At 66.8% G+C, this 56482-nt stretch carries 54 protein-coding genes and 1 riboswitch (1 of these 55 cut by a window edge); of the genes, 37 read left to right on the top strand and 17 right to left on the bottom strand.

Translation table 11 applies throughout. The features are described from left to right. Positions 1-286: 286 nt before the first annotated feature. The gene (locus tag KBI52_RS21435; protein ID WP_210811548.1) at positions 287-1951 is read right to left on the bottom strand and encodes an electron transfer flavoprotein-ubiquinone oxidoreductase; all 1665 of its coding nucleotides are present in this window, start codon (positions 1949-1951) and stop codon (positions 287-289) included. A gap of 267 nt (positions 1952-2218) precedes the next feature. Between KBI52_RS21435 and KBI52_RS21440 the strand changes: the two genes are divergently transcribed. From KBI52_RS21440 to moaB, 4 genes are all read left to right on the top strand, one after another. Continuing rightward, a complete protein-coding gene (locus KBI52_RS21440; RefSeq protein WP_210811558.1) occupies positions 2219-2785 on the top strand; it encodes a methylated-DNA--[protein]-cysteine S-methyltransferase in 567 nt (188 codons plus the stop codon). Between the two features lie 235 nt (positions 2786-3020). Further along, complete coding sequence (locus KBI52_RS21445; RefSeq protein ID WP_210811561.1) at positions 3021-3845, top strand: uracil-DNA glycosylase family protein; 825 nt, start codon at positions 3021-3023, stop codon at positions 3843-3845. Positions 3846-3933: 88 nt separating this feature from the next. Then, positions 3934-4803, top strand: a complete 870-nt coding sequence (locus KBI52_RS21450) for a neutral zinc metallopeptidase (protein ID WP_173946079.1) — start codon at positions 3934-3936, stop codon at positions 4801-4803. A gap of 229 nt (positions 4804-5032) precedes the next feature. Then, complete coding sequence (moaB, locus tag KBI52_RS21455) at positions 5033-5587, top strand: molybdenum cofactor biosynthesis protein B (protein WP_173946080.1); 555 nt, start codon at positions 5033-5035, stop codon at positions 5585-5587. 7 nt (positions 5588-5594) lie between these two features. Here the strand turns inward: moaB and KBI52_RS21460 are convergent, their stop codons facing one another. After that, the gene (locus KBI52_RS21460; protein ID WP_173946081.1) at positions 5595-6086 is read right to left on the bottom strand and encodes a hypothetical protein; all 492 of its coding nucleotides are present in this window, start codon (positions 6084-6086) and stop codon (positions 5595-5597) included. A gap of 220 nt (positions 6087-6306) precedes the next feature. Here KBI52_RS21460 and KBI52_RS21465 point away from each other — a divergent pair, with 220 nt between their 5' ends. From KBI52_RS21465 to KBI52_RS21495, 7 genes are all read left to right on the top strand, one after another. Next, positions 6307-7392, top strand: a complete 1086-nt coding sequence (locus KBI52_RS21465; protein WP_247654556.1) for a PA0069 family radical SAM protein — start codon at positions 6307-6309, stop codon at positions 7390-7392. Between the two features lie 138 nt (positions 7393-7530). Further along, on the top strand, positions 7531-7938 hold the full coding sequence (locus KBI52_RS21470) for a GFA family protein (protein WP_210811565.1): 408 nt from the start codon (positions 7531-7533) through the stop codon (positions 7936-7938). A 9-nt stretch (positions 7939-7947) separates the two neighbouring features. Next, positions 7948-8589: a ribonuclease HII gene (locus KBI52_RS21475; protein WP_210811568.1), complete on the top strand. Its 642-nt coding sequence runs from the start codon at positions 7948-7950 to the stop codon at positions 8587-8589. 157 nt (positions 8590-8746) lie between these two features. Then, complete coding sequence (locus KBI52_RS21480; RefSeq protein ID WP_247654551.1) at positions 8747-9943, top strand: site-specific DNA-methyltransferase; 1197 nt, start codon at positions 8747-8749, stop codon at positions 9941-9943. 139 nt (positions 9944-10082) lie between these two features. Beyond that, positions 10083-11066 (top strand): ABC transporter substrate-binding protein, encoded by a 984-nt coding sequence (locus KBI52_RS21485; protein WP_173946085.1) that lies wholly within the window; start codon positions 10083-10085, stop codon positions 11064-11066. Continuing rightward, positions 11063-12871: an iron ABC transporter permease gene (locus tag KBI52_RS21490; protein ID WP_210811571.1), complete on the top strand. Its 1809-nt coding sequence runs from the start codon at positions 11063-11065 to the stop codon at positions 12869-12871. Before KBI52_RS21485 ends, KBI52_RS21490 begins: the two co-directional genes overlap by 4 nt. Before the next feature lie 285 nt (positions 12872-13156). Further along, entirely contained in the window at positions 13157-14053 is an 897-nt protein-coding gene (locus tag KBI52_RS21495) for a LysR family transcriptional regulator (RefSeq protein WP_173946087.1), read from the top strand. Positions 14054-14199: 146 nt separating this feature from the next. On the opposite strand, the gene mutY is transcribed toward KBI52_RS21495, so the two are convergent. Further along, positions 14200-15312 (bottom strand): A/G-specific adenine glycosylase, encoded by a 1113-nt coding sequence (gene mutY, locus KBI52_RS21500; protein ID WP_210811574.1) that lies wholly within the window; start codon positions 15310-15312, stop codon positions 14200-14202. 95 nt (positions 15313-15407) lie between these two features. Here mutY and KBI52_RS21505 point away from each other — a divergent pair, with 95 nt between their 5' ends. From KBI52_RS21505 to KBI52_RS21545, 9 genes are all read left to right on the top strand, one after another. Beyond that, on the top strand, positions 15408-15899 hold the full coding sequence (locus KBI52_RS21505) for a DUF721 domain-containing protein (protein WP_173946089.1): 492 nt from the start codon (positions 15408-15410) through the stop codon (positions 15897-15899). 87 nt (positions 15900-15986) lie between these two features. After that, entirely contained in the window at positions 15987-16625 is a 639-nt protein-coding gene (locus tag KBI52_RS21510; protein WP_210811577.1) for a DsbA family protein, read from the top strand. A 180-nt stretch (positions 16626-16805) separates the two neighbouring features. Next, positions 16806-20264 carry a chromosome segregation protein SMC gene (gene smc, locus KBI52_RS21515; protein WP_210811588.1) on the top strand — a complete coding sequence of 1153 codons (3459 nt, stop codon included), beginning with the start codon at positions 16806-16808 and terminating at the stop codon, positions 20262-20264. A gap of 206 nt (positions 20265-20470) precedes the next feature. After that, positions 20471-20842 (top strand): AtpZ/AtpI family protein, encoded by a 372-nt coding sequence (locus tag KBI52_RS21520; RefSeq protein WP_173946092.1) that lies wholly within the window; start codon positions 20471-20473, stop codon positions 20840-20842. A 60-nt stretch (positions 20843-20902) separates the two neighbouring features. Next, on the top strand, positions 20903-21631 hold the full coding sequence (locus tag KBI52_RS21525; protein ID WP_173946093.1) for a F0F1 ATP synthase subunit A: 729 nt from the start codon (positions 20903-20905) through the stop codon (positions 21629-21631). A 55-nt stretch (positions 21632-21686) separates the two neighbouring features. Beyond that, positions 21687-21911 carry a F0F1 ATP synthase subunit C gene (locus tag KBI52_RS21530; RefSeq protein WP_009764739.1) on the top strand — a complete coding sequence of 75 codons (225 nt, stop codon included), beginning with the start codon at positions 21687-21689 and terminating at the stop codon, positions 21909-21911. Positions 21912-22030: 119 nt separating this feature from the next. Further along, positions 22031-22579 carry a F0F1 ATP synthase subunit B' gene (locus KBI52_RS21535; protein ID WP_173946094.1) on the top strand — a complete coding sequence of 183 codons (549 nt, stop codon included), beginning with the start codon at positions 22031-22033 and terminating at the stop codon, positions 22577-22579. Positions 22580-22592: 13 nt separating this feature from the next. Continuing rightward, complete coding sequence (locus KBI52_RS21540) at positions 22593-23078, top strand: ATP F0F1 synthase subunit B (protein ID WP_210811592.1); 486 nt, start codon at positions 22593-22595, stop codon at positions 23076-23078. Positions 23079-23145: 67 nt separating this feature from the next. Further along, on the top strand, positions 23146-23796 hold the full coding sequence (locus KBI52_RS21545) for an HAD family phosphatase (protein ID WP_210811596.1): 651 nt from the start codon (positions 23146-23148) through the stop codon (positions 23794-23796). A gap of 33 nt (positions 23797-23829) precedes the next feature. Here the strand turns inward: KBI52_RS21545 and KBI52_RS21550 are convergent, their stop codons facing one another. The 6 genes from KBI52_RS21550 to gcvT all read right to left on the bottom strand — a co-directional run bounded on the left by KBI52_RS21550 (position 23830) and on the right by gcvT (position 31206). Beyond that, the gene (locus tag KBI52_RS21550; protein ID WP_210811600.1) at positions 23830-25887 is read right to left on the bottom strand and encodes an acyltransferase family protein; all 2058 of its coding nucleotides are present in this window, start codon (positions 25885-25887) and stop codon (positions 23830-23832) included. Positions 25888-26160: 273 nt separating this feature from the next. Next, positions 26161-27807: an aminomethyl-transferring glycine dehydrogenase subunit GcvPB gene (gene gcvPB / locus KBI52_RS21555; protein ID WP_247654552.1), complete on the bottom strand. Its 1647-nt coding sequence runs from the start codon at positions 27805-27807 to the stop codon at positions 26161-26163. Then, the gene (gene gcvPA, locus KBI52_RS21560; protein WP_210811602.1) at positions 27807-29147 is read right to left on the bottom strand and encodes an aminomethyl-transferring glycine dehydrogenase subunit GcvPA; all 1341 of its coding nucleotides are present in this window, start codon (positions 29145-29147) and stop codon (positions 27807-27809) included. The genes gcvPB and gcvPA overlap by 1 nt, the downstream gene beginning before the upstream one ends. A gap of 19 nt (positions 29148-29166) precedes the next feature. Next, complete coding sequence (locus tag KBI52_RS21565; protein WP_210811606.1) at positions 29167-29643, bottom strand: OsmC family protein; 477 nt, start codon at positions 29641-29643, stop codon at positions 29167-29169. Between the two features lie 15 nt (positions 29644-29658). Beyond that, on the bottom strand, positions 29659-30033 hold the full coding sequence (gcvH, locus tag KBI52_RS21570) for a glycine cleavage system protein GcvH (protein WP_173946100.1): 375 nt from the start codon (positions 30031-30033) through the stop codon (positions 29659-29661). A 24-nt stretch (positions 30034-30057) separates the two neighbouring features. Further along, positions 30058-31206: a glycine cleavage system aminomethyltransferase GcvT gene (gcvT, locus tag KBI52_RS21575; RefSeq protein WP_210811609.1), complete on the bottom strand. Its 1149-nt coding sequence runs from the start codon at positions 31204-31206 to the stop codon at positions 30058-30060. Positions 31207-31362: 156 nt separating this feature from the next. Continuing rightward, a riboswitch (glycine riboswitch) is annotated at positions 31363-31454 on the bottom strand. Positions 31455-31624: 170 nt separating this feature from the next. Here gcvT and KBI52_RS21580 point away from each other — a divergent pair. Continuing rightward, positions 31625-32929, top strand: coding sequence for a hemolysin family protein (locus tag KBI52_RS21580; RefSeq protein WP_173946102.1), 1305 nt, complete (start codon positions 31625-31627; stop codon positions 32927-32929). 64 nt (positions 32930-32993) lie between these two features. Here KBI52_RS21580 and KBI52_RS21585 read toward each other — a convergent pair whose 3' ends face one another. Both KBI52_RS21585 and KBI52_RS21590 read right to left on the bottom strand, forming a co-directional pair. Beyond that, complete coding sequence (locus KBI52_RS21585; RefSeq protein WP_210811610.1) at positions 32994-33575, bottom strand: hypothetical protein; 582 nt, start codon at positions 33573-33575, stop codon at positions 32994-32996. Between the two features lie 27 nt (positions 33576-33602). Next, complete coding sequence (locus KBI52_RS21590; protein ID WP_173946104.1) at positions 33603-34115, bottom strand: invasion associated locus B family protein; 513 nt, start codon at positions 34113-34115, stop codon at positions 33603-33605. Positions 34116-34429: 314 nt separating this feature from the next. Between KBI52_RS21590 and coxB the strand changes: the two genes are divergently transcribed. The 8 genes from coxB to KBI52_RS21630 all read left to right on the top strand — a co-directional run bounded on the left by coxB (position 34430) and on the right by KBI52_RS21630 (position 40973). Continuing rightward, positions 34430-35287: a cytochrome c oxidase subunit II gene (gene coxB / locus KBI52_RS21595; protein WP_173946105.1), complete on the top strand. Its 858-nt coding sequence runs from the start codon at positions 34430-34432 to the stop codon at positions 35285-35287. 28 nt (positions 35288-35315) lie between these two features. Then, the gene (gene ctaD / locus KBI52_RS21600; protein WP_210811611.1) at positions 35316-36935 is read left to right on the top strand and encodes a cytochrome c oxidase subunit I; all 1620 of its coding nucleotides are present in this window, start codon (positions 35316-35318) and stop codon (positions 36933-36935) included. Between the two features lie 132 nt (positions 36936-37067). After that, the gene (locus tag KBI52_RS21605; protein WP_210811613.1) at positions 37068-38024 is read left to right on the top strand and encodes a heme o synthase; all 957 of its coding nucleotides are present in this window, start codon (positions 37068-37070) and stop codon (positions 38022-38024) included. Positions 38025-38028: 4 nt separating this feature from the next. Next, positions 38029-38190, top strand: a complete 162-nt coding sequence (locus tag KBI52_RS21610) for a hypothetical protein (RefSeq protein ID WP_173946192.1) — start codon at positions 38029-38031, stop codon at positions 38188-38190. 7 nt (positions 38191-38197) lie between these two features. Next, positions 38198-38788, top strand: a complete 591-nt coding sequence (locus KBI52_RS21615; RefSeq protein ID WP_210811616.1) for a cytochrome c oxidase assembly protein — start codon at positions 38198-38200, stop codon at positions 38786-38788. Between the two features lie 68 nt (positions 38789-38856). After that, entirely contained in the window at positions 38857-39720 is an 864-nt protein-coding gene (locus tag KBI52_RS21620) for a cytochrome c oxidase subunit 3 (RefSeq protein ID WP_173946194.1), read from the top strand. Between the two features lie 120 nt (positions 39721-39840). Beyond that, the gene (locus KBI52_RS21625) at positions 39841-40209 is read left to right on the top strand and encodes a DUF983 domain-containing protein (RefSeq protein WP_173946195.1); all 369 of its coding nucleotides are present in this window, start codon (positions 39841-39843) and stop codon (positions 40207-40209) included. After that, the gene (locus KBI52_RS21630; RefSeq protein WP_210811619.1) at positions 40209-40973 is read left to right on the top strand and encodes an SURF1 family protein; all 765 of its coding nucleotides are present in this window, start codon (positions 40209-40211) and stop codon (positions 40971-40973) included. Before KBI52_RS21625 ends, KBI52_RS21630 begins: the two co-directional genes overlap by 1 nt. On the opposite strand, the gene KBI52_RS21635 is transcribed toward KBI52_RS21630, so the two are convergent. Beyond that, the gene (locus KBI52_RS21635) at positions 40956-41312 is read right to left on the bottom strand and encodes a hypothetical protein (protein WP_173946197.1); all 357 of its coding nucleotides are present in this window, start codon (positions 41310-41312) and stop codon (positions 40956-40958) included. The two genes, KBI52_RS21630 and KBI52_RS21635, sit on opposite strands and share 18 nt — an antisense overlap. Before the next feature lie 137 nt (positions 41313-41449). Between KBI52_RS21635 and thrC the strand changes: the two genes are divergently transcribed. The 3 genes from thrC (at position 41450) to KBI52_RS21650 (ending at position 47226) form a co-directional block, all read left to right on the top strand. Continuing rightward, on the top strand, positions 41450-42865 hold the full coding sequence (gene thrC / locus KBI52_RS21640) for a threonine synthase (RefSeq protein ID WP_210811622.1): 1416 nt from the start codon (positions 41450-41452) through the stop codon (positions 42863-42865). Then, positions 42862-44145, top strand: coding sequence for a pitrilysin family protein (locus KBI52_RS21645; protein WP_210811624.1), 1284 nt, complete (start codon positions 42862-42864; stop codon positions 44143-44145). The genes thrC and KBI52_RS21645 overlap by 4 nt, the downstream gene beginning before the upstream one ends. A 201-nt stretch (positions 44146-44346) precedes the next feature. Beyond that, positions 44347-47226 (top strand): EAL domain-containing protein, encoded by a 2880-nt coding sequence (locus tag KBI52_RS21650; RefSeq protein WP_173946200.1) that lies wholly within the window; start codon positions 44347-44349, stop codon positions 47224-47226. An 87-nt stretch (positions 47227-47313) separates the two neighbouring features. Here KBI52_RS21650 and KBI52_RS21655 read toward each other — a convergent pair whose 3' ends face one another. Then, entirely contained in the window at positions 47314-47925 is a 612-nt protein-coding gene (locus KBI52_RS21655) for a YqgE/AlgH family protein (protein WP_173946201.1), read from the bottom strand. Between the two features lie 106 nt (positions 47926-48031). Between KBI52_RS21655 and KBI52_RS21660 the strand changes: the two genes are divergently transcribed. Together KBI52_RS21660 and KBI52_RS21665 are read left to right on the top strand one after the other, a co-directional pair. Continuing rightward, complete coding sequence (locus KBI52_RS21660) at positions 48032-48859, top strand: protein-disulfide reductase DsbD domain-containing protein (protein ID WP_210811625.1); 828 nt, start codon at positions 48032-48034, stop codon at positions 48857-48859. 41 nt (positions 48860-48900) lie between these two features. Beyond that, a complete protein-coding gene (locus KBI52_RS21665; RefSeq protein WP_173946203.1) occupies positions 48901-49383 on the top strand; it encodes a peroxiredoxin in 483 nt (160 codons plus the stop codon). 161 nt (positions 49384-49544) lie between these two features. On the opposite strand, the gene rnhA is transcribed toward KBI52_RS21665, so the two are convergent. From rnhA to ispH, 3 genes are read right to left on the bottom strand one after another with little or no spacing between them, the layout of a single operon-like run. Next, positions 49545-50012: a ribonuclease HI gene (gene rnhA / locus KBI52_RS21670; RefSeq protein ID WP_173946204.1), complete on the bottom strand. Its 468-nt coding sequence runs from the start codon at positions 50010-50012 to the stop codon at positions 49545-49547. Continuing rightward, complete coding sequence (locus KBI52_RS21675; protein ID WP_210811626.1) at positions 50009-50974, bottom strand: homoserine kinase; 966 nt, start codon at positions 50972-50974, stop codon at positions 50009-50011. The genes rnhA and KBI52_RS21675 overlap by 4 nt, the downstream gene beginning before the upstream one ends. A 3-nt stretch (positions 50975-50977) precedes the next feature. Then, entirely contained in the window at positions 50978-51937 is a 960-nt protein-coding gene (gene ispH / locus KBI52_RS21680) for a 4-hydroxy-3-methylbut-2-enyl diphosphate reductase (protein ID WP_173946206.1), read from the bottom strand. Between the two features lie 340 nt (positions 51938-52277). Between ispH and KBI52_RS21685 the strand changes: the two genes are divergently transcribed. From KBI52_RS21685 to KBI52_RS21695, 3 genes are all read left to right on the top strand, one after another. Continuing rightward, positions 52278-54125 carry a monovalent cation:proton antiporter-2 (CPA2) family protein gene (locus tag KBI52_RS21685; RefSeq protein WP_210811634.1) on the top strand — a complete coding sequence of 616 codons (1848 nt, stop codon included), beginning with the start codon at positions 52278-52280 and terminating at the stop codon, positions 54123-54125. A 32-nt stretch (positions 54126-54157) separates the two neighbouring features. Further along, on the top strand, positions 54158-55507 hold the full coding sequence (locus KBI52_RS21690) for an MATE family efflux transporter (protein ID WP_210811637.1): 1350 nt from the start codon (positions 54158-54160) through the stop codon (positions 55505-55507). Positions 55508-55599: 92 nt separating this feature from the next. Next, positions 55600-56337 (top strand): DUF937 domain-containing protein, encoded by a 738-nt coding sequence (locus KBI52_RS21695; protein WP_173946209.1) that lies wholly within the window; start codon positions 55600-55602, stop codon positions 56335-56337. On the opposite strand, the gene KBI52_RS21700 is transcribed toward KBI52_RS21695, so the two are convergent. Next, positions 56334-56482 carry the final stretch of a DUF1127 domain-containing protein gene (locus KBI52_RS21700; protein WP_210811639.1) on the bottom strand. 178 nt of this gene lie beyond the right edge of the window, so the window shows 149 of its 327 coding nt (coding positions 179-327); its start codon lies beyond the right edge, outside the window — the gene reads right to left on this strand; it ends in the stop codon at positions 56334-56336. The two genes, KBI52_RS21695 and KBI52_RS21700, sit on opposite strands and share 4 nt — an antisense overlap.

Raw genomic sequence — 56482 nt, forward strand, 5'->3', positions numbered from 1 at the left:
AGGTGGAACATCATCGCACCCACACCTGTCCACCACTCCCACGTCATCACCGGCCTTGGGCCGGTAATCCCGATTGCTAGGAGCGCCGCGCTTCACATGATCGGGACAGCCGGGACAAGCCCGGCCATGACGTCGAGGGTGACGGAACGACCCTGGGATAACCGGGACACGCCCGGCCATGACGAGGAGAGTCGGACGACGCGAGGGACCTGCTGCGGGAGCGAGACGAGACCGGCTCATCCCTCGCCTCTGCGATGCAGGAGAGAGGAAACGAGCAGGCGCGCCATCACATGTTGACGTAGTTCGGGCCGCCGCCGCCCTCGGGGGTGACCCAGTTGATGTTCTGGTTCGGGTCCTTGATGTCGCAGGTCTTGCAGTGGACGCAGTTCTGGGCGTTGATCTGGTAGCGCGCGCCCCCCTCGCCCTCGACCCATTCGTACACGCCCGCCGGGCAGTAGCGCTGCGAGGGACCGCCGAACACGTCGTGCTCGGACGCCTTCTGCAGGCTCATGTCCTTCACCTTGAGATGGACCGGCTGGTCCTCCTCGTGGTTGGTGTTGGACAGGAACACCGAGGACAGCCGGTCGAAGGTCAGGACCCCGTCCGGCCTGTCGTACGTGATCGGCCTGACCTGATCGAGCGGCAGCAGGCACTCGTGGTCGGGCTTGCCGTGCTTCATCGTGCCGAAAGGCGACCAGTTGAAGATTTCGGTCAGCCACATGTCGAGCCCGCCCAGCGCCACGCCGGCCGCCGTACCGTATTTCGACCAGAGCGGCTTCACGTTGCGAACCCGCTTGAGATCGTAGCCGATCGGCGAGGCGCGCCAGGATTCCTCGTAGGCCGCGATCTCATCGTTGGCCCGGCCCTCCTGCAGGGCCGCGAAGACGTGGTCGGCGCAGAGCATGCCGGACAGGATGGCGTTGTGGCTGCCCTTGATGCGCGGCACGTTCACGAAGCCGGCCGAGTCGCCCACCAGGCAGCCGCCGGGGAAGGCCAAGTTCGGCACCGACTGCCAGCCGCCCTCCATGATGGCGCGCGCCCCGTAGCCGATGCGCTTTGCGCCCTCGAACACGTCCCGGACCATCGGGTGGGTCTTGAAGCGCTGGAACTCGTCGAAGGGCGACAGGGTCGGGTTCTTGTAGTTGAGATGCACCACGAAGCCGACGGACACGAGATGGTCGTCGAAATGGTAGAGCCAGGAGCCGCCGCCGGAATTGTTGGGCAGCGGCCAGCCCATGGAATGGCGCACGAGACCGGGTTGAAACTTCTCCGGCCTGACCTGCCAGAGCTCCTTGATGCCGATGCCGTATTTCTGGTGATCGCGGCCCTGGTTCAGGCCGAAGCGCTCGACCATCTGCTTGGTGAGCGACCCGCGGGCGCCCTCGCCGAAGATCGTGTACTTGGCGCGCAGCTCCATGCCGCGGGTGAAGTTGGCGTTGGGCTCCCCGTTGCGGCTGATGCCCATGTCTCCGGTGGCGACGCCCACCACCTTGCCGTCCTCGATCAGCACCTCTGCGGCCGGGAAGCCCGGATAGATCTCGACCCCGAGCTCCTCGGCCTTGCGGCCGAGATAGCGGGCGACGTTGCCGAGCGAGCCGACGAAGTTGCCGTGGTTGTTCATGAGCTTGGGCATGAACACGTTGGGCAGCCTGATGCCGCCGGCATGGCCCAGATACATGAACTCGTCGGCGGTGACTTCCGTCTTCAGGGGCCGGTCGGGATCGGACCGCCATTCCGGCAGGAGACCGTCGAGGCCGATCGGGTCGATCACCGCGCCGGACAGGATGTGGGCACCGACCTCGGAACCCTTCTCGACCACGACCACCGAGATGTCCGCGCCCTGCTCCATCGCCCGCTGCTTGAGCCGGATGGCGGTCGCCAGGCCGGCCGGACCCGCGCCCACGACGACGACGTCGAATTCCATCGATTCACGGGCGGGCAGATCGGACATGGCTTCCTCCTGGTACGCGGCTTCAACGCTTGGACGGCCGGATAGTTTACATATGAACAATCCGACGGATTTCTCAAGTCGCTCTCGTCACGTTCCTCTCCTAGCTTCATTGCCGGACGTCTGAAAGTTCTCTTTCCGCATAAGGTTATGCCGAAACCCGATGACCGCCACGCGCCCGGGACAGGGAACCGGCCCGGTCGTCCGCTCGCAAGGCCCGCGACGGCCCTCCCGAGTTGTTCGCCGGCCGCAGGAGGACTACAAAGAGCCATGCAGGATCCTCCCTCCCGCGATGCGGTGTTCTACACGCTGTTCGAGACGGCCATCGGCCCGTGCGGTCTCGCCTGGAACGGGCGCGGGATCGTGGGCTTCCAGCTTCCCGAGGACGACGCATCCCGGCTGCGCGGCCGCCTCGCGCGGCGCTTCCCCGGCATCGTCGAGGCCAAGCCGCCGCCGGACATCCAGGCCATCGTCGCGGACGTCACGGCCCAGCTGCACGGGGAGGCGCGCGATCTGTCCACGGTGCGGCTCGACATGGACGGGGTGCCGGACTTCGACCGGCGCGTCTACGAGGTGGCCCGCGGCATCCCGCCGGGACGGGTGCTGACCTACGGGGAGATCGCATCCCGGCTCGGCACCGGCAATGCTCGGGCGATCGGCCAGGCCCTGGGGCGCAACCCGTTCGCGGTCATCGTTCCCTGTCACCGGGTCGTAGCCGCCGGCGGCAAGCTCGGCGGCTTCTCGGCGAATGGCGGCGCCACCACCAAGCGCCGCCTCCTGGCCATCGAAGGCGCCCGCCGGGACGAGACCCCGACGCTCTTCGACGGTATCTCATAGGAGCCCGATTCGAGGCCTTGCTTGTCCTTGTCTCGGACCGGCCTCGGCCAGCTTGGCCGGCTTTGATCCTCTCTCACGTCATGGCCGGCCTTGTGCCGGCCATCCCGATACGGGAGAGCGCCGCGCCTCTCGCGCCGTCATCACCGGGACAAGCCCGGTGATGACGGGGTGGAGACGGCCCGATCCTGTGCAGACCCGAGTTGTCCACAGCCCCTGGAATGCTTACATACGCTTCATGCAGGATGTACCTTCCGACCGCGATGCTCTTCAGGCGCTGCTCGACTTCCATGTCGAGGCGGGCGTCGACCTCGCGCTCGACGAGACCCCGCACAACCGTTTCGCCGAGCCCAAGGCCGAGCCCGGCCCGGCCAAGGCTGCCGCGCCCAAGTCCTCTCCGGCACCCGCCGCTCCCGCTCCCCGCGCCCTGCCGAAAGCGGCCGCCGGCGCGCCCGAGGAGGTGGCGAGCCTGGCCCGCGAGCAGGCGCGCCATGCGCAGTCCTTGGAGGAGCTGGAAGCGATCCTGGCAGGCTTCGACGGCTGCGCGCTGAAGTTCTCGGCCAAGAACCTCGCCTTCGCGGACGGCAATCCGGACGGACGCGTCATGCTGGTCGGCGAAGCGCCAGGCGCGGACGAGGACCGGATCGGCAAGCCCTTCATGGGCCGTTCCGGGCAGCTGCTGGACCGGATGCTGGCCACCATCGGGCTCGACCGCACGCAGGTTTACGTGGCCAACGTCGTGCCCTGGCGCCCGCCGGGCAACCGTACGCCGACCCCGCAGGAAATCGCCATCTGCAAGCCGTTCATCGCGCGCCAGATCGAGCTGGCGTCGCCTGAATTCGTGCTCTGCCTCGGCGGGCCGGCGGCCCAGAACCTGCTCGGCGTCAAGGACGGGATCCTGCGCACCCGCGGTCGCTGGTTCACCTACAGGACCGAGGACGGACGGGAGATCCGGGCCCTGCCGACACTCCATCCGGCCTATCTGCTGCGCCAGCCCCTGCAGAAGCGCCTCGGCTGGCGGGACTTTCAGGCTCTGCGACGGGCTCTCGACGGACGGGAGTAAGGCTCTCTTGCGGGCCTTCTCGGAACCGGTCCATATGCTTACGCCTTAAGATCCTGCGGAGCCTCATGCCGCGGCTGGAAGGTGGATCATGCGCTGGGAAGACTTTCGAACCTCGTCCAATGTGGAAGACCGTCGCGGCATGGGTCTGCCCGGGGGTGCGGGCGGTCTCGGCATCGGCACGATCCTGATCCTCGGCCTCGTCGGCTGGGCGCTCGGCATCGATCCGCGCATCCTGATCGGCGGCGCCGAGATGATGACGGGCGGCGGCTCCGGCTACCAGCAGCAACAGCAGGGCCGCCAGGGCGCCCCGCAGGACGAGGCCGGACGCTTCGCGGCCGCGATCCTGGGCAACACGGAAGACGTGTGGAAGGAGGTTCTGCCCAAGCAGGCCAACCGGCAGTACCAGGCACCGAAGCTCGTGCTGTTCTCGGACGCCACGCGGTCCGGCTGCGGCGGCGCGCAATCGGCCATGGGGCCGTTCTACTGCCCGCTCGACCAGACCGTGTACATCGACCTGTCGTTCTTCCAGGAGATGCAGCGCCGCTTCCGCGCCGGCGGCGATTTCGCCTATGCCTATGTGCTCGCCCACGAGGTCGGCCACCATGTGGAGAACCAGCTCGGCATCCTGCCCCGCGTCCAGGAGCGCCAGCAGCAGGTCGGGCGGGCGGAAGCCAACCAGCTCTCCGTGCGCGTCGAGCTGATGGCGGATTGCCTGGCGGGCGTCTGGGCGCATCATTCCAACCAGCGCTGGCAGTCCCTCGAGCCGGGCGACATCGAGGAGGCGATCCGCGCGGCCGAGGCCATCGGCGACGACCGCCTGCAGAAGCAGGGCCAGGGCCGCGTGGTGCCCGACAGCTTCACGCACGGCTCCTCCGAGCAGCGCATGCGCTGGCTCACGACCGGGTTGAAGTCCGGCTCGATCCAGGCCTGCGACACGTTCCGGACGAGCCAGCTCTGATGTCTCGCTCAGGCGTGGCAGACACCCTCCTCGTCATGGCCGGGCTCGTCCCGGCCATCCCGATGCATTGAAGCGCCGCCCTCCCCCTATCGGGATCACCGGCACAAGGCCGGTGATGACGGGGTGGTCGGCCTTCCAGGTCTGATCATCGTCAGACAACCGCCACGACCTGTGTGGAAGCCTGGACCCTGCTGCGCTACATGAGACCCCGCGCCTTCCAGAGTCTCCCATGCCCGGCATCGACGACAGCCTCCCCTTCATCCCCCTTCGCATCGCCGTTCTGACGGTTTCCGACACGCGCTCACTGGACGACGACAGGTCGGGTGCGACGCTGGCCGAGCGGCTGGCCAAGGCCGGCCATCGACTCGCGGACCGGGCCATCGCGCCGGACGACGTGGAGGCGATCCGCGGCAGGGTTCGGGGCTGGGTCGCCGATCCGGCGGTCGACGTGGTGATCACCACGGGCGGCACGGGCTTTACCGGCCGCGACGTGACCCCGGAGGCGATCGAGCCCCTGTTCGACAAGCGGATGGAGGGATTCTCGGCGGTCTTCCACCGCATCTCCTACGACAAGATCGGCACCTCGACGATCCAGTCGCGGGCGACCGCAGGCATTGCCGGCACGACCTTCGTGTTCGTGCTGCCGGGCTCGCCCGGCGCCTGCAAGGACGCCTGGGACGGGATCCTGGCCCATCAGCTCGACTACCGTTACCGGCCGTGCAATTTCGTCGAGATCATGCCGCGGCTCGACGAGCATCTGAAGCGCGGAACGCCGAAAGCCTGAACAGCGCTCAGCCGAACACCGGATCGCGCTCGATGGTGGCCGCGAGCCGCACGGGCATGCGCGCCCGGACCTCGTTCGCCAGCACGCGGCGATGCACCAGATCCCCTCCCCGCACGGACGAGCGCGCGAACAGGCCGCGGAGTGCATTCGCCAGCCCGGTCCGCTGCCGCCGCATCCGCGCCAGACCCTGGTCGGGCCGGGACAGGGCGACGAACCGGTCGAGCACCCGGATCCAGCCCTCCTGCGGGATGTCGCCGTCGTCGAGGCAGAGCAGCCAGTCGCGCCGCGCCGCCTTCGCCCCCTCGAGCCACGACCCTTTCGGCGCCACCACGAGGGTCGCCCCGACGGCGTCGGCGACGGTTGCCAGGGTGTCGTCCGGCTTCTCCGCCAGGATGACGGCGTCGCCGACGAGCCCGGCGGCCACCGCCGGAACGAGGGCGCTCAAGGTGGCGGCCAGGGCTTCGGGCCCATGCGTGACGCGGACGAGAACGGTAATCATCCGAAGAGTATAGCCTCTCGGCTCCAGGCCGTCGCCAGGACATTTCTGCCGACGCACCCTTGATTTTGTTCCTGATTTGTTCTTAAGCTTGCGGCCTCCACCGACAGATTCGTTCGAGGCCGCCATGAGCGTTCGCGCCAAAGATCCCGCCCGCGATCCCCTCCGCATCCGGCCTGTGAGGCGCACGCCGCTCGAAGCGGCCGAGGCGGCGCGGCGGCGCATGGACGACCCGGCCTACCGGGTCGAGGTGGAGCGGCGCCGCGGCCGCGGCGCGTCCGCGAACCCGTCCGGCCGCTACGAGCCGGCGCAGCGCGAAGCCTTCGACGACGGCTGGGACCTGGACGATGAGCTTCCCGCCCTGCCGACCGAAGTCATCGTCGAGAAACCGCGCACGATCGTCACCCGGAACGATTCGCCCGACATCCTGTTCGAGAAATCGATCAACCCCTATCGCGGCTGCGAGCACGGCTGCGCCTATTGCTTCGCGCGGCCCACCCATGCCTTCCAGGGCCTGTCCTCGGGCCTCGACTTCGAGACCAAGATCTTCGCGAAGCCCAATGCGGCGGAGCTCCTGGAGAAGGAACTGCGGGCCGCGAAATACGAGCCGACCACGATCGCGCTCGGGTCCAACACGGACCCGTACCAGCCCGTGGAGCGGCGCTTCCGCATCACGCGCTCCATCCTCGAGGTGCTGGACCGGATGAACCATCCCGTGGGCATCGTGACGAAATCGGGCCTCGTCACCCGGGACATCGACATCCTGAGCCGGATGGCCGAGCGGCAGCTGGTCAAGGTGGCGATCTCGGTCACGACACTCGACCCAAAGCTCGCCCGCCGCATGGAGCCGCGCGCGGCCGCGCCGGCCAAGCGCCTCGACACCATCCGCAGGCTCACCGAGGCAGGCATTCCGGTGTCGGTCCTGGTGGCGCCCATCATCCCGGCGATCAACGATCACGAGATCGAGGCGATCCTGAAGGCCTGCGCCGAGGCGGGCGCGCAGGAGGCCGGCTACGTGCTCCTGCGCCTGCCGCACGACCTCAAGGACCTGATGCGCGACTGGCTCGCCGAGCATTACCCGGACAAGCTCAAGCACGTGTTCACGCTGCTCCAGGAGGCGCGCGGCGGCAAGGATTACGATGCCGAATGGAGCACCCGCCAATCCGGCGTCGGACCCTATGCCTGGATGCTCGGCCGTCGCTTCGAGACCGCCGCCGAACGGCTCGGCCTGAACAAGCGGAACCTGCGCCTGCGCAAGGACCTGTTCGCCGTGCCGCCGAAGGAGACCGGGCAGCTGAGTCTGTTCTGACCGCTTCGCACGAGGCGTCATCCGGACGCCGCGGGCCGGCCATCTCACGCGTCATACGATCCTCGCCTGGCGCCGCTCTGGCCATGCACCGCGGGCCCGCTATAGTGCCCCGTCCCTGCCTGAAAGCCGGAGCGCACCGTGGGCCCCTACACCGGATCGTGCCATTGCGGCACCGTTCGTTTCCGTATCGATGCGGAGATCGTCGAGCTGACGACCTGCGACTGCTCGCTCTGCGTGAAGAAGAACGCCCTGATGACCAAGGTCCACGAGAGCGCCCTGACCATCGTGGCGGGCGAGGAGGCCCTGTCCCTCCATCAATGGAACACGCGGCGGGCGAAGCACTACTTCTGCTCCCGCTGCGGCATCTACACGTTCCATCGCAAGAGAGCGGCCCCCGACCATTACGGCGTCAACATCTTCTGCCTGGACGGATTCGACCCTTCCACGATCCCGATCCGGGCGACGGAAGGCATCGGCATGTCGGTCGTCGACCCTCTCGCCCGCGCGGAATGGCCCGGTCCACGGGAGGAGGAAGATCGCCTATAAGCGGCCCTCATGACCGCACCGATTCGCGCCTCCCGTCTCCCCGATCTCGGCCTCGACCGCGAGCTCGCCGCCCGCGCGCAGGGTCGTTCATGCATCGCTGGCCTCGACGAGGTCGGGCGCGGGCCGCTGGCCGGCCCGGTGGTGTCGGCCGCGGTGGTGCTCGATCTCGAGAACGTGCCCCAGGGCCTGGCCGATTCGAAGGTCCTGACGGCTTCGAGGCGCGAGGCGCTGTTCACCGAAATCCTCGCCACGTCCCATGTGGGAATCGCCTCGGTGTCGCATCAGGAGATCGACAGCATCAACATCCGGCAGGCCTCGCTGCTCGCCATGTGCCGGGCGCTCGCCGCTCTGCCGTGCCGGCCGGACATGGCCTTCGTCGACGGTAACGATCCGCCGGCGCTGCCCTGCGCCACGGAAGCGATCGTCAAGGGTGATTCGCGCATCGCCTCGATCGCGGCCGCGTCCATCGTGGCCAAGGTAGTGCGCGACCGGATGATGGCGCGGCTCGGGCAGGCTTACCCGGCTTACGGATTCGCCAGCAATGCGGGCTACAGCACCAAGGCCCATCTCACGGTGATCGCCAGCGAGGGCCCCTGCCCGTTCCACCGCATGAGTTTCTCACCCCTGCGCCAAGGGTTACTGGATCTGTAACCTCTCTTAACGCTGATTAACGGAAAAACCCAATCTTTTCAGCATGTAGGCAAGTTTTGCCGATCCAAAATATTTGCATTTTCTCAGCTTTGGAAACCTCCTCTTTACCCTATCCCATCATGATCCGGAGTGTCAGTTGCGTAACCGGTGATCACCCATGGGTACCTTGCGTACCGGGGCTGCCGGCGCCGCCTCCCGGATCCATGTCTCGCGTACCGGGCGGTCTGCGCCGGCTCCTCGGACGGGGCGTAAAACGCCCCTCTCCGTTCTGCCGCCGTCTCTTCCTCTCAATGAGATCCTTCTCGGCGACTGCATCGCCAATCTCGAGAAGCTCCCGCCCGAGAGCGTGGACGTGGTCTTCGCGGATCCGCCTTACAATCTCCAGCTCGAACAGGCGCTGACGCGCCCCGACCAGAGCCTCGTCGATGCGGTCGACGACGACTGGGACAAGTTCGCGAGCTTTGCCGATTACGACGCGTTCACCCGCGCCTGGCTTCTCGCCGTGCGCCGCGTGATGAAGAAGAACGCGACGCTGTGGGTGATCGGCTCCTACCACAACATCTTCCGCGTGGGCTCGGCGCTCCAGGACCTGAACTTCTGGATCCTCAACGACATCGTGTGGCGCAAGGCCAACCCGATGCCGAACTTCAAGGGCCGCCGCTTCACCAACGCGCACGAGACCATGATCTGGGCCTCTAAGAGCGCCGGTTCGAAGGGCTACACCTTCCATTACGATGCGCTGAAAGCCGGCAATGAAGACGTGCAGATGCGCTCGGACTGGTTCATTCCCATCTGCACGGGCGACGAGCGCCTGAAGGACGCTCAAGGGCGCAAGGTCCACCCGACCCAGAAGCCCGAGGCGCTGCTTGCGCGCATCCTTCTCTCCTCGTCCAACCCCGGCGACGTGGTGCTCGATCCCTTCTTCGGCTCCGGCACGACGGGCGCGGTCGCCAAGATGCTCGGCCGCAGCTTCATCGGCCTCGAGCGGGATCCGACCTACGCCAAGGCGGCGCGCGCCCGGATCGATGCGGTCGAGCCCCTGTCCGACGTGTCCATCGCGGCTGCGCCCGAAAAGCGCACCGAGGTGCGCGTGCCGTTCCTGTCGCTCGTCGAGGCGGGCCATGTGAAGGCAGGCGAGACCCTGGTGGACGAGCGCCGCCGCCACAAGGCGGTGGTGCGCCCCGACGGGACCGTGGCGCTCGGCGCCATCGTGGGCTCGATCCACAAGATCGGCGCCCTGACCCAGGGCTTCCCCTCCTGCAACGGCTGGACGTTCTGGCACGTGGAGCGGCAGGGCAAGCTCGTGTCGATCGACGAGTTCCGGGCGAAGGTGCGCGCCGAATTGGCCGCTTGACCTTTGCGACGATTTGGACTTTTCGAGAGGGCCAGCCCAAAGCTGGCCCTTTTCGTTTCCCGCACTAACCTTTCGTCACAGAGGCGTCATCTGATACCGCTAGCGCGGGCAGGCCTTCGCCAACCGAGAGGACTGTCCCGTGTCCACCAAGCGCATTCTCCTGTCTCTCCTTGCCGCCCTCGTGCCCGCAATCGCGCAGGCCCAGGGGCTCTCCGGCAACCTCGTCCTCTACACGAGCCAGCCCAACACCGACGCGCAGCAGACCGTCGACGCGTTCAAGGCCAGGAACCCGGGGGTCACCGTCACGTTCGTGCGCGACGGCACCCCGAAGATCCTGGCCAAGCTGAGCGCCGAGTTCGAGGCTGGGCAGCCCCAGGCCGACGTGCTGCTCATCGCCGACAGCGTCACCATGGAGGGCCTCAAGAAGGAGGACCGCCTGCTGGCGCACGAGAAGGCCGACGTCTCGGCCTATCCGGCCGGAACGCACGATCCGCAGAAATTCTGGTTCGCCACCAAGCTGATCACCACGGGCATCGCCTACAACACGAAGGCGGGTTTCAAGCCGGCCTCGTGGCAGGACCTCACCCGGCCGGAGGTCAAGGGCCAGCTCGTCATGCCGAGCCCGCTCACCTCGGGGGCGGCCCTCATCCATGCCGCGACCCTCACCGGCGCCATGGACGGCGGCTGGAAATACTACGAGGCCCTCAAGGACAACGATGCCGTCGCCGGCGGCGGCAACGGCGACGTGCTCAAGCAGGTGGCCGGCGGCCAGAAGCTCTACGGCGTGATCGTCGACTACATGCCGATCCGCGAGAAGGCCAAGGGCGCGCCGATCGAGTTCGTGTTCCCGAAGGAAGGCGTCTCGGCCGTGTCCGAGCCCGTCGCCATCCTCAAGAGCACGAAGAACCCGGAGGCCGCCCGCGCGTTCGTGGACTTCCTGCTCTCGAAGGAGGGCCAGGAGCTGGCGCTCAAGCAGGGCTACATCGCGGCCCATCCGGCCGTCGCGCTGCCGGCCGGATATCCGGCCCGTGAGCAGATCAAGGTCATGAGCTTCGACGCCGGCAAGGCGCTCGCCGACGAAACCAAGAACAAGGCGGCCTTCGCCGACATCTTCGGACAGTGAGACATCGCGCACAGAGCAGGTCGTTCCTGGAGCGGGGAGGTTTCTGCCTCCTCGCTCTTGTCGCTTTGATCGTCGTCGCCTTCGACGTCCTGCCCGCCCTGCGGCTGCTGTGGGCCGCGCTCCTGCCCGGCGGCGCCTTCAACCCAGACGCCATGCTGACGGCCTTGTCGAGCCGGTCGGCGGTGCGGGCGGCGCAGGCCTCGCTGGAAACGGCCCTGCTGTCGACGCTGCTGGCCCTGCCGCTCGGCACCGCCATGGCGCTCGTCCTCGGCATCACGGATCTCCGCCGACGCCGCGTCGCGTCGTTCCTGTTCGTCCTGTCGGTGATGATCTCGCCTCAGGTGATCGCCCTCGCCTTCCTGCACCTCGCCGGCCCGGCCTCGCCGATCCTGAACACCCTCGGCTTCGCCCCGGAGGCGGGCAGCGCCAATCCGATGATGGGACGCGGCGGCATCATCCTGGTGCTGGGCCTGCACCATGCGCCGCTCGTCTACGTGGTGATGAGCGCCGGGTTGAAGCGCATTCCGCTGGCGGTCGTCGAGGCGGCCCGCATCGACGGCGCGCGGCCCTTCCGGATCCTGACCGACCATCTGATGCCGCTGCTGCGCCCGCATCTCGCCAGCGCGGCCCTGCTCGCCTTCGTGGCCGGAATCGGCAATTTCGGCATTCCGGCGCTGCTCGGCGCCCCCGTGAACTATCTGACGCTCCCCGTCCTCATCTACCGGCGGCTGTCGAGCTTCGGCACCGACATGATCGGCGATGTCTCGGCGCTCGGCCTTCTCGTCGCGGCCATCGCGATCACCGGCGTCGCCGCAAGCCAGGTCCTGATGCGCCGGAACGACGTGCAGCTCGAGGACGACGCACCCTTGAGGCCGTTCTGGCTCCTCGGCCGCGCGCGTGTCGCGACCGAGATCTTCGTCGCGCTCGTCCTCGCCGTCACGCTGGTCCTGCCGGTCCTGTCGCTGCTCGCCTCCGCCCTCGTGCCGTCCTACGGCATGCCGCTGTCGCTCGCCACGATCACCCTCGACAACTTCGTCGAGGTGCTGGCCCGCCAGGACGTGACGATCCGCGCCTTCACCAACTCGCTCCTCTATGCCGGCGGCGCGGCCGGCCTGCTTGCCGGGCTCGCCGTGCCCCTCGCCTACGGGTTGGTCCGCCTGATGGGGCGGGCCCGCATCCTGGCCGTGTCCCTCCTCGAAATCGCCTACGTGCTGCCGGGCATCGTGCTCGCCATCGCGTGCATTCTCCTGTTCCTGAAGCCGCTGCCGCTCCTGGGGTTCTCGCTCTACGCGACCCCATGGATCATCCTGTTCGCCTATCTCGCGCGCTTCCTCTCGGTGGCGCTCAAACCCGTGCTCGCCGGCATGGTGCAGGTCGACGTCGCGCAGGAGGAGGCCGCCGCCATCGACGGCGCCCGGCTGGCGCAGCGGCTCTTCGGCATCGTGCTCCCCTCCCTGCTTCCCGCCGCAGTCGCCGGCGGGCTGATGGCGTTCCTGCTCGCCTTCAGCGAGCTCACCGTCTCAGCCCTGCTCTGGTCGGCCGGAACCGAGACCATCGGGGTGGTGCTCTACAACCTCGAGGAAGCCGGCCTCGCGAGCCAGGCCTCCGCGGTCGCCGTCGTGATCGTGGCCGTGGTGACGGCCGCCATGCTCGTCCTCGATACGCTGGGCCGCCATCTGCCGGCCGGAGCCCTGCCGTGGCAGAGCGCCATGGAGGACGAGGCGCACATGAACCGCGAACCGGCTCGGGCGCCTGCCCGCACGTCCGTCCTCGATCGGCTCGAGCCGAAGGCGGCGCTGAGCTGAAGGTTTCGCCATCTCCGGCCGACAGTGACACCCTCTCACGTCATGGCCGGCCTTGTGCCGGCCATCCCGATAAAGTGAAGCGCGGCGCCTCACACCATCGGGATCACCGGGACAAGCCCGGTGATGACGTCAGAGGATTGTCCGCCGCAGCACATCAAAACTGAGCCGCTCCCTCACGCTTCTGGCGGGCTGCGGAAGAGCCGATGCGGCGCGATGGTCGGGGCCGGTCCACACGCCGGAACATTCCCCTATGCCGAACCCGGTTCAACGCTTTAGCATCCTGTCATGGCTTCTTCGTCTCTCGATCCCTTCCGCCTCGCCTTCACGGAACCCTCCTGGGACGACCTGCGGATCTTTCTCGCCGTGGTGGCTCATGGATCGATGAACAGCGCCGCGAAGGCGCTGGGCCAGAGCCAGCCGACCGTGGCGCGGCGCATCAAGGTTCTGGAGGAGACGCTGGGCCTCTCCCTGTTCCAGCGCGGCCCGAACAACCTCGAGCTGACGGAAGCGGGACAGGCGGTCCTCGAAGCCGCCGCCCCCATGGGCGAGGCGGCCGCCGTGGTGTCGCGCACGGCCGCCGCCTACCGGCCCGACCCGGACGCCCCGGTGCGGGTCACGGCCACCGCGTCGGTGACGCTGTTCCTGTCGCTCTACGCGGCGGAGCTGCACGAAGCCGCGGCCCCCGTGGAGATCGCCTATATCCCGACCCGGCGCCGGCTCGATCTCGCGTCCGGCGAGGCCGATATCGGCCTGCGGATGCGCAACCTGCCGGAGGGCACGGATGATCTCGTGGCCCGCAAGATCGGCCAGATCGCCTTCGCCATGTATTCCCGCACGGAGAACCCCGGTTCCGTCATCGCGCCGCCGGAGGATCCGACCCTCTCGCGCCAGGCCGCCTATGTGGCCGAGTTCGCGCAAGGTCGTACCGTCGCGGCCAGGATCGGCGACATGCCGATCCGCTACCAGGCGGCCAAGGCGGGCCTCGGCGCCGCCTTCCTCCCGTGCTGGCTCGGCGATTCGGACCCGGACCTGATCCAGATCACGAAGCCCGAGGGCGACTTGGTCGAGGACGTGTTCCTGGTCATGCACCGGCGCAGCCGCAGCCGCCCCAACGTGGCCCGGGTGGCGAATGCCCTGGCGGCTCTGTTCAAGCGGAGCCAGAAGGCCCTGGTGGGCGGCTGATCGTCCGCGTCGCCCCTCTCCTACACCCGCCACGTCATCACCAGTCCTGTTCCGGTGATCCCGATCGGAAAGGCATGGCGGCTCATCGTATCGGGGTGGCCGGGACAAGCCCGGCCGTGACGTCGAGGGGAGTGGCGGGCTCGGCCTCACGCCTCCTTCGCGGGCTTCTCGCTTTTCGCCTTGCCGCCTGGCAAATCCCCCAGGGCATGCGCCAGCACCTTCTTCATGGCGCCGGGGAGCGCCTCCTCGTGCAGCTGAAGGCGCGGGGTCCAGCGCATGTCGTCCGGAGCGGGCGTGCCCTTGGACACCTTGGCGAACATGACAGTCAGCTCGAGGGGGAAATGGGTGAAGACGTGCCGGACCGTGCCCGGCAGCCGCTGCCAGCGCGCCTCGATGGGCGCGTCGAGCACCGCGCGGGAGGGCTCGTAATCGGGCTCCCACGGGCTGGTCGGCGGCTCCGCCATGCCACCGAGCAATCCTTGCGGCGGGCGGGTACGCAGCAGGATCGTGTCGTCGGCGCGCAGCACCACGAAGGCCGCGCCCTTGCGCAGCTGCCCGGCCTCCTTCTTCTGCTTCTTCGGGAAGGCCTCCTGCAGACCCTCGGCCCGGGCCCGGCAGGGCACCATCCAGGGGCAGAGCGCGCAGGCGGGGCGCTTGGGAGTGCAGATGGTGGCGCCGAGATCCATGACCGCCTGGGCGAAGTCCCCAGGCCGGTCCGCAGGCACCAGGGCCTCGGTCAGCGTGCGGATCAGGGGCTTGGCCTTGGGCAGCGGCTCCTCGACCATGAAGACGCGGGACATCACCCGCTCCACGTTGCCGTCGACCGCGGCCGCCTTCTCGTCGAACGCGATGGCCGCGACCGCCGCCGCCGTATAGGCGCCGATGCCGGGCAGCTTCAGGAGCTCGGCCTCGGTGCGCGGGAAATGCCCGCCATGCTTATCCACGACCGCCTTGGCGCAGGCATGCAGGTTGCGGGCGCGGGAATAATAGCCGAGGCCGGCCCAGGCCTGCATCACCGCGTCCGCAGGCGCCTCGGCGAGAGCCTCGACGGTCGGGAATCGCTCCAGGAATTTCAGGTAATAGGGCCGGACCGCCGCCACGGTCGTCTGCTGCAGCATGATCTCGGACAGCCAGACCCGGTAGGGCTCGGCGGTCACGCCGGGCTTGGCGCGCCACGGCAGGTCGCGCCGGTGACGGTCGTACCAGGCGAGAAGATCCTGTGGGTCGGGCTTGGTCGCGCTCGCGGCGGGCGTTAACATGGGATTTGGAATAGCGTTCTAAACGGAATATTCCAACGCGGCTTTTGGACATTCAACATGAGACGACCGAGGCGACATTGAGACGCCCAAGGCCTTTGGCCCGCCCCCTCGCCGAGTTTCTCGACGTCTGCCTGTCCCCCAGTCTGGCGGCGCAGGGCTTCGCCACGTCCGACATCCTCATGGCCTGGCCCGACATCGTCGGCGAGCGCCTGTCCGCCTTCACCCAGCCGCTCAAGATCGAATGGAAGCGCAAGGCCCCCCACGCCGACCCGGAGGCGCGGCCGGATCCGGCCACCCTCGTGATCCGGGTCGAGAGCGCCTTCGCGCTCGAGCTGCAGCACCTCGCCCCCACCATCATCGACCGGGTGAACACCCATTACGGCTGGCGCTGCATCGGCAAGCTGGTGCTGAAACAAGGGCCCGTGCGGCGGGTTGAGAAGAAGCGCCCCGTCGCCCGCCCCCTCACCTCGGCGGAGAGGGAGAAGGTGGACAAGGCCGTCGAGCCCATCCAGGAGGAATCTCTGAAGGCGGCGCTCGATCGGCTGGGTCAGGCCATCGTCAGCTCCGGTTCACGCACGAAAGCGTGAGATGGCGGGCGCTTGCCACGAAGGCCAAGTCATTTTACCGCAAATCATTCGTTCGCAGGACGAAATCTCTTCAGGAGCCTCCCCACGATGATCACCCGGCGTCAGACGCTTCAGCTTCTCGGAACCGCAGCCGCGACCGCCTATCTGGCCACGAGTCTTCCGGCCTTCGCCCAGAACGTGGCCGTCCCGGATCTGGCGGTCCAGGGGCCCCTCGGAGACGTGGCCCTGGGCCCGGACAACGCCAAGGTGACGATCATCGAGTATGCCTCGCTGACCTGCTCCCACTGCGCGAACTTCCACAAGACCACCTGGCCGGAGCTGAAGAAGCGCTACATCGAGAGCGGCAAGGTGCGCTTCGTCCTGCGGGAATTCCCCCTCGACCCGCTCGCCACCGCCGGCTTCATGCTCGCCCGCTGCGACGGCAACGACAAATATTACCCGATCACGGACCTGCTGTTCGAGCAGCAGCGGAACTGGGCCTTTGTGGACAAGCCGCTCGATGCCCTGCGCGGGCTCATGCGCCAGGCGGGTTTTTCACAGGAAAAATTTGAGGCTTGCCTCAAGGACCAGAAACTATATGACGCAGTCAACGCGGTGAAGAACCGGGGTATGGAGCAGTTCAAGGTGGACTCCACGCCCACATTCTTCATCAATGGTCAGCGTCATCCTGGAAGCCTTTCGATCGATGAGCTTGAAAAGGTCATCAAGCCTCTCCTGGGCGAATAAGCTCCATTATCCTGCCCCTCGGGGATCGGGCCCAAAAGTGGTGTCCACTTTTGGGATCAACCCGATGCCCTCTCGCTTGATGCGCGTATCGTTCGAGGCGGAAAACCGGATCCACCTTTCGCTGACGCGGCCCTCTGGGTCCGCACGATGGGCTAGCGTGCGGGACGGGAGGGCGCGTCCATGAAGCTGACGCGCCTTCGCATCGCGGGCTTCAAGACCTTCGTCGAGCCCACCGACTTCCTGATCGAGCCGGGCCTCACCGGCGTCGTCGGGCCGAACGGCTGCGGCAAGTCCAACCTCGTCGAGGCCCTGCGCTGGGTCATGGGGGAAAACTCCTTCAAGAACATGCGCGCCACGGGGATGGACGACGTCATCTTCTCTGGCTCCGGCGGCCGCCCGGCCCGCAACTGGGCCGAGGTGATGCTCACCATCGACAATGGAGAGCGCACGGCGCCTGCCGCCTTCAACGACACGGACCTGCTGGAGATCTCCCGCAAGATCGAGCGGGATGAGGGTTCGACCTACCGGGTCAACGGCAAGGAGGTCCGCGCTCGCGACGTGCAGATCCTGTTCGCCGACGCGGCGACGGGCGCCCGGTCGCCGGCCCTCGTCCGCCAGGGCCAGATCAGCGAGATCATCTCGGCCAAGCCCCAATCCCGCCGCCGCATCCTGGAGGATGCCGCCGGCATCGCCGGCCTCCACGCCCGCCGCCACGAGGCTGAGTTGCGGCTCAAGGCCGCCGAGGACAACCTGGTCCGCGTCGAGGACGTGATTCGCGAGCTGGAAAGCCAGATCGAGAGCCTGAAGCGCCAGGGCCGCCAGGCCTCACGCTACAAGAACCTTTCGGCCGAGATCCGGCGCCTCGAAGCCCTGATGTACGCCATCAGCTTCGCCGAGGCGCGGGAGCAGGCCGCTACCGCCGAGCGCCAGGTGGCCGAGGATCTCAAGGCGGTTGCAGACGCCACCGAGGAGCAGACCCGGGCCGCCACCGCCCAAGCCGTCGCGGCCCATGGCCTCCCGGCCCTGCGCCAGGCGGAAGCCGCGGCCGCGGCCGCCCTGCAGCGGCTGACCCATGCCCGCAACGAGCTCGAATCGGAGGAGCGCCGATCCAAGGAGCGCGTGGTCGAGCTGGAGCGCCATGTCGGCGACCTCAACCGGGACATCGCCCGCGAGGCCGCACAGCGCAGCGACGCGGAGGCCACGATCGAGCGCCTCCAGACCGAAGCCGCCGAGATCTCGCTCACCACCGACGGGGCGGACGACGCCCGCGCCGAGGCCCATGAGCGCCTCCAGGGCGCCGAGGCCGAGCTGGCGGAAGCCGAATCCGCCTTGAGCGCCCTCCAGGCCCAAACCTCGGATCTGAACGCCCGCCGCGCCGCCCTGGAGCGAGCCGTGCGCGAGGAGCTGGAGCGCGCCTCCCGTTTCCGATCCGAGAAGGAGCGGCTCGAGCGCGAGATCGCGGCGCTCTCCGCTTCGCCCGAGGACGGCCCCACCCTCGACGACCTGCGCGAGGACATGGCGATCGCCGAGGAAACGGCACAGGGCGCCGAAGAGGCGGTGGTCGAAGCCCGCGAAACCCTGTCGGAAGCCCGCGAGGCCGAGAACCGCCTGCGCCAGCCCCTGAACGAGGCGGAGCGCAAGGCGCAGCGCCTTGAGACCGAGGCGCGCACCCTCGCCAAGCTGGTGACCTCCGCGACCGGCGACCTCTGGCCCCCGGCCGTCGACCAGATCACGGTCCAGAAGGGCTACGAGACCGCCCTGGGCGCAGCCCTCGGCGACGATCTCGAAGCCTCAATCAACCCATCGGCTCCCCATCACTGGGCCGAGACCCATGCCGGCGAGGACGATCCGGCCCTGCCGGACGGGGTCCGCTCCCTGGCGGATCTCGCCCAGGCGCCCGCGGCCCTGCAGCGCCGCCTGCGCCAGATCGGCGTGGTGAGCAAGGATGACGGCCTGCGCCTGCGTGGCCGCCTGAGGCCCGGCCAGCGCCTTGTCACTCAGGCAGGCGATCTATGGCGCTGGGACGGCTTCACGGCCGCCGCCGAGGCGCCCTCCCCGGCGGCCCGTCGCCTCGCGGAGAAGAACCGCCTGGGCGACCTGGAGCGCGAGGCCGCGGAAGCCCGCGAGCAGGCCGAGCACCTGCGTCACGAGGCGGAGGCAGCCCAGGAAGCCGTCCGCAGGGCGGCCTCTCACGAGACGCAGGCCATCGAATCCGCCCGCCAGAGCCGTCAGGCGCTCGATGCCGCCCGCACGCGCCTCACCGCCGCCGAGCGCAAGGAGGCCGAGCTCGGCCAGCGTCGCTCGGCCCTGCAGGAAGGCCTCGCCCGCCTGTCGGAGAGCGAGGCGGAGGCCCTGGAACGCGTGCAGGATGCCGAGAGCGCTCTGCAGGACCTCGCCCCGGCGCCCGATCTCGAAAGCCGCCTGCTCGAAGAGCGCACCCGGGTGGCCGAGCGCCGGGCGACCGCCTCCGAGGCCCGGGCCGCCCTGCAATCCCTCATGCACGAAGCCGAGCTGCGCCGCCGCCGGCAGGAGGCGATCGCGGCCGACATCCGCCTCTGGACCGAGCGGGCGGGCCGCGCCGCCAAGGCGTTCGAGGATCTGGGCGAGCGCCTGGAGCGCGCACAGGACGAGCACCAGCGCCTGCTGGAGGCCCCCGACACCTACCTGCAGCGCCGCCGCGCCCTCATGGCCGAGGTCGAGGAGGCCGAGGCCAAGCGCAAGGAAGCGGCCGACCACCTGGCCGATGCCGAGACGGGTCTTGCCGAGTCGGATCGCGCGGCCCGCGCGGCCCTCGAAACCCTCGCGGCGGCCCGCGAGTCCCGTGCCGGCTCCCAGGCCCGCCACGAGGCCGCGGTGGCCCGTCTGGCCGAGATCACCCGCGCCATCGCGGAGAACCTGGAGACGACGCCCGCCGGGCTCATCGAGCTCGCCGGCTTGAAGGAAGCCGCTGATCTGCCCTCCCATGGCGAGATCGAATCGAAGCTGCACTCCCTCAAGAACGACCGGGAGCGCCTCGGCGCCGTGAACCTGCGCGCCGACGAGGAGCTGAACGAGCTCGAGACCAAGTACAACGGCATCGCGGGCGAGCGCGACGATCTCGTCGAGGCCATCAAGCGCCTGCGCCAGGCCATCGGCAGCCTCAACCGCGAGGGCCGCGAGCGCCTGCTCGCCGCCTTCGACGTGGTGAACAACCACTTCAAGCGCCTGTTCACCACCCTGTTCGGCGGCGGCACGGCGGAACTGACCCTGGTCGATTCGGACGATCCGCTGGAAGCAGGCCTCGAGATCCTCGCCCGTCCGCCCGGCAAGAAGCCCCAGAGCATGACCCTGCTGTCGGGCGGCGAGCAGGCCCTGACGGCCACCGCGCTCATCTTCGCCGTGTTCCTTACGAACCCCTCGCCGATCTGCGTGCTGGACGAGGTGGACGCGCCTCTCGACGACGCCAATGTGGAGCGCTACTGCGCCCTCCTCGAGGACATGGCGCGCCAGACCGAGACCCGCTTCGTGGTAATCACCCACAACCCGATCACCATGGCCCGGATGGACCGCCTCTTCGGCGTCACCATGGCCGAACGGGGCGTCTCGCAGCTCGTCTCCGTCGACCTGCAGAGCGCGGAGCGCATTCTTGAGGTAGCCTAAGGCTTTCAGCCCTGCCTTGCTTCAGCCTCAAAAACATGTGGGCTTTCGGCCCGGGGGCACCTGAAAACATCGTTAACCCAATTAAATCAGAGACTTAGATGTTTTCAGACGGTTCTTGACAGGGGGGACCCCCGCTCATATGGTGCGCCCGGCTTTCGGGGCTGGGCTTCCAAGCATTTTCCCGCAACGCTTCAAAGGAGATCGCAATGGCGGACCCTCACGAGCGGAACGGCGAGAATGAGCGGAAACCGGGCAGTGCCGACGATGCCGACCTGTCAGCGAGACTGAAGTCTCTCGACGCACGGATCTCCCAAGCATCCGCGCATCGAGCCGAGTCAGAGCCTCGTGCCCGTCCGACGTCAGATTCCAGCGCTCTCGGCCAAGCCTTCAGGCTCTCGGCCGAATTCGTTGCAGGAGTGGCGGCCGGCGGGATCCTGGGTTGGATCGTCGACCGCGTGTTCGGAACGTCCCCTTGGGGTCTGATCGTTTGTCTGATACTCGGCTTCTGCGCCGGGATGCTCAACCTGATGCGAGCGGCCGGGATGGTCAAATCCGCCCGGTATGACGACAAGCGGTGACGGACTTAGACCTGCGAACGCCGAACGGCATTTGATAACATCGAACTTTGAGAGCGGATCATGGCGAGCCCGATCGAACAATTCCAGATCAAGCCCATCATTCCGGTCATCAACTTCACCAATTCATCCCTGTTCATGATCGGCGCGGCCGCCGTGATCGTGGGCGGCCTGCTGTTTGCGACCCGCAAGCGCGCCGTCGTTCCGGGCCGCGCCCAGTCGGTCGCCGAGGTCCTGCACGATTTCGTCGCGAACACGCTGGTCGATGCGACAGGCAAGGAGGGGATGAAGTTCTTCCCCCTCGTGTTCTCGCTGTTCATGTTCGTGCTGACGGCCAACCTGCTCGGCATGATCCCGGGCTTCTTCACGGTCACCAGCCACATCATCGTAACCTTCGCCCTGGCCTTGCTCGTCATCGGCACCGTGGTGATCTACGGCTTCATGAAGCACGGTACCCACTTCCTCGGCCTCTTCGTGCCGTCGGGCGTGCCGGCCTGGCTCCTGCCCTTCATCGTGGTGATCGAGCTCATCTCGTTCCTCTCCCGGCCGATTTCGCTCAGCCTGCGTCTCTTCGCGAACATGCTCGCGGGACACATCGCGCTGAAGGTTTTCGCAGGCTTCGTGGTGGCGCTGCTCGGCGCCGGCGGTGCCCTGACGATCCTCGCTCCGCTGCCGCTCCTCATGGCGGTTGCCCTCATGGCGCTCGAGTTCCTCGTCGCCGCTCTGCAGGCCTACGTCTTCACGGTGTTGACCTGCATCTACCTCAACGACGCGCTGCACCCGGGCCACTAGGTCTGCGCCGAGTTACACCTTCCCTCCCGATCACAGTATTCCCAAGGAGATCACAATGGATCCGGTTGCTTTCAAGTTCCTCGGCGCGGGCCTCGCCTGCATCGGCATGGGCCTCGCCGCCATGGGCGTCGGCAACATCTTCGGCAACTTCCTGTCCGGCGCTCTGCGCAACCCGTCGGCCGCTGACGGCCAGTTCGCCCGCGCGTTCATCGGCGCGGCGCTCGCAGAAGGTCTCGGCATCTTCTGCCTCGTCGTCGCTCTCGTTCTGCTCTTCACCTAATCTCGAAACGGTGATCGGGAGGTCGAGGCGTGCGAACGCTTCGCCTCGACAGGAGTGACGGCGGATTGAACCGCCGTCATTCATGTTTGTAGGATTCTTTATCCGTTAGGATCTGCTCCATGGCTCAGGCTCAAACGAACCACGCCACAACAGAGGCCCCCGGCGGCGCTCACGAGGACATCGGCTTTCCGCCCTTCGAGACGGAGACCTATGCCGGTCAGCTCCTGTGGCTCGCCATCACCTTCGTGGTGCTCTACACCCTGCTCTCACGGCTGGTCCTCCCTCGCCTGGGCGGAATCATCGAGAACCGCCGCGCGATGATCGCCAACGATCTCGACGACGCGGCCGCCATGAAATCCCGCGCGGAAGAAGCCGGCTCCGCCTACGAGAAGGCCCTCGCCGAAGCCAAGGGCCGGGCCCAGGCCCTCGCCCAGGAAACCCGTTCCAAGCTCGCGGCCGAGAGCGATGCCAAGCGCAAGGCGCTCGAGGCCGATCTCAACCAGCGTCTGGCCGAGTCCGAGGCGACCATCTCGGCCAAGAAGGCGGAAGCCATGAGCCACGTGGACGCCATCGCCCGCGACACCGCCTCCGCCATCATCGAGCGCCTGACCGGCAAGGCTCCGGCCCCGCAGAAGGTCGAGGCCGCTCTCAACCAGATCAAGGCCTGATCGGGAGATCCGCATGTTTCAAAGCGCTGAATTCTGGGTTGCGGTCGCCTTCGTCATCTTCTGGGGCATCCTGTTCTACAAGGGCGTTCCCGGGAATGTGCTGAACCAGCTCGATTCCCGCGGCAAGCGCATCGCCGGTGAACTGGCCGAGGCCAAGCGTCTGCGCCAGGACGCCGAGCGGCTCCTGAAGGAGTACGAGTCCAAGCGCGCCGCCGCCGAGCGCGAGGCCGCCGACATCGTGTCCAGCGCCCGCGACGAGGCCGAGCGTCTCGCCCGCGAAGCCCAGGAGAAGATGGCCGACTTCGTGAAGCGCCGCACGGCCACCGCCGAGGCCAAGATCGCCCAGGCCGAGTCCCAGGCTTCCGCCGAGGTGCGCGCGGCCGCCGTGGACGCCGCCATCCGGGCGTCCGAGCGCGTCCTGCGCGACGAGATCACCGGAGCCACCGCGGCCTCGTTTGTCACGTCCAGCCTCAGCGACGTGCGCTCGAAGCTGCAGTAAGGCTTCCGTCCGGACCCAACCCATCGAAGGCCGCCCCTCGAGGCGGCCTTTTTGCTTGGAGAGCATCATGCTGCTGATCTTCGACTGCGACGGTGTCCTGGTCGATTCGGAACCGTTGAGCTGCCGGATCGACGCCGAGATCCTGACGGAATGCGGCGTGCCCTACACGGCCGAGGACGTGGCCCGCGACTTCACCGGAGTGAGCATCAAGGACCAGATCGCGCGAATCGAATCGGAACGCGGCACCAGGCTCCCGGCCGACTTCACGGAGCGGCTCAACCGCACCCTGTTCCAGCGCTTCGAGACCGAGTTGAAGCCCATTCCGGGTGTGCGCGAGGCCATTTTGGCCCTGCCTTTCCGCCGCTGCGTCGCCTCCTCGTCCATCCCGGAGCGAATCGCTCTGTCGCTGCGCGTCACCGGCCTCGCGGACCTGTTCGACACCATCTTCAGCTCGACCCAGGTCGCGCGCGGAAAGCCGGCGCCGGACCTCTTCCTTCATGCGGCGAGGCAGATGAACGCCCGCCCCGAAGATTGCCTGGTCGTGGAGGATTCCATGGCGGGCGTTCAGGCGGCGATCGCCGCCGGCATGCGCGTCATCGGGTTTGCCGGCGGCGGCCATTGCGGACCGGGCCACGCAGAAAATCTGCGGCGGGCGGGAGCCCCTATCGTGATCAACCGGATGGCCGATCTGCCAGGGACTGTTCAAGAGCTGGCGTGAGTAGCCCGCGTCGCACGACCGACGGCCACTCGCTCAGTGCACGAACCCTTCAGGCGTCGGATTGCCCGAAATCTCCTGTCCGGCGGCCGAGAAGAGATCCGGGCGGACTTGACGGATCTTTTCTTCGAGCGGCACCGCAAGGGTTCGGGCATACTCCATCGTGATATGATGCGAATCCCTCAAGACCAAGACGTTGCCGATCACCGGGAAGCAGTGCGTCTCATCGCAGAACCGGTCGGTAAGATCGATAAAGCTCACGTTTGCCGGCTTATCGGCGAGCCTCGCGACGGGATCCACTCGATCAAAGATTTCGGATCGCGGTCGGGCACATTTCAGGATCGCGGCCGCGTTCGCATCCACGCATTCGATATTGCTCCTAGAGAAGCGAGCATTGTCCCGGACGGCAATGATCGTAATGCCCACTTGCGCTAAGCGTTCCCAGTGCTTCTGGTAGCCGAGTGGCACCTCCTCCTTCCAGTCCTGTGCATTGGCTCCGATTTTGCGGGTCGACGTCATGAAGACTGCATCTGGATGGAGGCGGATCAGGTTGACAAGCGCGCTTTCGTTCCACTTTCGACAATGCGAAGCGCCCCTTCCAGCCATGAAGGGACAGGCGCTCTTCGTGATCGCCACGATGGTCCAGCTGTTCTTGGAGGCGATGTCCTCGAGAGCCGGCAGCCAGTGTTCGGAATGGGAGCCGCCGACCAGGGCGATCGTCTTGCGAGCGCCTTCCTGCACACCGTACCGGCACAGGGTGACCTCAGGATCCCTTTCGTTCTGCTGGCAGCGATTGGCATGCTTGTGCCTGACCCGCTTGGTATCCGGGTAAACCGGTACGCCCGGCTGCAGGAGCCTTGCCCGCGACACCGGGAGAGACCCTCCGGGATAATCCCTGCTTCGGCTCTCCATGGCCCGCTGCTGGCGAACCTCCGCGATCTCGTTGGAGACGAGCCAAATTCCTGCCGTCACGAGAACGGGCAGCGCCAGCGCGGCCCCCGCCGCATGGACATGCCAGCTCGCTTTCCGTCCGATCGAGGAACGCTGGATGGGCCGCTCCAGCCAGCGGGCCGTCGCATAGGCTCCGCACAGGGCAATCGCGATCACGGCCAGACCGCCCCAGAGGCCGAGCTGCTTCTGACGGCTCACGATCAGGACGAAGATCAGCACAGGCCAATGCCAGAGATAGAACGAGAACGAGATTTCCCCTACGGCCACGAGCGGCCTCACGGCTAGGACCCGGGCGACGCCGAAGCGTGTCGTCTCGCCGCCCGACAGAAGGACGAATGCGGCTCCGAGGGTCGGCCACAGCGCCACGTATCCTGGATAATGGGCAGAGGCCGGGATGATGAAACCGCAACTCACCACGGCGGCCAGTCCAGTCCATCCGGCGACGTCCCGCAGCCGCCCGGGCAAACGCATGTGTGGAAGAGAAACCGCGAGCGCGCCCCCGAGGGCGAACTCCCAGACACGCGCGAGCGTATTGAAATAGGCCGGGGATGGATGAAGGCGCGTCTGCACGACCGAATAGGCAAGGGAGCCCGCGAACACGAGGGCCAGGGCCGCAGGATAGGCATAGGCCCCTGCGCGCAGCTTCTTCGCGGCACGGGGAACTGCGAGCATCAGGAACGGCCAGACCGCATAGAACTGCACCTGCACCGACAGGGCCCAGAACTGCTGGACCGGGCTCGGTGCCTCGTCTCGGGCGAGATAATCGACCGAGTTCATCATGAGCTTGACGTTCTCGAGATGAAAGGCGCTGTAGAAAATCTCGATAAGAAAGCCCTGCTGGCGGGACCGGGGCATCCACAGCACGGCCGCGGCCAGCGTCAGAGCCAGAATGACGTAGGTCATCGGAGCGATGCGTTTCGCGAGTCGCGCCCAGAAGGCAATGATACGAATCGTGCCTGTCTTCTGAACCTCCCTGTAGAGCGAACCGGTGATGAGAAAGCCCGAGATCACGAAAAAGACGTCGACCCCTCCGGACACGCGCCCTCCCCAGATATGGAAGATTGCAACGAGCAAAGCGCCGATCGTGCGGATGCCCTGAATCTCCGGGCGATAACTCGCGGAAGCCTTCCTGGAATCTATCATCGTGTCTGTCTTTGCCAGCCACGATGCCGGGCACCGTCTCACGAACTGCTACGCTCGATCGCGCAGGGGAGTTCCGGTCCCATGCGCCTGCCCGGCACCATTCACACTGCCGTTACGTTACAGCATCCATAGAGGAAACCGGGCTCTTTGCCTCCTCTCTGAACGGGGAGGCTGGCGGGTTTCTGAAACCGGGACGTGGATGGCAGCAGACCCGAAAACGACAATGCCGCCCGAGCGGGCGGCATTATCCTAAACCAGGATGGAGGGTGGGTCTTACTCCGCCGCTTCCGCCACCGGGACCGGCGGCGTCCACTTGAGAACCGGGCTGCGCGCCGCGCGGGTCTCGTCGAGGCGCCGGCGCGGGGCGTGGTAGGGAGCCCCGGTGAAGCGCTCCGTATCGCCGTTCTTCGCCGCCATGGCGAGGTCGCGCAGGGTAGCGATGAACAGGTCGAGGGACGACTTCGATTCGGATTCCGTCGGCTCGATCAGCATGGCGCCGTGCACCACCAGCGGGAAGTACATGGTCATCGGGTGATAGCCCTCGTCGATCATGGCCTTGGCCACGTCGAGGGTGGTCACGCCCGTATCCTTGAGCCATGAATCGTCGAACAGCACCTCGTGCATGCACGGCTTGTCGCCGAAGGGCAGCGACAGCAGATCCGACAGGCCCGCCCGGATGTAGTTGGCGTTGAGCACCGCATCCTCGGAGGCCTGCTTCATGCCGTCGGCGCCGTGCGAGAGCATGTAGGACAGAGCCCGCACATACATGCCCATCTGGCCGTGGAACGCCGTCATGCGGCCGAAGGGCTTTTCAGCCGCATCGGATTCCTGCTCCACCAGCTCGAATCCGCCCTTGCCGGCCCGCACGAACGGGACCGGCGCGAACGGCGCGAGACGCTCGGAGAGCACCACGGGACCGGAGCCCGGACCGCCGCCGCCGTGGGGCGTCGAGAAGGTCTTGTGCAGGTTGATGTGCATGGCGTCAACGCCGAGATCGCCCGGCTTCGCCTTGCCCACGATGGCGTTGAAGTTCGCGCCGTCGCAGTAGAAATAGGCGCCGGCGTCGTGGATCGCCTTGGCGATCTCCACCACCTGGGGTTCGAAGAGGCCGCAGGTATTGGGGTTCGTGAGCATGATCGCCGCGACGTCGGGGCCGAGCCGCTCCTTCACGTCCTCAACGTGCACCCAGCCGTCCTCGCGCGCCGGCACCGGCTTCACCTTGAAGCCGATGAGGGCGGCGGTCGCCGGGTTCGTGCCGTGCGCCGAATCAGGCACGAGCACCACGTTGCGGGTCGCGCCCTCGCCCTTGGCCTCGATGGCCGCCTTGATCGCCATCATGCCGCAGAGCTCGCCATGGGCGCCGGCCTTCGGCGACAGGGCCACGGCGGTCATGTTGGTGAGCGTGATCAGGTAGCGCCCGAGCTCGCTCATGAGCTCCAGCGCGCCCTGGACGGTGGAGACCGGCTGCAGCGGATGCACGTCGGAGAAGCCCGGCAGGCGGGCCATGCGCTCGTTGAGGCGCGCATTGTGCTTCATGGTGCAGGAGCCGAGCGGGAACAGGCCCGTGTCGATGCCGTAGTTCTGCTGGCTGAGGCGCACATAATGGCGCATGGTCTCGGGCTCTGAGAGGCCCGGCAGGCCGATGGGCTCCCGGCGCTCTAGGCCACCAAGGCGCGGCGCGAAATCCTCCGGCTCGTCGAGATCTACGCCGGTCGTGTCGGTGCGGCCGACCTCGAAGAGCAGCGGTTCGATCTGCGCCAGCGCCTTGTTGCCGGTGAAGGTCGGGTGAGACCCGCCGGCGGAGCCGGAAACAGGGCTGGCATCGCCCTGCAGGCGCGCCGCCTGATCGCCCATGCCGGCGGCGGGATCCGCCACGCCATGGGCCTGAGGTGCGGTGGGACGTCCCTGGCGGTTCAACATCACAGAACCTCCTTCAAGGCAGCCACAAAGGCCGCGCGGTCATCATCGGTGTTCACTTCGGTGGAAGCGACGAGCAAAAGGTTGTCGAGGCCGGCGCCCGGCATGAGTCGCGACACGGGCACGCCCGCGAGCACGCCCTTGTCGGCGAGACGCTCCACGACGTCGGCGGCGGGCTTCGCGAGCTTCACGGTGAATTCGTTGAAGAACGTCCGGTTGAGAACCTCGACACCCTTCACCTGGCCGAGCAGGTCCGCCAGCTTCACCGCGTTGGCATGGTTGATGCGCGCCAGACGCGTCAGCCCCGCCTCGCCGAGCAGCGTCATGTGGATGGTGAAGGCGAGCGAGCACAGCCCCGAATTGGTGCAGATGTTCGACGTCGCCTTGTCGCGGCGGATATGCTGCTCGCGTGTCGAGAGCGTGAGCACGAAGCCGCGGTTGCCATCCGCGTCGACCGTCTCGCCGCACAGGCGGCCCGGCATCTGGCGGATGTATTTGGACTGGGTGGCGAAGAGGCCCACGTAGGGCCCGCCGAAGTTCAGCGCGTTGCCGATCGACTGGCCCTCGCCCACCACGATGTCGGCCCCCATGCTGCCCGGCGACTTCAGGAGGCCGAGCGACACGACCTCCGTGAACACGGCGATCAGCAGCGCGCCGTGCTGGTGCGCCTTGTCGGCGATGGGCTTCAGGTCGCGCACGTTGCCGAACACGTCGGGCGTCTGCACGACCACGCAGGAGGTCTTGTCATCGATCTGCGAGAGGATGTCCTCGGTGCCGGCCACGTCCGGCGACAGAATGACGGTTTCGTCGCTTGCCATGTCGGACAGCGTCTTCACCACGTCGGCATAGTGCGGATGCAGGCCGCCGGAGAGAACCGCCTTGCGGCGCTTGGTGACCCGGTGCGCCATGAGCACCGCCTCGCCCGTGCCGGTCGAGCCGTCATACATGGAGGCATTCGCCACATCCATGCCGGTGAGTGCCGCCACCTGGGTCTGGAACTCGAACAGGTATTGCAGCGTGCCCTGCGCGATCTCGGGCTGATACGGCGTGTAGCTCGTCAGGAACTCGGAACGCTGGATCAGATGATCGACGGTTGCCGGAACATGGTGCTTGTAGGCGCCCGCGCCGACGAAGAACGGCACCGAGGACGCCGGGACGTTCTTGGCGGACATGCGGGAGAGGATCCGCTCCACGTCGAGCTCACCCTTGCGGCGCGGCAGGTCGACCGGCTCTGTCAGGAGCAGGTTCCTCGGCACGTCGGCGAACAATTCATCGACGTGGCTGACGCCGATCCGGGCGAGCATCTCGCCGCGGTCGGTGTCGGACAAAGGCAAATAGCGCATCGGCAAAAAACCTTGAGAGTTAGTGCGAGGGAATGCCCGCCACGACAATCTCCGTGAGGACGGAATTGGCGATGAAGCATTCCTTGTGGGCGAGGTGATGCATGTCGGCGAGCTGCTCCGGCGTCGGCTGCTTGTCGCCCGAGAATTCGATCCGCGGATCCAGGGCGATCCTGGACACGAAGAGCTTGCCGTTCTCGTTCTTGGTCATGATCCCGAGCGCTTCGTCCTCATAGAGGTCGACGACGAAACGCTTCTTGGCGGCGATCGACAGGAACGTCAGCATGTGGCAGCTGGAAACCGCCGCCACGAAGGCTTCCTCCGGGTCGACGGCGTCTTCCCGCGACAGGGGCAGCGGCACGACGGACGGCGATGCGGAGCCCGGCACCTCGACGCCGCCATCGAAGCGCCAGACGTGGCCACGGCTGTAGCGGTTGTCGGAGAAAACCTCGTCCGCTGCCCGCCTCCAGCGGATCGTCGCCTTGTAATCGTGCGCCATGGCCGCGTTCTCGTTCTAGGAGATCGACTTCACGAATTCCTGGTACTGCTCCTCGGTCATCAGACCGTCGAGCTCGCCCGGGTCCGTGAGGCGGATCTTCATGAACCAGCCGCGGCCGGCCGGATCCTCGTTCACCGTGCCCGGGGAAGCTTCCAGATCGCTGTTGACCTCGACCACCTCGCCGGAGACCGGCGCGTAGACTTCGCTCGCCGCCTTCACGCTCTCGACGACGGCAGCCTCGTCGCCCTTCGACAGGGTTTTGCCGACGCTCGGAAGCTCCACGAAAACTACGTCGCCGAGCTGGCCCTGAGCGTAGTCGGAGATACCCACGGTGCCGGCGTCGCCCTCGACGCGGATGTATTCGTGATCCTTGGTGTAGCGCGTGGTCATGATGGAATCCCTCTTCTTGAAATGTCAGCGCTTGTAGCGGTGGGGGGCGAACGGCATGGCGGCGACCTTGGCGGGCAGCGGCTTGCCGCGGACGATGAGGTGAAGGTCCGTGCCGGCGGCGGACACGTCCTTGGCGACATAACCCATGGCGACCGGTCCGTTGACGGTCGGACCGAAGCCCCCGGAGGTCACGATGCCGACCTCGCGACCGTCGGGCGTGGCGATGACGGCTCCCTCGCGGGCCGGCGCGCGGCCTTCCGGCCTGATGCCGACTCGGACGCGCTGAGCCCCGTCCTTGATTTCGCGCTGGACGCGCTCGGCTCCGGGAAAGCCCCCCTCCTCGCGGCGGCGCTTCTGGATCGACCAGATCAGGCCCGCCTCGATAGGCGAGGTCGTGGTGTCGATGTCATGGCCGTAGAGGCACAGGCCCGCCTCAAGCCGGAGCGAATCGCGTGCGCCGAGGCCGATGGCTTTCACCTCCGGGTCGGCCAGGAGCCTGGTCCAGAGCGTGGGCGCGTCCTTACCGTGGCAGGAGATCTCGAAGCCGTCCTCGCCGGTGTAGCCGGAGCGCGAGACGTGGCACCAGATCCCGTCGATCTGCACATCCGCCGACATCATGAAGGGCAGCGCGGCGGCCTCGGGCGCGAGCTTGGCCAGAACGGCCTCGGCGGACGGGCCCTGGAGGGCCATCAGGCCGAGATCGTCCTTGCGCTTGAGGGTGACGCCCTTGGGCAGCCGGGCTTCGATATGGGCGTAGTCGGCCTCCTTCATGGAGGCGTTCACCACCAGATAGAGCCAGCCCTCGTGACCAGGGGCGCCGACGCGGGTCACCATGAGGTCGTCGAGGATGCCGCCGTCATCCGCCAGCAGCTGCGAATAGCGCTGCTGGTTCGGCTTGAGGTTCAGCACGTCGGCGGGAATCAGCGCCTCGAGCGCCCGGGCCACGGTCTCGTGGCTCTTGTCCTCGGCGACCAGGAAGGCCTGCCCCATGTGGGAGACGTCGAACAGGCCCGCATGCTCGCGGGTCCAGTTGTGCTCGGTCAGGATGCCCGTGGGATACTGCACGGGCATGGCGTAGCCGGCGAAGGGCACCATGCGGGCGCCTAGGTTCACGTGCTCGGCATGGAGCGGGGTCTGCAGGAGCGGCTCGTCGCTAGGCGCATGCTCGGCCATGGGGTTCCCTCAAAGGTGCGCGTTCCATCGAGCCTTTCGGCCCGTTGCTGTGCGCCCCCTCTGTCCCGAGACCTGAGAGATTTCCCTTAACCGCTTGCGCGGCAGGTTACGCCCGTCGGTGGGCGACGTCGGAACGTCGCCGCTTTCCAGAGTGCCAGCTCCCACGCGGTCCTTTGGCCTGAGCGTTTCCGGGGCGGTTGCGCCTTCGGCGCCGGACCTTTGGGTCCGGTCTCTTCCGCGGGGATCATCGGCTGGGTTTAGCTCTGAAGAGGAAATCAGGTCCTGTCAACAAAGCAGGCTGCCGCACAGGATAACTCCCCGCCTTAATTGACGGCAGACCCCGGACACTCCATCTTAGGCGCCTCATCCACAGAAGGGGAGAAGCGCGGCCTGATCCGGTCAGCAGCTCCACGCATCGTTGCTCGAACTGATCATCGCTCTCGCTCTCGTCGCCCTCAACGGCGTCTTCGCACTTTCCGAACTCGCCATCGTGTCCGCCCGTCGGGCCCGCCTCAAGGCCATGGCCGAGCAGGGTCGTTCGGGCGCCACCACGGCCCTGACCCTCATGGAGGATTCAGGCCGCTTCCTGTCCACGGTCCAGATCGGCATCACCCTTGTGGGCATCCTGGCCGGCGCCTTCTCGGGCGCGGCCCTCGGCGACCGGCTGACCCAGATCTTCCTCGACCGCGGCATGCCCGAGGGCGCGGCCGAGCCTCTCGGCTATGGCATCGTAATCGGCATCATCACGTATCTTTCGATCGTCATCGGCGAGTTGGTGCCCAAGCAGCTGGCGCTCCGCAATCCGGAGGGCATCGCCTGCACCATGGCGCCCCTGATGCTGGTGCTCTCGAAGGTCGCCGCGCCTGCCGTCTGGCTTCTGAACGCCTCGACCAGCCTGATCTTCAGCCTGCTCGGAGCCAAGTCCGACGACGGCACGACCGTGACGGAAGAGGAGATCAAGATGCTCGTCGGCGAGGCCGAGAGCGCCGGCGTGATCGAGGAGGAGGAGCGCCGCATGATCTCGGGCGTGCTCCGCCTCGGAGACAGGACGGTGCGCGGGCTCATGACCCCCCGCACGGACGTGGACTGGATCGACCTCGACGACGACGAGGACTCCATCCGCGCACTGCTGATCGAGACCCCGCATTCCCGCCTGCCCGTCAGCGAGGGAACGCCCGACAACGTGATCGGCGTCGTTCAGTCGCGGGAGCTCCTGGCGGCCCTGCTGTCGGGCCAGCCTCTCGATATCCGCGGCCACGTTCAGCAGGCCCCCGTCATCCCCGATACGCTCTATGCCCTCGACGCCCTGGCGACCCTGCGCGACGCCGAGGTCCCGATGGCGATCGTCCATGACGAATACGGCCATTTCGAAGGGGTCGTGACCCCGGCGGACGCCCTGGAGGCCATCGTGGGCGCGTTCCGGTCCGATGGCGAGGCGCCGGAACCCGACGCCATCCGCCGCGACGACGGCTCCTGGCTGCTCGCCGGATCGATGCCCGTGGACGAAATGGCCGAGGTTCTCGGCGTCACGCTGCCCGAGACCCGCAGCTACCACACGGTCGGCGGCCTGGTGATCAGCGAACTCCAGCATCTGCCCAACACGGGCGAGCACGTGGACACCCTCGGCTGGCGCTTCGAGGTGATCGATCTCGACGAACGCCGCATCGACAAGGTCCTGGCCGCCCCGCTCAATCAGCGGGCGGGCGCCGCCGCGCTCTACTAACGCATCGTGCGGACGATGCGCTGCCTAAGGCATTGAGCGTCGGAGCGATCCGACGCTCTGGAGCTTAGCCGCGGCGACCCCGGGCCGGCGCACCGCCGAGGCCGACCTCGATCTCGAAGTCGTTGGCCGAAGAGGCGGGCACGACGATGCCTTCCTCGACCACCGACACGGTCGTCTGGGTCTGACCCGCCGGGATCGCAGCCGCCACGCGGCGGGACCGGTTGGCGAAGACCGTCGACCCGTCCTTCACCACGATATGGACCGGGATGTCGTAGCGGCCGGCCGACCCACCGACGCCGATGAGCGCCCGCGCCTCGATGCCGACCTTGACCAGAGTCGAGCCGTCCGCCTGGCCGATGCATTCGCGGGCCAGGTCGCCGAGGGAGATCTGGCTCCGGACAGAGCCCGCCTCCCCGCTTCCGCGAACCTGGATGGCGGAGCCCCCGTCCACGACCTCGACGGCCGGACAATAGACATCGTCGAGCTGCGCCGCCTTGACCTGAGCCGGTGCCTGCGAGGCACCGGCGGTGAGCAGCATGTCGCCCATGCCGAAACCGCCTTCTCCCGACGTGCCGCAGCCCGTCAGGGCCGACAGGCCGACCACGGCAAGCGCCCACCCGGCCTTCCGGCCCAATCCTTCTCTCATGATCGCCCCCACGTTCTTGTTCACCGCTTACGGCAAGGCATCGAACCCGGCCGCGAATCCGTTCAGGGATACGGGAATGCCGATCCCCTCCTCAGGCGTCTGGAAGACGATGAAGGTGGCCGCCTGACCCGACTTCATCTGGCTGATCAGGTTGTCCTCCATCACCACCTCGGCCACGCATCCCGTGGCCAGGCAGCGGACGAACCCGGCGCGGCCGATATCCGTCTGGTCGATCTTGAGGCCCAGACCCGACGGCAACAGAATACCAAGAGGTGCGACGACGCGCAGGAGGCGGCTTTTGCCGTCGGCGGTTTTCAACACGATAATGACGAGCGTGACGTTGGGCCGATCCTCGGCGACCACGTTCTGCACGAGGGCGCATTGCTCGGCCGTGGCGCCGGCCGGTGTCTCGCAGCGCATCTGCCACTCGCCGAAAGTGTTCTTGACCATGCCCTGAGCGCTGGCGCCGCTGGCCCCGAACAGGGCCGACAGCCCCAGGATTGCCGCCGCACAATGGCGAGCCCACCGCGATGCGCCCATCGGTTTCTCCATCTGTTAACCCTGCCAGAGGGTCGCGGCCGGCCGCCGCTTCCAAGTCCAATGTTGGCCCGTTGGGACCATGGCAGGGGGCGCGATGTCAAGCGAGAGGGGCCGATTGGAAGGCCGAATTGCGTTTTGGCGGTTATGACGCACAGTTTGGAACGCTTCTACCGTTGCGCTTCATCGCGTCCTGTGATCTTTGACGCAGATCAAAGGTGATGGCGCAAGCCGGGCACCGCTTTCCGCACGCCCGCGCCTTCCCCGATGCTTTCATGGCCCTGGGCCATCACATCTTTAGGAGCTTTGGAACGCCGATGCGGATCGAGACTGGACGTCGATCGGTGACCGCCCTCTCCACGGCAGCGGTCGCACTTGTGTTGGGCATAAGTGAGGCGTGGGCCGCCGCCGGCCGGCCTTCCCCATGGGAAACCGGCATGCAGGAGATGGTGACCGAGTTGGGACAGAGCGTGTCCAACTTCCACACCTACCTGGTTTGGCTGATCACCGTGATCTGCCTCTTCGTGCTGGCGCTGCTCCTCGTGATCGTCGCCCGATTCAACGAGAACAAGAACCCGGTTCCCTCGCGGACCACCCACAACACCCTCCTCGAGGTGGCCTGGACCATCGTGCCGGTCCTGATCCTCGTAGCGATCGCCATTCCGTCCTTCCGCCTCCTGCGCCAGCAGCTCGTGCCGCCGCAGGCCGACATCGTCGTGAAGGCGACCGGCTATTCCTGGTATTGGGGGTACGAGTACCCGGCCGACCAGGGCGGCGGCTTCAAGTTCGATTCGAACATGATCACGGAAGCCAAGGACCTGAAGCCCGACCAGCCGCGTCTGCTGGGCGCCGACAACGCCATGGTCGTGCCGGTCGGCAAGGTCGTGCGGGTCCAGGTGACTTCGGCGGACGTGATCCACGCCTTCGCCATGCCGTCCTTCTACATCAAGGTCGATGCGGTCCCCGGACGCCTGAACGAGACTTGGTTCAAGGCCGAGAAGGAAGGCGTCTATTTCGGCCAGTGCTCGGAGCTCTGCGGCAACGGCCACCCCTACATGCCGATCGAAATCCGCGTCGTGAGCGAGCAGCAATATGCCGCCTGGCTGACCGAGGCGAAGCAGAAGTATGCTTCGACCGAGGGCTCCGCTCCGCTCAAGTTCGCGACCGCCCAGTAATCGTAAGAAGGACCACAGAGGTCTCATCATGGCACATGCAGCTGATGCCGCTCACGCGGATCACCACGATCACCTTCCGAGCTTCTGGCGCCGGTGGTTCTACTCTACGAACCACAAGGATATCGGAACGCTCTATCTCATCTTCGGCTTCACGGCCGGCATCGTCGGCGGCCTGCTGTCGATCGGCATGCGCCTGGAGCTCCAGGAGCCGGGTCTGCAGTTCTTCTCCAACCCGCAGGCGTTCAACGTCTTCGTGACGGGCCACGGCCTCATCATGGTGTTCTTCATGGTGATGCCCACGCTCATCGGCGGCTTCGGCAACTGGTTCATCCCGATCATGATCGGCGCGCCCGACATGGCCTTCCCGCGGATGAACAACATCTCCTACTGGCTCACCGTCGCGGCCTTCTGCCTGATGCTCTGCTCGCTCTTCGTCGAGGGCGCTCCGGGCTCGCTCGGCTTCGGCGGCGGCTGGACGGTCTATCCGCCGCTCTCGGTCACCGGCCATCCGGGCCCCGCGCTCGACTTCGGCATCCTGGCCCTGCACCTTGCCGGTGCCGCCTCGATCCTCGGCGCGATCAACTTCATCACGACGATCCTCAACATGCGCGCTCCGGGCATGACGCTGCACAAGATGCCGCTGTTCGCCTGGTCCATGCTGGTGACCGCGTTCCTGCTGCTCCTGTCGCTGCCGGTTCTCGCGGGCGCGATCACGATGCTGCTCACCGACCGTAACTTCGGCACGACCTTCTTCGAGCCGTCGGGCGGCGGCGATCCGGTGCTCTACCAGCACCTGTTCTGGTTCTTCGGCCACCCCGAAGTGTACATCATGATCCTGCCGGCCTTCGGCATCGTGTCCCACATCATCTCCACCTTCTCCAAGAAGCCGATCTTCGGCTATCTGGGCATGGCCTACGCCATGGTGGCGATCGGCGTGGTCGGCTTCGTCGTGTGGGCGCACCACATGTACACGGTCGGCCTCTCGCTCCAGACCCAGGCCTACTTCGTGTTCGCCACGATGGTGATCGCGGTTCCGACCGGCGTGAAGATCTTCTCGTGGATCGCCACCATGTGGGGCGGGTCCATCCGCTTCACGGCGGCCATGCAATGGGCCGTGGGCTTCGTGTTCCTGTTCACGGTCGGCGGCGTCACAGGCGTCGTGCTGGCGAATGCTCCCGTCGACCGCTACATGCACGACACCTACTACGTGGTGGCTCACTTCCACTACGTGCTGTCGCTGGGCGCCGTCTTCGTGATCTTCGCGGGCATCTACTACTGGTTCCCGAAGATCACCGGCTACGTCATGCCCGAATGGATCGGCCAGCTGCACTTCTGGGTCGCGTTCATCGGCGCCAACGTGCTGTTCTTCCCGATGCACTTCCTCGGGCTGTCCGGCATGCCGCGCCGCTACGCGGATTATCCGGACGCCTTCGCGGGCTGGAACATGGTCTCGTCGATCGGCTCCTACATCTTCTTCGCCGGGCTCTTCATCTTCATGTTCGGCGTGGTCTATGCCTTCATCCGCAAGGAGCGGGCTGCCGACAATCCGTGGGGCGAGGGTGCGACGACGCTGGAATGGACCCTGTCCTCCCCGCCTCCGTACCACCAGTTCGAGACGCTGCCCCGCGTCATCGACACCGGGCACTAAAATCAGACGAGTGGGCGGCATCGCGCCGCCCGCTCCTCCCCAGAGGGCTTGCGACGCCAAGCCCTCCGGCGAGGAGCCGACCATCCGGAGGCCTTTTCGGCCTCGTCCCGGCATTTCGGAAGATCACCAGTAATGAGCACCATGTCGAACAGTCTGGCCGAGAACCACGCAGAGCACCTTGCCACGGCAGGCCTCTCGCAGGGGGAGGTGTCCGACTTTTTCGCCCTTCTCAAGCCGCGCGTGATGTTTCTCGTCGTGTTCACGGCGCTCGTCGGCATGGTCGTAAGCCACCCCGACGTCCATCCGGTCGTGGCCTTCGTGTCGCTTCTGATGATTGCCATCGGGGGCGGCGCGTCGGGATGCCTGAACATGTGGTGGGACGCGGACATCGACGCCGTCATGACCCGCACCCGCAAACGTCCGATCCCGGCCGGCAAGATCCAGCCGGGCGAGGCGCTGGCCTTCGGCGTGACGCTCGCGGCCGGATCGGTGATGATCCTGGGTCTTGCCAGCAACTGGCTCGCGGCCGGTCTGCTCGCCTTCACGATCTTCTTCTACGTGGTCGTCTATTCCATGTGGCTGAAGCGCACGACGCCGCAGAACATCGTCATCGGGGGCGCCGCCGGCGCCCTTCCTCCGATCGTCGCGCAGGCCGCCGTGACGGGCCACGTCGCCTGGGACAGCGTGGTACTGTTCGCCATCATCTTCATGTGGACCCCGCCGCATTTCTGGGCCCTGGCCCTGGTCAAGTCCGGCGATTACGAGCGCGCCGGGATCCCCATGATGCCGAACGTGGCCGGGCCCGATTCCACACGCTTCCAGATCCTGGCCTACACAATCCTCCTCGCTCCGCTCGGCCTCGCTCCCGTAGCCCTGGGCTTCGGCGGCCTGGCCTATGCGATCATCGCGCTGATCGGCGGCCTCGGAATGCTGGCGCTCGCCGTGCAGGTCTACCGCCTGCGCCAAGGCGAGCCGGCCATGCGCGTCGCCCAGCAATTGTTCGGCTTCTCGATCCTTTATCTTTTCCTGCTCTTCGCGACCCTTCTCGCGGAGCATGGCTTCGGCCTCTTCCGCCCGGTGCTGGGGTAATCGGATGAAGGACCGCATCGACTACGTCCGCCTGACCCCGGAGGAGCAGAAGCGCCGCCGCAGGCGCTCCGTGGCTCTGGCTCTGACGCTCGCGGCCTTCTGCATCCTGCTCTTCGCCATCACGCTTGCGAAGCTCGGGCCGGGCGTCCTTCAGCGTCCCCTGTGAGGCTCCCATGGCAGAAACCACCAACCTCCAGCGCAAGATGCACCGCACGGCCTTCGCGTGCGTCGGCGTCGCCGTCGGAATGGTCGGCCTCGCCTATGCGTCCGTGCCGCTCTACGATCTCTTCTGCAAGGTCACCGGCTTCGGCGGCACGCCGATCGTGCGCGACGCCAACGGCTCTGAGGTCATGGACCGGACGATCGCCGTCCGCTTCGACTCCAACGTCGCGCCCGGCCTGAGCTGGCGCTTCGCGCCGGAAAAGCCCGAAGTCACGGTTAGGCTCGGCGAGACCACGACGGTCTACTACAAGGTCACTAACACCGGCGACAAGCCGAGCACGGGCATCGCGACGTACAACGTGCAGCCCGATCTCGCCGGCACCTACTTTTCCAAGCTCGAATGCTTCTGCTTCACGGAGCAGACCCTGCAGCCGGGCGAGACCCTGGAATCCGCGGTCGTGTTCTACGTCGATCCCCGCCTCGTGCAGGACAACGACGTGAAGGACCTGACCTCCCTCACCCTCTCCTACACCTACTTCCCCTCCAAGGGGGGCAAGCCGGCGGCGGAGGTGACATCTTCCACCAAACCCATCGCTCAATAAGGGACGTGACAACTTAAGCGGAAACGTCTTAAAGCGAGTTCACATTCGAGGCACGGAGACGACACGAAATGGCCGAGGCCCACGCCAAGAACCACGACTACCACATTCTTGAACCGAGCCCGTGGCCGCTCGTCGGCGCGGTCAGCGCCTTCCTGATGGCGTCCGGGTTCGTGACATGGTGGAAGGACATCGCCATCGCCGGGATGCATCTCGGCCCCTTCATCTTCGGCGCCGGCATCATCGGCGTGCTCTACACCATGCTGAGCTGGTGGACCGACGTGGTGAAGGAAGCCAACACCGGCTTCCACACTCGCGTGGTGCAGCTCCACCACCGCTACGGCATGATCATGTTCATCGCCTCCGAGGTGATGTTCTTCGCGGCCTGGTTCTGGGCTTATTTCGATGCCGCCCTCTACGCCGGCGATCCTCAGCTCTATGCGCGGGTCGAGGCGCTCGGCGGCGTATGGCCGCCCAAGGGCATCGAAACCTTCGATCCCTGGCACCTGCCTCTCCTCAACACCCTGATCCTGCTCACCTCCGGCACCACGGTCACCTGGGCGCACCACGCGCTCCTGGAGAACGACCGCCAGGGCCTCAAGGCGGGCCTGTGGCTCACGGTACTCCTGGGTGCGATCTTCACCTGCGTTCAGGCCTACGAATACAGCCACGCCACCTTCGGGTTCAAAGGCAACATCTACGGCGCCACCTTCTTCATGGCGACGGGCTTCCACGGCGCGCACGTGATCATCGGCACGATCTTCCTGGCCGTCTGCCTGCTGCGCGCCTATCGCGGCGACTTCACGCCCAAGCAGCACCTCGGCTTCGAGTTCGCCGCCTGGTACTGGCACTTCGTCGACGTGGTGTGGCTCTTCCTCTTCGCGGCCATCTACGTGTGGGGCTACGGCGGCGCGGTCGCCGGCGGCGGCCACTGAAACCGCTCATTGCAGCATGATCGAGCAGGGGCGGCTCTCAAGGCCGCCCTTCGCTTTTTGAGCCCTCCCGGCACCAACGCCCGGGGAGTTCGTTGACCGGCAACCCTTTGGAGAAACGCCGTGGCCCATGACCCGTCCGCCCCCTCGCCCATCCTCACCGGCCTCAAGGGCCTGTGCCCGCGTTGCGGCAAAGGGCATCTCTTCCAGGGCTACCTGAGGGTTCGGCCAAAATGCGAGGCCTGCGGCCTCGACCTCGCCTTCGCCGATACGGGCGACGGCCCGGCTTTCTTCGTCATGTCCTTCGTCGGCATCGTGGTGGTGGCCCTCGCTCTCTGGGTGGAGTTCACCTATGCCCCGCCGATCTGGCTCCACCTGGTCATGTGGACGGCCCTGAGCATCGTCCTGAGCCTCGTCCTCGTCCGGCCGCTCAAGGGCGTTCTGGTGAACCTGCAATACCACCACAAGGCCGAGGAAGGGCGCTTTCACTAGTGACTGCCTCGTCTCACAAGGGCCGCTCGCTGATCATCCCGGGGCTGGCGGCGCTCGTCGCGCTCGCCATTCTCGTCGGCCTCGGCACCTGGCAGCTCCAGCGCAAGGCCTGGAAGGAAGACCTGATCGCCCAGATCGAGGCCCGGGCCTATGGCGAGCCCGGCGCCATCGTGCCCGAGACCGACTGGACCGCATGGCGGGCGGACCAGGACGAGTTCCGCAAGGTGCGGGTGACCGGCACCTTCCTCCATGAGTTCGAAGCTCCCGTGTACGGCCTCGCTCCCGGCGACCGCCAGGGCGCGCCGCTCCAGGGCTATTACCTGGTCACGCCCCTGAAGCTCGCCGGCGGGGCCATCGTGATGGTCAACCGCGGCTTCGTGCCCATGGACCTGCGCGATCCGGCCCGTCGGCCCGGAAGCCAGCCCGCCGGCGAGGTGACACTCACCGGCCTCGTGCGGGCGCCCGAAGCCCGCAACACGTTCACGCCGAAGGACGATCCCGGCCGGAACCAGTGGTTCGCCCGCGACCCGCAGGCCATCGCGGCGGCCCATGGGCTCACGCGCGTCGCGCCGTTCCTGATCGACGCCGACGGGAGCCCCAACCCGGGCGGCTGGCCCCGGGGCGGCCTGACCCCGCTCACCCTGCCGAACAACCATCTCCAATATGCCGTCACCTGGTTCGGGATCGCCCTCACGCTGATCGGCGTCTTCACGGCCTTCGCCTGGCGGCGGCTGAAGGAGCCGGCCTCAGCCGAGCTGGAATAGGAAGAAGAGCCCGAACCCGAGGATGACGAACCCGGCACTGACGATCTTCGCGATGGAAAGGACCTTCAGCAGGACGCGCGCCTCCTCGCGGCGCTCGGCGCGTTCGGCCCGGCTCATGGTCTCCTGGGCCTTGATCTGCTCGGCGTAGAGCGAGGTCGTCATGACGTTGCTGGTGGCCCCGTCCTTCTCCAGTTCGATGCGCTGGGCCATGACCCCGATGACGAGGCCCAGGACGCCCAGGCCGAGGAAGCCGGCAACGAGATAAGCCGCCAGGACGGCCCCTGCCAGCACGGCCACCAGGATCGGCAGCAGGATCCAGTCGATTCGGGTCATGTGCATGGGACCACCCTCGCCGAAAGCCATGCCGCATCAGGATAGCAGAATCCGCCGACCAAGTCCGCCGGGTGCGGCCCGATGCGGCTTGCCGCAATCGGCCGCTCCCCCTAATGTCCGGCCGAATTTCCAGGAGATCCACCGTGCTCCATATCTCGACCCGGGGGGAAGCCCCGGCGCTCGGCTTCGCCGATGCCTTGCTGACCGGCCTCGCCCGGGACGGCGGGCTCTACCTGCCGGACCACTGGCCGGCCCTGTCCCAGGACACGATCCGGGGCTTTGCCGGCAAGCCCTATGGGGATGTCGCGAAGGCCGTGCTCGGCCCGCTGGTCGATGGCGACATTCCGGAGGCCGACCTCGGCCGCATGATCGACGAGTCCTACGCCTCCTTCCGTCACGCGGCCGTGTGCCCGCTGACCCAGATCGGCGACAATCTCTTCGTGCTCGAGCTGTTCCACGGTCCCACGCTCGCCTTCAAGGACGTGGCCATGCAGCTCCTCGGCCGGCTCATGGATCACGTGCTCAAGGCCCGCGGCGCCCGCGCGACCATCGTGGGCGCGACCTCGGGCGACACGGGCAGCGCCGCCGTCGAGGCGTTCAAGGGCCTCGATCAGGTCGATATCTTCATCCTCTACCCGCATGGGCGCGTCTCGGACGTGCAGCGGCGGCAGATGACCACGGTGGCCTCGCCGAACGTCCATGCGCTCGCCGTCGAGGGCACGTTCGACGATTGCCAGACCATGGTGAAGGGCATGTTCAACCATGCCCGCTTCCGCGACGAGCTGCAGCTCTCCGGCGTGAACTCGATCAACTGGGCCCGTGTCGCCGCGCAGGCGGTCTACTACTTCACCGCCGCCGTGGCGCTGGGCTCCCCTCACCGCCCGGTCTCGTTCTCGGTACCGACCGGCAATTTCGGCGACATCCTGGCCGCTTACGTGGCCAAGCGCATGGGCCTTCCCATCGACCGGCTGATGATCGGCACCAACGCCAACGATATCCTGGCCCGTACCCTCGGCTCCGGGTCCTACGAGATCAAGGGCGTCGAACCCACGACCTCGCCCTCCATGGACATCCAGATCTCGTCCAATTTCGAGCGCCTGCTGTTCGAGGCCTATGGCCGCGACGGCGGGGCGGTCCGCCGCCTCATGGCGAGCCTCGCCCAGTCACGCGCCTTCATGATCGAGGCCGGCCCTCTCGCCCGCATCCGCGAGGAGTTCTCGGCCAGGGCCGTGAACGAGGACCACGTGATGGCCGAGATGGCCGACACCTATCGCGCCACCGGCTACGTGCTCGATCCGCACAGCGCGGTCGGCACCCGCGCGGCGCGCACCCTGCTCGAGCGGGATCCCGCAACTCCCGTCGTGGCCCTGTCCACCGCGCATCCCGCCAAGTTCCCCGATGCGGTCGAGCGCGCCACGGGCCTTCGCCCCGCACTTCCGCCGCACATGGCTGATCTGATGGAGCGCAGGGAGAGCTTCACGGTTCTTCCCAACGACCAGGCTGCGGTCGAGCGCTTCATCCGCGAGCGCGCGCGGGCGGTCAAAGGCGCGGCCGCATGAACCAGCACTTCGTCCACGAGAAGCGGATCGAGATCACGACCCTGTCCAATGGCCTGATGGTCGCCACCGAGCGGATGCCCGCGATCGCCACGGCGACCCTGGGCGTGTGGGTCGGCACCGGCTCGCGGCATGAGCAGGCCCACGAGCACGGGCTCTCGCATCTCATCGAGCATATGGCGTTCAAGGGCACGGCCCGCCGCTCGGCGCGCCAGATCGCCGAGGACATCGAGAACGTCGGCGGCGACATCAATGCCGCCACCAGCGTCGAATACACGAGCTACACGGCCCGCGTTCTCGGCGAGAACGTGGATGTCGCGCTCGACGTGCTGGGCGACATCCTGATCAACTCCGCGTTCGATGCGGGCGAGCTCGCGCGCGAAAAGGGCGTGATCCTGCAGGAATACGCGGCCGTCGAGGACACGCCCGACGACCTGATCTACGACGCCTTCATGGAAACGGCATTCCCGAACCAAGCGGTCGGGCGGCCGATCCTCGGCACGCCGGAGACGATCAGGAGCTTCGACGAGGCGGCGATCCGCGCCTTCCTGGCCCGCGAATACACGCCGGGCAAGATGGTGCTGGCCGCGGCCGGCGACGTGGAGCACAGCCAGATCGTCGACCTGGCGGAACGCCTGTTCGGCGGGATGCCGGCGGTTGCTCCGCGCCAGCCGGAACAGGGGCGCTACGCGGGCGGCGAGAGGCGGATTTCGCGCAAGCTCGAACAGGCCAACCTGGTGCTCGGCCTGCCCGGCCTCTCGTTCAAGGACCCCGGCTATTACGCGGTCCATCTCTTCGCCCACATGCTAGGCGGCGGCCTCACTTCGCGCCTGTGGCACGAGGTCCGCGAGACCCGCGGCCTCGCCTATTCGATCGACTCCTTCCACTGGCCGTTTTCCGATTGTGGACTCTTCGGCATCGGAGCCGGAACGGCGGGCTCGGACGTGCGCGAGCTCATGGACGTGACGCTCGCCTGCATGGCGCAGGCGACCCGCGACATCAGCGAGATCGAGCTCGTCCGCGCCAAGGCGCAGATGAAGGTCGCCCTCCTGACGGCCCTGGAGACACCGGGCGGCCGGATCGAGCGCGTCGCCCGCCAGCTCCTGTCCTGGGGCCGCGTGGTGGCGAGCGAGGAGATCATCAGGAAGGTCGATGCCCTCGATGTCGAGCATGTCCGCGATGCCGGACGCCGGCTTCTGCAGGGAGCCCCGACCCTGGCGGCAATAGGCCCCATCAAGGAGCTGTCCTCCCTGGACGAGATCGCCGCAGCGCTGCGGACCTGAATTTTTTAGCCGGACCTTCCCCATGGTCACGGCTAATTCTCCTCAATCCCGCCGCAAACTGGCCTCATGGCCACATAGTAACGATAACAAACGAGTCCTGCGGACAAGTGACGGGCCCCTCCGGCCCCAGCTTGCTCTCAAGGCTCCTGACCGGTACCAATCCTGTTCCACTGTTTTAGTACCGGACGAAAGACCGAAGCATTGCGGATCGTATCTTTCGCCATAACCCTTCTTTTGGCGGCATTCCTGGGGCTGGCCTTTCCGTCGTCCGGCTGGGCGGTCGAATCCGTTCGCGTCGATCCCAAGATGAAGGCCATTGATCTCACCCCGGCCATCGAGCGCTACAACTCGGACGGGGACGAGATCAGGATTTCCACGGCGCCGGGGCGCGACGGCATCGTCCGGCGCATCGCCGTGAAGGCGCGCGAGGCCGGAACCCGGCCCGATTGGATTGTCTTCGCGCTCACCAACGATACCGACGAGCAGGTCGACCGCCTTCTGGTCGCGCCGCATTTCCGCCTGACCGGCTCCGGCGTTCTCTGGCCGGATCTGGGCGCGACCCGGATCGCCGCGATCACCGCGAGCCAGGGCATCCGACCCGATCGGGACGACAGCGCGGATGCGGACATCTTCCTCATCACCCTCGATCCGGGCACGACCGTCACCTTCGTGGCGGAGCTGCGCTCCAACAATCTACCCCAGCTCCACCTGTGGGACGCCAATGCCTACAAGGACAGGGTCAACGGGCTGACCCTCTACAAGGGCATCATCATCGGCATCGCGGGCCTGCTGGCCCTGTTCCTGACCATCGTGTTCGTGGTGAAGGGCGCCTTGATCTTCCCGGCCGCCGCCGCCCTGGCCTGGGCGGTGCTGGCTTATGCGTGCATCGATTTCGGCTTCTTCCAACGCATCTTCCCGATCAGCGAAGCGACCGAGCAGGTCTATCGCGCCGGCGCGGAGGCGGTGCTCTCGGCGACGCTGCTCGTCTTCCTCTTCGCCTACCTCAATCTCAACCGCTGGCACGTGCGCTACAGCCACGTGACCGCCTTCTGGCTGCTGTTCCTCGGGGCCATGGTGGCGCTGGCCATCGTCGATCCACCGGTGGCCTCGGGCGTCGCCCGCATGTCGATCGCGGCCGTCGCCGGCATCGGCTTCGTCCTCGTGATCCATCTGGCCACGCACGGCTACGACCGCGCGGTGATGCTCGTCCCCACGTGGCTCCTCCTGGTCGCCTGGGTGACGGCCGCGAGCTTCACGGTCGTCGGCCAGCTCACGTCGGACCTCGTTCCCCCGGCCCTCGTCGGCGGCCTCGTTCTCGTCGTCATGCTCATCGGCTTCACGGTCATGCAGCACGCCTTCGCGGGCGGTGCCTTCACGCGCGGCTTCGTGAACGACACGGAACGCCGGGCCCTGGCCCTGACCGGCGCCGGCGACATCGTGTTCGACTGGGACGTGGTCTCCGACAACATCTTCGTCAGCCCCGAGGTCGAGCATCAGCTCGGATTGAAGCGCGGCTCGCTCGAAGGACCCGCCTCCGCCTGGTTCGACCTGATCCATCCCTTCGACAAGGACCGCTACCGGCTCGCCCTCGATGCGGTGATCGAGCAGCGCCGCGGCCGGCTGACCCAGGACTTCCGCCTGCGCTCGGCGTCCGGCGCGCACAATTGGTATCGCCTGAAGGCGCGGCCCGTGATCGGCTCGGACGGCGAGGTGCTGCGCATCGTCGGGACCCTGGCCGACGTCATGGACAGCAAGACCGCCGAAGAGCGCCTGCTCTACGACGCGGTGCACGACAACCTGACGAGTCTGCCGAACCGGCAGCTCTTCTACGACCGGCTGGAGGCCGCCCTCACCTTCGCCGGCCAGGACGATGCCTTGCGTCCCACCGTGCTCGTCGTCGACATCGACAAACTGAAGGACGCGAACGCGACGGCGGGATACGCGGCCGGCGACTCGGTGCTGCTCACCCTCTCCCGCCGCCTGAGCCGCCTGCTCAAGCCGCAGGACACGCTCGCGCGCATCTCGGGCGACGAGTTCGCCATCATCCTGCTCTCCGAGCGCGAACCCGACCGCATCATCTCCTTCGCCGACATGGTCAGGCGCGTCGTGACCACGCCGTTCACCTATGCGGAGCGCGAGATCTTCCTCACCGCGTCCATCGGTATCGCCCTCTACGATCCGCAGATCGCGGCGCGGCGCGAGGAGGTGCTGCGCAACGCCGAGATCGCCATGGCCCATGCGCGGCGCCACGGCGGCGACCGGATCGAGGTGTTCCGGCCGACCATGCGCTCGGACCGCAGCGACCATTTCACCATGGAGACGGACTTGCGCCACGCGCTCGACCGCAACGAGATGCGCGTGCTGTTCAAGCCCATCGTGCGCCTGGAGGACAGGACCATCGCGGGCTTCGAATCGATGCTGCGCTGGGACCATCCGCGTCTCGGACGGATCGGGCCCGAAGACTTCATGTCGATCGCCGAGGAGACTGGGCTGATCATCAAGCTCAGCGTCTTCCTGCTGGAGCAGACGGGCCGCGAGCTCGCCGCGTGGCAGAATGCCCTCGAGGTCGAGCCGCCGATCTTCGCCAGCGTCAACATGTCGAGCCATCACCTGCTGCGCCACGACCTGCTGCAGGACGTGAAATCGGTCGTGGCCCGCACGGGGGTCGTTCCCGGCACGCTCAAGATCGAGATGACCGAGAGCCTCGTGATGGAGAATCCGGAATATTCCGCCCAGATGCTCACGCGCCTGCGCGATCTCGGAGCGGGCCTCTCGCTCGATGATTTCGGGACCGGCTACTCCGCCCTCTCCTACCTGCAGCGATTCCCGTTCGATACGATCAAGGTGGACGAGTCCTTCGTGCGCCTGATGGGCTCCGGCAAGCCGGTCATCCTGCGCTCCATCGTCAAGATGGCCCATGAGCTCGGCATGGAGATCGTGGCCGAGGGGGCGGAAAGCGAATCGGAGGTGATCGAGCTCTACCAGCTCGGGTGCGAATACGCCCAGGGACCGGTCTTCGGAGAGCCGATGTCGACCCTGCAGGCCCGCCAGCTCGTCGGCGCGGCCCCGGCGGCGGCGTAAGAAACCGTCGCCCTAGAGCATCGAGCCGATGCTCTTCGTCTTGGCCGGCGCATCGTTCGGGGCGGACCCGGAGGGCCGCACGACGCGCTAGGCGTGGCCGGTTTCCATCGACAGCATGGCGGGTTCGATCCCGATCCGGCGCAGGGCCATCTCGTAGCGCAGGTCGGCCGCGGTGTTGAAGACGAGCTCCGCGTCGGCCGGGCAGTTGAGCCAGCCGTTGGCCTGCAGCTCCATCTCGAGCTGCCCGGCGCCCCAGCCTGCATAGCCCAAGGCCAGCACCGCGTTCTCCGGCCCGTCGCCCCGGGCGATGGCGCGCAGGATATCGATGGTCGCGGTGAGGCAGATGCTGTCGTCGATGGGCAGGGTCGATTGGGCGAGGTGGAAGTCCGGGGAATGGAGAACGAAGCCCCGGCTTGTCTCAACGGGCCCCCCCATCAGCACCTGCATGGAGCCCACCTTCTGCGGCAGCCGGATGCGATCCGGCTCGGGAAGGATCTCGAGCTGCACCAGCAGGTCCGGCATGTTCAGGTTGGCGGCCGGCCGGTTGAGGACGATCCCCATCGCGCCTTCGGCCGAATGGGCGCAGATGTAGATGACCGACCGCGCGAAGCGCTCGTCCATCATGCCCGGCATGGCCACGAGGACCTGCCCGTCCAGGTAAGGGGATCCGGTGTCGTAGGAAGGAAGGAAAGAGCCCATATGCTAAATTCTGCCTTGCCGGACCCAAGCCCCCGATCACAGGATCGTGGATGGCGGGCCCGAAGATAAATGCATAAGGGAAGCGCGTCAGGGAGGTGTCAGTTCCATGGCATTCATGTTCCGCACCGTTTCGGTCGCGATTTTTTTGTTCTTGTCCGTCACCGCCATCGCCGCACAGCCCGCCAAGCAACCCGCCTCGTCCCAGGGCTTCCATTCCCGCGCCCGCCTGATCTCCGGGGGGCAGCAGGGGGACGTCTGGCTTGCCGGGATCGAAATCGCCCTCGACCCGGGCTTCAAGACCTACTGGCGCAATCCGGGCGATTCCGGCCTGCCGCCCCGTTTCGACTGGACCGGCTCCGAGAACGTGGCCGGCACCGAGATCCGCTATCCCGCCCCCACCCGGCACGAGGATGCCGCGGGCGTGGCCTATGTCTACGGCAAGAAGGTCGTGCTGCCCGTCCTGGTCAGGGCACAGGACAGGACCAAGCCGGTCAGGCTCGTCCTGGCGGCCGAATACGGGGTCTGCAAGGACATCTGCATTCCGGCCCGGGCCGATCTGAGCCTCGACCTCACCGCCGGCGGCCAGGACCGGGACGCCATCGAGGCGGCTCTCGCGAAGGTGCCGCGCCCGCAGCCTCTCGGAGCCCCGGCCGATCTGGCGGTGCTGTCCGTCGAGCCCGCGACGCGGGACAAGCCAGCCTATTCCGTTACGGTGCGTGCCCCGGAGGGCGCAAAGCCCTCCCTGTTCGCCGAGGGTCCGGAGAACTGGATTGTCTCGACCTCCCTGCCCGACCAAGCGAACCGCTTCACGGTCACCGTCGAGGACAAGCCCAAGGAGGCCGCGGCGGCCGTCCCCCTGCGCCTGACGCTCGTGGCCGGGGGAAAGTCCGTCGAGACGGACGTGAGCCTCGACGGGAATGGGCTGCCGCGCTAGGGATGGAGCATTCAACGGCATTCCTTCGGAGACATATGCCCATGCCCATCCAGGTTGGAGAACGCCTTCCCCAGGTCACCTTCCGCATCATGACCCCCGACGGGCCGGTCGCCAAGACGACCGACGACCTGTTCAAGGGCCGCAAGGTGGTTCTCGTCGCCGTGCCCGGCGCCTTCACGCCGACCTGCCATCGCAACCACCTGCCCGGCTACGTGCAGAAGAAGGACGAGATCCGGGCCAAGGGCGTGGATTCCATCCTCGTCACGTCGGTCAACGACGTCTTCGTGCTTGATGCCTGGAGCAAGGCCTCCGGGGCCGAGGGCATCGAGTTCCTGTCCGACGGCAATGGCGATTTCGCCAAGGCCATCGGCCTGTCCATGGACGGCTCGGGCTTCGGCCTCGGCACCCGCTCGCAGCGCTATTCGATGGTGGTCGACGACGGCGTGGTCCGGGCGATCAACGTGGAGGATGCCCCCTCCAAGGCGCAGCATTCCGGCGCCGAGAACATCATGAAGGATCTCTGATCCGTCTCCAGCAATGGATCGGACGTTCACCTCTCGTCATCACCGGCCTTGTGCCGGTGACCTCGATCGAAGAGACGCGGCGCTTTTCGCATCGGGATGGCCGGCACAGGGCCGGCCATGACGTGCCAGGCGGCAGGACCGGAGAGTGCCGCAACGGACGGTCAGACGCGCGCTCTGCGGCCCTGGCTCTTGAACGGCTTCATCGCCGCGACGGCGAGTTCGTCGACCCGGATGTTGGTCGGATCGTCCGCGTGCCCCTTGACCCAGTGCCAGGCCACGTCGTGCCGGGACGCGGCCGCGTCGAGTTCGCGCCAGAGATCCTCGTTCTTCACCGGCTTGTTGTCGGCGGTGCGCCAGCCGCGCCGCTTCCAGTTGTGCATCCATTGCGTGATGCCCTGGCGCACATACTGCGAATCCGTGAAGAGATCGACCGCGCAGGACCGCTTGAGGGCGTTCAGGCCCTCGATGGCCGCGCGGATCTCCATGCGGTTGTTGGTGGTGTGAGCCTCCCCGCCGGAGACCTCCTTCTCGCTGCCCTTGAAGAACAGGATCGCCGCCCAGCCGCCCGGCCCGGGATTTCCCGAGCAGGCGCCGTCCGTGTAGATCATCACGCGCTCCGCCCCGCTCATGCGCCGAGCCCGAGTTCGCGCGCATGCTTCACATGGCGGTGGAAGTTGAGCTTGCGGTCGTATTCCAGCGGGTCCTTCGGCTTCACCAGGGCACCCGGCGGCACGTTGAGCCAGTCGACCAGGCGGGTCAGCATGAAGCGCATGGCGGAGCCCCGGCAGAGGATCGGCAGGGCCTCGACCTCGGCCGGCTCCAGGCGCCGCACCGACTGGTAGCCCGCCAGCATCGCCCGCCCCTTGGTCAGGTTGAACGAGGCGTCGATCTCGAAGCACCAGGCATTGAGGCAGATCGCGACGTCGTACGCGAAGGCGTCCGTGCAGGCGAAGTAGAAATCGATCAGCCCCGACACCTCGGACCCGATGAAGAACACGTTGTCGGTGAACAGATCCGCATGGATGATCCCGGACGGCAGGTCGTGGGGCCAGGCGTCCGCGAGGCTTGCGAGCTCGCGCCGCGTGCGCTCGGCGAGGCCGATCGAGACCGTGTCGGCCTGAGCCTCGGCCTGGGCGAAGAGCGGCGCCCATGCCTCCAGCGAGAGGGCGTTGGGCCGCCGCATCGTGAAGTCCTGCCCGGCCAGATGCAGCTTCGCCAGGGCGGCACCGAGCGCACCGCAATGCTGCGCCGTGGGACGGCGGATCGCGATGCCTTCGAGAAACGTGATGATCACCGCCGGCCGGCCGGCCACGCGCCCGAGGGGCTCGCCCCGGCGGTTGTTGACCGGCAGCGGGCAGTTCAGCCCCCTCACAGCCAGATGCTGCATGAGGCCGAGGAAGAAGGGCAGGTCGTCCTCCCGCACCCGCTTCTCGTAGAGGGTCAGGATGTAGGAGCCCTTCGTAGTGTGAAGGAAATAGTTGGTGTTCTCCACGCCCTCGGCGATGCCCTTGTAGGAGAGCACCGTACCGATGTCGTAGGTATCGAGGAAAGCCGACAGCTCCTCGTCGCTGACTTCCGTATAGACCGCCACCGCTTACTCCGCCGCCTGCTCACGAAGCTCGCGAGGCAAAGGAAAGAAAACGCTCTCGTCCGCCGTCGACACGCTCTCGACCGACACCTCGAAACGTTCCGCGAACGCATCGATGATCTCCTCGACCAGGATCTCGGGCGCCGACGCGCCGGCCGTGATGCCGAGACTGCGGATGTTCCCGAACAGGCTCCAGTCGATGTCCTCGGCCCGCAGGATCAGCCGGACCAGGGAGCAGCCTTCCCGCTCGGCCACCTCCCGCAGGCGCTGGGAATTGGAGGAATTGGGCGAGCCCACCACGATCATGGCATCGACCAGGGGCGCCACGCGCTTGACCGCGCCCTGTCGGTTGGTGGTGGCGTAGCAGATGTCTTCCTTGTGCGGGCCGACGATCGACGGGAACCGTGCCCTCAGGGCATCCACCATGTCCTGGGTGTCGTCGACCGAGAGGGTCGTCTGGGTGACGAAGGCCAGGTTGTCCGGGTCCGCAGGCTGCATCCGGGCGATGTCGTCCACGGTCTCCACCAGGGTGGCGGCCCCGTCGGGCAACTGGCCCATGGTGCCGATCACCTCCGGATGCCCCGCATGGCCGATCAGGATGATGTGGCGGCCCCGCTTGTAGTGGACTTGTGCCTCCCGGTGCACCTTGGTCACCAGCGGACAGGTGGCGTCGATCCCGAAGAGGCTGCGGGCGGCCGCCGCCTCCGGGACCGATTTGGGGACCCCGTGAGCCGAGAAGATCACCGGCGCCTTCGTGTCCGGGACCTCGTCGAGCTCCCGGACGAAGACCGCGCCCTTCCGCTTCAGGTTTTCCACGACGTATTTGTTGTGCACGATCTCATGGCGCACATAGACCGGCGCCCCATGGATCGCGAGCGCCTTCTCGACCGCATCAATGGCACGGACGACCCCGGCGCAGAAGCCGCGCGGGGCACAGAGCAGAATGTCGAGAGAAGGCCTGGTCATGATCTGGCGATGTGGCGAGACGAGACCCCTCCTGTCAAGCGGGAGCGACGCAGTTTCGCGGCGGACGTGACATCCTCTCCCGGCATGGCCGAGACAAGCCCGGCCATGCCGATGCCGTTTCGACGTCATGGCCGGCCTTGTGCCGGCCATCTCGATACGGAAAAGGACAACATTCCAAACAATCGAGATCACCGGGCGAGCCCGGTCATGACGTGGCGGTTGGGAAACCGAACCTGTGCGGTGGGGCACGAAGCGGGGCCGTTCCCGTCAAGAATCGCTCGCACTTGGGCGTTGGAATCCCTAGAAAGGTGACACACCCCGTCACCTTCCCTGATCGCTCATGGCCTCCACCGCTTCCCACGTCAGCTTCCTTCCACCTATCCTGACCTTCTGCGGGGCGGCTGTCGTGGCCGTGCCCGTGTTCCGGCTCCTCGGTCTGAGCGCTGTCCTGGGCTATCTCGCGGCTGGCGTCGCGATCGGACCGTCGGGCCTGAGTCTGGTGGAGGATCCCCAGACCATCGCGACCGTCGCGGAATTGGGCGTGGTGCTGCTCCTGTTCATCATCGGGCTCGAGCTGAAGCTGTCCCATCTCTGGGAGATGAAGCGCGACATCTTCGGCCTCGGCTCGGCCCAGCTGACCGTGACGGCCCTCGTTCTCGGCGGAGCGGCTTACGCCATCGGGTTCTCGGCCGAGGCTTCCTTCGTCACGGGCGTGGCCGTCGCGCTCTCGGCCACGGCGATTGCGCTCCAGATGCTGGGCGAGCGGAACGACCTGCAGACGCCGTACGGCCAGCGCTCCTTCGCGATCCTGCTGTTCCAGGACCTCTCCGTCGTTCCGCTGCTTGCCGTTCTGCCGCTGCTCGCCTCCGGGGCGGCGGAGCAGGGCTCCCTCGTGGATCGCCTCCTGTCGGTCGGCGAGGCGCTGCTCGGGATCACCGCCGTCGTGCTGGTCGGCCGTTACGGCCTCAACCCCTTCTTTCGCATCCTCGCCCGCAGCGGCGCCCGCGAGGTCATGACCGCCTCCGCGCTTCTTGTTGTCCTCGGTGCCGCCCTGCTCATGCAGGAGGTTGGCCTCTCCATGGCGATGGGTGCCTTCCTGGCCGGATTGCTGCTCGCCGAGTCGAACTTTCGTCACCAGCTCGAAGCCGATATCGAGCCGTTCCGCGGTATGCTGCTAGGCCTGTTCTTCATGAGCGTGGGCATGTCCATCGACCTTGCCCTCGTGCGCGAGCAATGGCTGCTGCTCCTCATTGCGGCGCCTGCGGTGATCATCGGCAAAAGCCTTCTCATCGCAGTTCTGTCGAAGCTCTTCGGTGCCAGCTGGCGCGACGGGCTGCGTTCGGGCACGCTACTGTGCACGGCGGGCGAGTTCGCCTTCGTGCTGATCCCGGTTGCCACGGGGCTCGGGCTCATGTCTCCCGCGGAAGCGCAGCCGGTCACGGCGCTCGCCGCCATCACCATGCTGCTGGGCCCGCTCCTGTCGACCTTCGTCGAAAGAATGGTCGCCAAGCGCGGTGAGAGCGATGAGCAGCCGGATCTGCCCGGGCTCGCCGGCCTCGAAGGCGAGCTCGAAAGCCGCGTTCTCGTGATCGGCTTCGGCCGGTTCGGCCAGATCGTGAACCAGGTTCTGCTCGCGCAGGGCATCGAAGCAACGGTGATCGACAAGGATGTCGAGCGCATCCGCGACGCGGGCCGGTTCGGGCTTCAGGTCTATTACGGCGACGGAACCCGCCTCGACGTGCTGCGCGCGGCCGGTGCCGAGAAGGCCGAGATGATCTGCATCTGCATCGACGACCAGGAGGCGCTCATGAAGATCATCGAGATCATCCATGAGAACTTCCAGAACGCCCGCAGCTTCGTGCGCGCCTTCGATCGGATCCATGCGATCGAACTCATGAACCGGGATGTGGATTACCAGATCCGCGAGGTGTTCGAATCCGCGATCGTGTTCGGACGGGCGGCCCTCGAGGAGCTCGGCACGGAGCCGGAGGCGGCGGCGTCCGCGGCCAACGACGTGCGCAAGCGCGATATCGCGCGCCTCGTGCTGCAGAAAGAGGTGGGCAGCATGGGAGGAGCCGAGCTGGTGATGGGCGCCAGGATCACGCCCGAGCCGCTCACCGTTCCCACGAGCAAGGCCCGGGCTCTCAGCCCGGAGACGCGGGACATTCTCGGCGAAGGCGTGTCGTAATGGACGCGGAGCCCTCGGTAAAGAAGGTCGGCATGGCGGGCGAGCCCCCGCCACGCTTCGTGGTCGGCTCGACCATGCGCCACGTCCTGGTCATGACCGGAACGGCGTCGGTCGGTCTCATCGCGATCTTCATCGTCGACCTCGTGTCCCTGCTCTACATCTCATGGCTGAACGAGCCGAGCCTGACGGCCGGCGTGGGTCTCGCCACCGTGGTGATGTTCTTCACGATCTCGATCAACGTGGGCCTGATGATCCCCATCGGGGCTCTCGTCTCGCGTGCTCTCGGCGCACGCCGGCCGGACGATGCGCGCCGTCTCGCCACCTCGTGCTGCATCCTCATGGCGGCGGTCGCGACCGTCGTCAGCCTCGTCATCCTGCCCCTGCTGCCACTGATCCTGAGCGCGATTGGGGCAAGCGATCAGACCTACGAGGTGGCCCGCAACTTCCTTTGGATCACGCTGCCGACGAACGGCCTCATGGCCATCGGCATGGCGTTCTCCACCGTGCTGCGCGCAGCCGGCGATGCCAAGCGCAGCATGTACGCCACCCTGTCCGTGGCGGCCGTCACGGTGGTGCTCGATCCCATCCTCATCTTCGGTCTCGGCCTGAAGGCCAACGGCGCGGCGCTGACCATCGGCATCGCGCGCGTGGCGTATATCTATGTGAGCTTTCTCTATCTCACCCGCGCTCATCGTCTGCTCGGTAGGCCCGGCTGGGCGGCGCTGGCCGCCGATGCGCGGCCGTTCTTCGCCATCGCGGTTCCGGCCATCCTCACCAACATCGCGGCGCCCGTCGCGAACGGCTTCTTCACGGGCGTGATGGCGCAGTTCGGCGATCAGGCGATCGCCGCCTCGGCGATCATCGATCGGGTCACGCCCGTGTCCTTCGCGGGAGTCTTCGCCCTGGCCGGGGCCATCGGGCCCGTGCTCGGGCAGAACTGGGGCGCTCAGCGCTATGACCGCATGAAGCAGACGCTCAAGGATGCACTGATCTTCATGACCGTCTATGTCTGCAGCATGTGGCTGATCCTGTTCCTCGTGCGGGTTCCGATCACCCAGGCGTTCAACGCGCCGCCGGTTACTGCCGAGATCGTTCAGTTCTTCTGCCAGCTCAGCGGTTTCATCTGGTTCTTCGTGAGCCTCGTCTTCGTGGCCAATGCGTCGTTCAACAATCTGGGCTATCCGCTCCTCTCCACCTTCTTCAACTGGGGGCGGGCGACACTGGGCATGATCCCGTTCGCGTATTTCGGCGCTCAGATCGGCGGCCCCAAGGGGGCCCTCCTGGGGATCGGAGCAGGATCCGTGGTGTTCGGGATCGCGGCCGTGATCACTGCGTTCTGGACAATTCGGCGCCTGGAGAGGCAAGCTGTCCGGGCCGTGTGACGGTCTGGGCGGCCGGCATCGATCACGGGTTCGTTTTCGCCGATGGCCCCCTTGGGGCCGACCACGAGCGTTTCGTCAGCGAGGAGACTGCCATGTTCAATTGGTTCGATCTGATGCGCCAGGCTCAGACCAACGCAGCCTTGGCCACCCTCGCACAGCAGTTCAACCTGTCGGGCGATCAGGCGCAGAAAACGATGGCCGCCTTCATGCCGGCCTTCGCCATGGGGCTCCAGCACGCGACCGCCTCCAACGACCCGGCCCGCCTCGTCCAATCCATGATGAGCGGCGCCTTTCAGAATTTCTGGCAGGCCGCCGGCAACTCCTTCTCGCCGCAGGCGCAACAGGAAGGACGGCGGCTGCTCGATCAGCTCTTCGGCTCCGACGAGGTCAGTCGCCGGGTGGCGCATCAGGCCGCCGATTACGCGGGCATCAGCACCGACACCATGCAGCAATTGTTCCCGATTCTCGCCGGCGTCATGGCCGGCGGCATGTCGCATTGGATGACCGCGCATGCGCAGGCTCTTCAATCCTTCGCGTCGGCCAAAGACCCCACGAAGGAGAAGCCGGGCGGCGCCAATCCCTGGGCGGACCTCTGGGCCGGGTGGATGACCGCAACGGCGCCCGAGAAGAAGCATGCCAACCCGTTCGAGGACATGATGGCAAGCGTTCTCAAGGCCCCCGGTCCGGAGGCCCCGAAGGAGGAACCTCCCGCCGCGTCTGCGTCCTTTGACGACATGATGGAAAAAGGACGCGAGATGCAATTGCAGTATCTCGCGTCCCTTCAGTCGATCTTCAGCGACGCCTGGCAGAGCCAGGACAGGAAGGCCTAAGCGAAGCGCTTGAGCGGCTTCACCATTGGAACCACGGGCCGGACCGGCCCTGCCGCAGGGGCGAGCCTTTCGGCGCGGGAATGTCGCTCGGCACTTCGAACCAACACCCATGACGGGTTGCGGGTGAGAGGCTCGTCGAGCGCGC

The organism is Microvirga sp. HBU67558, from assembly GCF_018069605.1.
Lineage (GTDB): Bacteria > Pseudomonadota > Alphaproteobacteria > Rhizobiales > Beijerinckiaceae > Microvirga > Microvirga terrae.

What these genes read in the sequence shown, in the direction of transcription:
- KBI52_RS21435 (WP_210811548.1), bottom strand. Translation starts at nt 1,951, where the DNA reads ATGTCCGATCTGCCCGCCCGTGAATCGATGGAATTCGACGTCGTCGTC.
- KBI52_RS21440 (WP_210811558.1), top strand. Translation starts at nt 2,219, where the DNA reads ATGCAGGATCCTCCCTCCCGCGATGCGGTGTTCTACACGCTGTTCGAG.
- KBI52_RS21445 (WP_210811561.1), top strand. Translation starts at nt 3,021, where the DNA reads ATGCAGGATGTACCTTCCGACCGCGATGCTCTTCAGGCGCTGCTCGAC.
- KBI52_RS21450 (WP_173946079.1), top strand. Translation starts at nt 3,934, where the DNA reads ATGCGCTGGGAAGACTTTCGAACCTCGTCCAATGTGGAAGACCGTCGC.
- moaB (WP_173946080.1), top strand. Translation starts at nt 5,033, where the DNA reads ATGCCCGGCATCGACGACAGCCTCCCCTTCATCCCCCTTCGCATCGCC.
- KBI52_RS21460 (WP_173946081.1), bottom strand. Translation starts at nt 6,086, where the DNA reads ATGATTACCGTTCTCGTCCGCGTCACGCATGGGCCCGAAGCCCTGGCC.
- KBI52_RS21465 (WP_247654556.1), top strand. Translation starts at nt 6,307, where the DNA reads ATGGACGACCCGGCCTACCGGGTCGAGGTGGAGCGGCGCCGCGGCCGC.
- KBI52_RS21475 (WP_210811568.1), top strand. Translation starts at nt 7,948, where the DNA reads ATGACCGCACCGATTCGCGCCTCCCGTCTCCCCGATCTCGGCCTCGAC.
- KBI52_RS21480 (WP_247654551.1), top strand. Translation starts at nt 8,747, where the DNA reads ATGGGTACCTTGCGTACCGGGGCTGCCGGCGCCGCCTCCCGGATCCAT.
- KBI52_RS21495 (WP_173946087.1), top strand. Translation starts at nt 13,157, where the DNA reads ATGGCTTCTTCGTCTCTCGATCCCTTCCGCCTCGCCTTCACGGAACCC.
- mutY (WP_210811574.1), bottom strand. Translation starts at nt 15,312, where the DNA reads ATGTTAACGCCCGCCGCGAGCGCGACCAAGCCCGACCCACAGGATCTT.
- KBI52_RS21510 (WP_210811577.1), top strand. Translation starts at nt 15,987, where the DNA reads ATGATCACCCGGCGTCAGACGCTTCAGCTTCTCGGAACCGCAGCCGCG.
- smc (WP_210811588.1), top strand. Translation starts at nt 16,806, where the DNA reads ATGAAGCTGACGCGCCTTCGCATCGCGGGCTTCAAGACCTTCGTCGAG.
- KBI52_RS21520 (WP_173946092.1), top strand. Translation starts at nt 20,471, where the DNA reads ATGGCGGACCCTCACGAGCGGAACGGCGAGAATGAGCGGAAACCGGGC.
- KBI52_RS21525 (WP_173946093.1), top strand. Translation starts at nt 20,903, where the DNA reads ATGGCGAGCCCGATCGAACAATTCCAGATCAAGCCCATCATTCCGGTC.
- KBI52_RS21530 (WP_009764739.1), top strand. Translation starts at nt 21,687, where the DNA reads ATGGATCCGGTTGCTTTCAAGTTCCTCGGCGCGGGCCTCGCCTGCATC.
- KBI52_RS21535 (WP_173946094.1), top strand. Translation starts at nt 22,031, where the DNA reads ATGGCTCAGGCTCAAACGAACCACGCCACAACAGAGGCCCCCGGCGGC.
- KBI52_RS21540 (WP_210811592.1), top strand. Translation starts at nt 22,593, where the DNA reads ATGTTTCAAAGCGCTGAATTCTGGGTTGCGGTCGCCTTCGTCATCTTC.
- KBI52_RS21545 (WP_210811596.1), top strand. Translation starts at nt 23,146, where the DNA reads ATGCTGCTGATCTTCGACTGCGACGGTGTCCTGGTCGATTCGGAACCG.
- KBI52_RS21550 (WP_210811600.1), bottom strand. Translation starts at nt 25,887, where the DNA reads ATGATAGATTCCAGGAAGGCTTCCGCGAGTTATCGCCCGGAGATTCAG.
- gcvPB (WP_247654552.1), bottom strand. Translation starts at nt 27,807, where the DNA reads ATGTTGAACCGCCAGGGACGTCCCACCGCACCTCAGGCCCATGGCGTG.
- gcvPA (WP_210811602.1), bottom strand. Translation starts at nt 29,147, where the DNA reads ATGCGCTATTTGCCTTTGTCCGACACCGACCGCGGCGAGATGCTCGCC.
- KBI52_RS21565 (WP_210811606.1), bottom strand. Translation starts at nt 29,643, where the DNA reads ATGGCGCACGATTACAAGGCGACGATCCGCTGGAGGCGGGCAGCGGAC.
- gcvH (WP_173946100.1), bottom strand. Translation starts at nt 30,033, where the DNA reads ATGACCACGCGCTACACCAAGGATCACGAATACATCCGCGTCGAGGGC.
- gcvT (WP_210811609.1), bottom strand. Translation starts at nt 31,206, where the DNA reads ATGGCCGAGCATGCGCCTAGCGACGAGCCGCTCCTGCAGACCCCGCTC.
- KBI52_RS21585 (WP_210811610.1), bottom strand. Translation starts at nt 33,575, where the DNA reads ATGAGAGAAGGATTGGGCCGGAAGGCCGGGTGGGCGCTTGCCGTGGTC.
- KBI52_RS21590 (WP_173946104.1), bottom strand. Translation starts at nt 34,115, where the DNA reads ATGGGCGCATCGCGGTGGGCTCGCCATTGTGCGGCGGCAATCCTGGGG.
- coxB (WP_173946105.1), top strand. Translation starts at nt 34,430, where the DNA reads ATGCGGATCGAGACTGGACGTCGATCGGTGACCGCCCTCTCCACGGCA.
- ctaD (WP_210811611.1), top strand. Translation starts at nt 35,316, where the DNA reads ATGGCACATGCAGCTGATGCCGCTCACGCGGATCACCACGATCACCTT.
- KBI52_RS21605 (WP_210811613.1), top strand. Translation starts at nt 37,068, where the DNA reads ATGAGCACCATGTCGAACAGTCTGGCCGAGAACCACGCAGAGCACCTT.
- KBI52_RS21610 (WP_173946192.1), top strand. Translation starts at nt 38,029, where the DNA reads ATGAAGGACCGCATCGACTACGTCCGCCTGACCCCGGAGGAGCAGAAG.
- KBI52_RS21615 (WP_210811616.1), top strand. Translation starts at nt 38,198, where the DNA reads ATGGCAGAAACCACCAACCTCCAGCGCAAGATGCACCGCACGGCCTTC.
- KBI52_RS21620 (WP_173946194.1), top strand. Translation starts at nt 38,857, where the DNA reads ATGGCCGAGGCCCACGCCAAGAACCACGACTACCACATTCTTGAACCG.
- KBI52_RS21635 (WP_173946197.1), bottom strand. Translation starts at nt 41,312, where the DNA reads ATGCACATGACCCGAATCGACTGGATCCTGCTGCCGATCCTGGTGGCC.
- KBI52_RS21645 (WP_210811624.1), top strand. Translation starts at nt 42,862, where the DNA reads ATGAACCAGCACTTCGTCCACGAGAAGCGGATCGAGATCACGACCCTG.
- KBI52_RS21655 (WP_173946201.1), bottom strand. Translation starts at nt 47,925, where the DNA reads ATGGGCTCTTTCCTTCCTTCCTACGACACCGGATCCCCTTACCTGGAC.
- KBI52_RS21660 (WP_210811625.1), top strand. Translation starts at nt 48,032, where the DNA reads ATGGCATTCATGTTCCGCACCGTTTCGGTCGCGATTTTTTTGTTCTTG.
- KBI52_RS21665 (WP_173946203.1), top strand. Translation starts at nt 48,901, where the DNA reads ATGCCCATCCAGGTTGGAGAACGCCTTCCCCAGGTCACCTTCCGCATC.
- rnhA (WP_173946204.1), bottom strand. Translation starts at nt 50,012, where the DNA reads ATGAGCGGGGCGGAGCGCGTGATGATCTACACGGACGGCGCCTGCTCG.
- ispH (WP_173946206.1), bottom strand. Translation starts at nt 51,937, where the DNA reads ATGACCAGGCCTTCTCTCGACATTCTGCTCTGTGCCCCGCGCGGCTTC.
- KBI52_RS21685 (WP_210811634.1), top strand. Translation starts at nt 52,278, where the DNA reads ATGGCCTCCACCGCTTCCCACGTCAGCTTCCTTCCACCTATCCTGACC.
- KBI52_RS21690 (WP_210811637.1), top strand. Translation starts at nt 54,158, where the DNA reads ATGGCGGGCGAGCCCCCGCCACGCTTCGTGGTCGGCTCGACCATGCGC.
- KBI52_RS21695 (WP_173946209.1), top strand. Translation starts at nt 55,600, where the DNA reads ATGTTCAATTGGTTCGATCTGATGCGCCAGGCTCAGACCAACGCAGCC.